The organism is Ruegeria sp. HKCCA5839 (assembly GCF_013035585.1).
GTDB lineage: Bacteria > Pseudomonadota > Alphaproteobacteria > Rhodobacterales > Rhodobacteraceae > Ruegeria.
In genome coordinates this window covers 1-57671 of sequence record NZ_WQIE01000001.1, presented here as the reverse complement: position 1 = coordinate 57671, position 57671 = coordinate 1, and the positions used below count along the sequence as shown (strand labels likewise).

55 protein-coding genes (1 of these 55 running past the window's edge) are annotated in these 57671 nt (G+C 58.1%); 17 read left to right on the top strand and 38 right to left on the bottom strand.

Features of this window, described 5'->3' with window-relative positions:
- From GOV38_RS00275 to GOV38_RS00260, 4 genes are all read right to left on the bottom strand, one after another.
- Positions 1-39, bottom strand: the start of a protein-coding gene (locus GOV38_RS00275) for a hypothetical protein (protein WP_171099796.1). It extends 522 nt beyond the left edge of the window; 39 of the gene's 561 nt are visible here — the first part of the coding sequence; its start codon is at positions 37-39; its stop codon lies off the left edge, out of view.
- 135 nt (positions 40-174) lie between these two features.
- Positions 175-762 (bottom strand): biotin transporter BioY, encoded by a 588-nt coding sequence (locus GOV38_RS00270; RefSeq protein WP_171099798.1) that lies wholly within the window; start codon positions 760-762, stop codon positions 175-177.
- A 76-nt stretch (positions 763-838) separates the two neighbouring features.
- A complete protein-coding gene (locus GOV38_RS00265) occupies positions 839-1261 on the bottom strand; it encodes a DUF6314 family protein (RefSeq protein WP_171130127.1) in 423 nt (140 codons plus the stop codon).
- Positions 1258-1590 (bottom strand): hypothetical protein, encoded by a 333-nt coding sequence (locus GOV38_RS00260; RefSeq protein ID WP_171207213.1) that lies wholly within the window; start codon positions 1588-1590, stop codon positions 1258-1260. Before GOV38_RS00260 ends, GOV38_RS00265 begins: the two co-directional genes overlap by 4 nt.
- Before the next feature lie 88 nt (positions 1591-1678).
- On the opposite strand from GOV38_RS00260, the gene purB reads away from it, so the two are divergent.
- The 4 genes from purB to GOV38_RS00240 all read left to right on the top strand — a co-directional run bounded on the left by purB (position 1679) and on the right by GOV38_RS00240 (position 6082).
- The gene (purB, locus tag GOV38_RS00255) at positions 1679-2986 is read left to right on the top strand and encodes an adenylosuccinate lyase (RefSeq protein WP_171207212.1); all 1308 of its coding nucleotides are present in this window, start codon (positions 1679-1681) and stop codon (positions 2984-2986) included.
- 370 nt (positions 2987-3356) lie between these two features.
- Entirely contained in the window at positions 3357-3899 is a 543-nt protein-coding gene (locus tag GOV38_RS00250) for a tetratricopeptide repeat protein (protein ID WP_171130133.1), read from the top strand.
- Between the two features lie 94 nt (positions 3900-3993).
- Entirely contained in the window at positions 3994-5064 is a 1071-nt protein-coding gene (locus GOV38_RS00245; RefSeq protein ID WP_171207915.1) for a FliG C-terminal domain-containing protein, read from the top strand.
- A gap of 94 nt (positions 5065-5158) precedes the next feature.
- Positions 5159-6082, top strand: coding sequence for a lysophospholipid acyltransferase family protein (locus tag GOV38_RS00240; RefSeq protein WP_171207211.1), 924 nt, complete (start codon positions 5159-5161; stop codon positions 6080-6082).
- Here GOV38_RS00240 and GOV38_RS00235 read toward each other — a convergent pair whose 3' ends face one another.
- A complete protein-coding gene (locus tag GOV38_RS00235) occupies positions 6083-6781 on the bottom strand; it encodes a thioredoxin family protein (protein ID WP_171207210.1) in 699 nt (232 codons plus the stop codon).
- Between the two features lie 226 nt (positions 6782-7007).
- On the opposite strand from GOV38_RS00235, the gene acnA reads away from it, so the two are divergent.
- Entirely contained in the window at positions 7008-9698 is a 2691-nt protein-coding gene (acnA, locus tag GOV38_RS00230) for an aconitate hydratase AcnA (RefSeq protein ID WP_171207209.1), read from the top strand.
- A 133-nt stretch (positions 9699-9831) separates the two neighbouring features.
- Positions 9832-10533, top strand: coding sequence for an SDR family NAD(P)-dependent oxidoreductase (locus tag GOV38_RS00225; protein ID WP_171207208.1), 702 nt, complete (start codon positions 9832-9834; stop codon positions 10531-10533).
- An 8-nt stretch (positions 10534-10541) separates the two neighbouring features.
- Here the strand turns inward: GOV38_RS00225 and GOV38_RS00220 are convergent, their stop codons facing one another.
- From GOV38_RS00220 to yajC, 10 genes are all read right to left on the bottom strand, one after another.
- Positions 10542-11081, bottom strand: a complete 540-nt coding sequence (locus GOV38_RS00220) for a DsbE family thiol:disulfide interchange protein (RefSeq protein WP_171207207.1) — start codon at positions 11079-11081, stop codon at positions 10542-10544.
- Entirely contained in the window at positions 11074-11232 is a 159-nt protein-coding gene (ccmD, locus tag GOV38_RS00215; RefSeq protein WP_171099817.1) for a heme exporter protein CcmD, read from the bottom strand. Before ccmD ends, GOV38_RS00220 begins: the two co-directional genes overlap by 8 nt.
- The gene (locus GOV38_RS00210; RefSeq protein WP_171207206.1) at positions 11229-12002 is read right to left on the bottom strand and encodes a heme ABC transporter permease; all 774 of its coding nucleotides are present in this window, start codon (positions 12000-12002) and stop codon (positions 11229-11231) included. Before GOV38_RS00210 ends, ccmD begins: the two co-directional genes overlap by 4 nt.
- A 62-nt stretch (positions 12003-12064) precedes the next feature.
- Positions 12065-12721, bottom strand: coding sequence for a heme exporter protein CcmB (gene ccmB, locus GOV38_RS00205; protein WP_171099821.1), 657 nt, complete (start codon positions 12719-12721; stop codon positions 12065-12067).
- Positions 12718-13332, bottom strand: a complete 615-nt coding sequence (gene ccmA, locus GOV38_RS00200) for a heme ABC exporter ATP-binding protein CcmA (RefSeq protein WP_171207205.1) — start codon at positions 13330-13332, stop codon at positions 12718-12720. The genes ccmB and ccmA overlap by 4 nt, the downstream gene beginning before the upstream one ends.
- A gap of 145 nt (positions 13333-13477) precedes the next feature.
- A complete protein-coding gene (locus tag GOV38_RS00195) occupies positions 13478-13831 on the bottom strand; it encodes an Mth938-like domain-containing protein (RefSeq protein ID WP_171207204.1) in 354 nt (117 codons plus the stop codon).
- A gap of 8 nt (positions 13832-13839) precedes the next feature.
- Positions 13840-14586 (bottom strand): sulfite exporter TauE/SafE family protein, encoded by a 747-nt coding sequence (locus GOV38_RS00190; RefSeq protein WP_171207203.1) that lies wholly within the window; start codon positions 14584-14586, stop codon positions 13840-13842.
- Positions 14579-15553, bottom strand: coding sequence for a protein translocase subunit SecF (gene secF, locus GOV38_RS00185; protein WP_171207202.1), 975 nt, complete (start codon positions 15551-15553; stop codon positions 14579-14581). Before secF ends, GOV38_RS00190 begins: the two co-directional genes overlap by 8 nt.
- 2 nt (positions 15554-15555) lie before the next feature.
- The gene (secD, locus tag GOV38_RS00180) at positions 15556-17217 is read right to left on the bottom strand and encodes a protein translocase subunit SecD (RefSeq protein ID WP_171207201.1); all 1662 of its coding nucleotides are present in this window, start codon (positions 17215-17217) and stop codon (positions 15556-15558) included.
- Positions 17218-17250: 33 nt separating this feature from the next.
- Positions 17251-17535, bottom strand: coding sequence for a preprotein translocase subunit YajC (yajC, locus tag GOV38_RS00175; RefSeq protein ID WP_171099832.1), 285 nt, complete (start codon positions 17533-17535; stop codon positions 17251-17253).
- A gap of 200 nt (positions 17536-17735) precedes the next feature.
- Here yajC and GOV38_RS00170 point away from each other — a divergent pair, with 200 nt between their 5' ends.
- Entirely contained in the window at positions 17736-19394 is a 1659-nt protein-coding gene (locus GOV38_RS00170; protein WP_171207200.1) for a mechanosensitive ion channel family protein, read from the top strand.
- Between the two features lie 85 nt (positions 19395-19479).
- Complete coding sequence (gene serS / locus GOV38_RS00165; RefSeq protein ID WP_171207199.1) at positions 19480-20772, top strand: serine--tRNA ligase; 1293 nt, start codon at positions 19480-19482, stop codon at positions 20770-20772.
- Between the two features lie 54 nt (positions 20773-20826).
- Here the strand turns inward: serS and GOV38_RS00160 are convergent, their stop codons facing one another.
- The 5 genes from GOV38_RS00160 to GOV38_RS00140 form a co-directional block, all read right to left on the bottom strand.
- Positions 20827-21405 carry a helix-hairpin-helix domain-containing protein gene (locus tag GOV38_RS00160; RefSeq protein ID WP_171207198.1) on the bottom strand — a complete coding sequence of 193 codons (579 nt, stop codon included), beginning with the start codon at positions 21403-21405 and terminating at the stop codon, positions 20827-20829.
- An 89-nt stretch (positions 21406-21494) separates the two neighbouring features.
- Positions 21495-22481, bottom strand: coding sequence for a fatty acid desaturase (locus tag GOV38_RS00155; RefSeq protein ID WP_171207197.1), 987 nt, complete (start codon positions 22479-22481; stop codon positions 21495-21497).
- A 166-nt stretch (positions 22482-22647) separates the two neighbouring features.
- On the bottom strand, positions 22648-24111 hold the full coding sequence (gene der, locus GOV38_RS00150) for a ribosome biogenesis GTPase Der (RefSeq protein WP_171207196.1): 1464 nt from the start codon (positions 24109-24111) through the stop codon (positions 22648-22650).
- A gap of 49 nt (positions 24112-24160) precedes the next feature.
- A complete protein-coding gene (locus tag GOV38_RS00145) occupies positions 24161-25483 on the bottom strand; it encodes a PQQ-like beta-propeller repeat protein (protein WP_171207195.1) in 1323 nt (440 codons plus the stop codon).
- A gap of 42 nt (positions 25484-25525) precedes the next feature.
- The gene (locus GOV38_RS00140) at positions 25526-26197 is read right to left on the bottom strand and encodes a tetratricopeptide repeat protein (protein WP_171207194.1); all 672 of its coding nucleotides are present in this window, start codon (positions 26195-26197) and stop codon (positions 25526-25528) included.
- A gap of 226 nt (positions 26198-26423) precedes the next feature.
- On the opposite strand from GOV38_RS00140, the gene GOV38_RS00135 reads away from it, so the two are divergent.
- The 3 genes from GOV38_RS00135 (at position 26424) to GOV38_RS00125 (ending at position 32362) form a co-directional block, all read left to right on the top strand.
- Positions 26424-27653, top strand: coding sequence for an efflux RND transporter periplasmic adaptor subunit (locus GOV38_RS00135; RefSeq protein ID WP_171207193.1), 1230 nt, complete (start codon positions 26424-26426; stop codon positions 27651-27653).
- Positions 27650-31435: an efflux RND transporter permease subunit gene (locus GOV38_RS00130; protein ID WP_171207192.1), complete on the top strand. Its 3786-nt coding sequence runs from the start codon at positions 27650-27652 to the stop codon at positions 31433-31435. Before GOV38_RS00135 ends, GOV38_RS00130 begins: the two co-directional genes overlap by 4 nt.
- 225 nt (positions 31436-31660) lie before the next feature.
- Positions 31661-32362, top strand: a complete 702-nt coding sequence (locus tag GOV38_RS00125) for a DNA helicase (RefSeq protein ID WP_171207191.1) — start codon at positions 31661-31663, stop codon at positions 32360-32362.
- 2 nt (positions 32363-32364) lie between these two features.
- On the opposite strand, the gene GOV38_RS00120 is transcribed toward GOV38_RS00125, so the two are convergent.
- Both GOV38_RS00120 and GOV38_RS00115 read right to left on the bottom strand, forming a co-directional pair.
- The gene (locus GOV38_RS00120; protein ID WP_171207190.1) at positions 32365-34188 is read right to left on the bottom strand and encodes an ABC transporter ATP-binding protein/permease; all 1824 of its coding nucleotides are present in this window, start codon (positions 34186-34188) and stop codon (positions 32365-32367) included.
- A gap of 59 nt (positions 34189-34247) precedes the next feature.
- Entirely contained in the window at positions 34248-35654 is a 1407-nt protein-coding gene (locus GOV38_RS00115; protein WP_171207189.1) for a LysM peptidoglycan-binding domain-containing protein, read from the bottom strand.
- A gap of 126 nt (positions 35655-35780) precedes the next feature.
- On the opposite strand from GOV38_RS00115, the gene GOV38_RS00110 reads away from it, so the two are divergent.
- Positions 35781-36332 (top strand): TIGR00730 family Rossman fold protein, encoded by a 552-nt coding sequence (locus GOV38_RS00110; RefSeq protein ID WP_171207188.1) that lies wholly within the window; start codon positions 35781-35783, stop codon positions 36330-36332.
- 40 nt (positions 36333-36372) lie between these two features.
- On the opposite strand, the gene GOV38_RS00105 is transcribed toward GOV38_RS00110, so the two are convergent.
- From GOV38_RS00105 to GOV38_RS00065, 9 genes are all read right to left on the bottom strand, one after another.
- Positions 36373-36825, bottom strand: a complete 453-nt coding sequence (locus GOV38_RS00105) for a host attachment protein (protein ID WP_171207187.1) — start codon at positions 36823-36825, stop codon at positions 36373-36375.
- Between the two features lie 307 nt (positions 36826-37132).
- Positions 37133-37651 (bottom strand): hypothetical protein, encoded by a 519-nt coding sequence (locus tag GOV38_RS00100; protein ID WP_171207173.1) that lies wholly within the window; start codon positions 37649-37651, stop codon positions 37133-37135.
- A 394-nt stretch (positions 37652-38045) separates the two neighbouring features.
- Complete coding sequence (locus GOV38_RS00095) at positions 38046-38645, bottom strand: superoxide dismutase (RefSeq protein ID WP_171130184.1); 600 nt, start codon at positions 38643-38645, stop codon at positions 38046-38048.
- 162 nt (positions 38646-38807) lie between these two features.
- Positions 38808-39248 (bottom strand): hypothetical protein, encoded by a 441-nt coding sequence (locus tag GOV38_RS00090; RefSeq protein ID WP_171207186.1) that lies wholly within the window; start codon positions 39246-39248, stop codon positions 38808-38810.
- Between the two features lie 11 nt (positions 39249-39259).
- Complete coding sequence (locus tag GOV38_RS00085) at positions 39260-39550, bottom strand: hypothetical protein (protein WP_171207185.1); 291 nt, start codon at positions 39548-39550, stop codon at positions 39260-39262.
- 919 nt (positions 39551-40469) lie between these two features.
- Positions 40470-41042 (bottom strand): sarcosine oxidase subunit gamma, encoded by a 573-nt coding sequence (locus GOV38_RS00080; protein ID WP_171207184.1) that lies wholly within the window; start codon positions 41040-41042, stop codon positions 40470-40472.
- The gene (locus GOV38_RS00075; protein ID WP_171207183.1) at positions 41035-44049 is read right to left on the bottom strand and encodes a sarcosine oxidase subunit alpha family protein; all 3015 of its coding nucleotides are present in this window, start codon (positions 44047-44049) and stop codon (positions 41035-41037) included. The genes GOV38_RS00080 and GOV38_RS00075 overlap by 8 nt, the downstream gene beginning before the upstream one ends.
- A gap of 67 nt (positions 44050-44116) precedes the next feature.
- The gene (locus GOV38_RS00070) at positions 44117-44446 is read right to left on the bottom strand and encodes a sarcosine oxidase subunit delta (RefSeq protein WP_171207182.1); all 330 of its coding nucleotides are present in this window, start codon (positions 44444-44446) and stop codon (positions 44117-44119) included.
- Positions 44447-44672: 226 nt separating this feature from the next.
- Entirely contained in the window at positions 44673-45917 is a 1245-nt protein-coding gene (locus tag GOV38_RS00065) for a sarcosine oxidase subunit beta family protein (RefSeq protein ID WP_171099877.1), read from the bottom strand.
- A gap of 175 nt (positions 45918-46092) precedes the next feature.
- On the opposite strand from GOV38_RS00065, the gene ccmI reads away from it, so the two are divergent.
- The 3 genes from ccmI to GOV38_RS00050 are packed head-to-tail and all read left to right on the top strand — an operon-like array spanning position 46093 to position 48028.
- Positions 46093-47316, top strand: coding sequence for a c-type cytochrome biogenesis protein CcmI (gene ccmI / locus GOV38_RS00060; protein ID WP_171207181.1), 1224 nt, complete (start codon positions 46093-46095; stop codon positions 47314-47316).
- Positions 47313-47777 (top strand): Holliday junction resolvase RuvX, encoded by a 465-nt coding sequence (ruvX, locus tag GOV38_RS00055; protein WP_171099881.1) that lies wholly within the window; start codon positions 47313-47315, stop codon positions 47775-47777. The genes ccmI and ruvX overlap by 4 nt, the downstream gene beginning before the upstream one ends.
- A gap of 17 nt (positions 47778-47794) precedes the next feature.
- Positions 47795-48028 carry a DUF1289 domain-containing protein gene (locus GOV38_RS00050; protein WP_171207180.1) on the top strand — a complete coding sequence of 78 codons (234 nt, stop codon included), beginning with the start codon at positions 47795-47797 and terminating at the stop codon, positions 48026-48028.
- On the opposite strand, the gene GOV38_RS00045 is transcribed toward GOV38_RS00050, so the two are convergent.
- The 5 genes from GOV38_RS00045 to dusA are packed head-to-tail and all read right to left on the bottom strand — an operon-like array spanning position 48025 to position 51789.
- Positions 48025-48378 (bottom strand): nuclear transport factor 2 family protein, encoded by a 354-nt coding sequence (locus GOV38_RS00045; RefSeq protein WP_171207179.1) that lies wholly within the window; start codon positions 48376-48378, stop codon positions 48025-48027. The two genes, GOV38_RS00050 and GOV38_RS00045, sit on opposite strands and share 4 nt — an antisense overlap.
- 12 nt (positions 48379-48390) lie before the next feature.
- Positions 48391-49119, bottom strand: a complete 729-nt coding sequence (locus GOV38_RS00040; protein ID WP_171207178.1) for an STAS/SEC14 domain-containing protein — start codon at positions 49117-49119, stop codon at positions 48391-48393.
- A gap of 34 nt (positions 49120-49153) precedes the next feature.
- Positions 49154-49936: a hypothetical protein gene (locus tag GOV38_RS00035; protein ID WP_171207177.1), complete on the bottom strand. Its 783-nt coding sequence runs from the start codon at positions 49934-49936 to the stop codon at positions 49154-49156.
- Positions 49933-50757, bottom strand: coding sequence for a sulfite exporter TauE/SafE family protein (locus GOV38_RS00030; protein WP_171099890.1), 825 nt, complete (start codon positions 50755-50757; stop codon positions 49933-49935). The genes GOV38_RS00035 and GOV38_RS00030 overlap by 4 nt, the downstream gene beginning before the upstream one ends.
- A gap of 30 nt (positions 50758-50787) precedes the next feature.
- Positions 50788-51789, bottom strand: coding sequence for a tRNA dihydrouridine(20/20a) synthase DusA (gene dusA / locus GOV38_RS00025; RefSeq protein WP_171207176.1), 1002 nt, complete (start codon positions 51787-51789; stop codon positions 50788-50790).
- Between the two features lie 139 nt (positions 51790-51928).
- Here dusA and GOV38_RS00020 point away from each other — a divergent pair, with 139 nt between their 5' ends.
- Both GOV38_RS00020 and GOV38_RS00015 read left to right on the top strand, forming a co-directional pair.
- Complete coding sequence (locus tag GOV38_RS00020; RefSeq protein ID WP_171207175.1) at positions 51929-53020, top strand: tyrosine-type recombinase/integrase; 1092 nt, start codon at positions 51929-51931, stop codon at positions 53018-53020.
- A gap of 966 nt (positions 53021-53986) precedes the next feature.
- Complete coding sequence (locus tag GOV38_RS00015; protein WP_171207174.1) at positions 53987-56191, top strand: adenylate/guanylate cyclase domain-containing protein; 2205 nt, start codon at positions 53987-53989, stop codon at positions 56189-56191.
- A gap of 19 nt (positions 56192-56210) precedes the next feature.
- Here the strand turns inward: GOV38_RS00015 and GOV38_RS00010 are convergent, their stop codons facing one another.
- Positions 56211-56690, bottom strand: a complete 480-nt coding sequence (locus GOV38_RS00010) for a YHS domain-containing (seleno)protein (protein WP_170608711.1) — start codon at positions 56688-56690, stop codon at positions 56211-56213.
- Between the two features lie 14 nt (positions 56691-56704).
- Positions 56705-57298 (bottom strand): ankyrin repeat domain-containing protein, encoded by a 594-nt coding sequence (locus tag GOV38_RS00005; protein ID WP_170608710.1) that lies wholly within the window; start codon positions 57296-57298, stop codon positions 56705-56707.
- Between the last annotated feature and the right edge of the window lie 373 nt (positions 57299-57671).

Below are 57671 nucleotides of genomic sequence, written 5' to 3'. Positions count from 1 at the left end.
AGTAAAAGCCCCAAGGGCGGAATTCTTAAGAAAGCGCATATCTTAATAACCTGATGATTTCTCTGCCATCAGATTGGACGCGTATGCCCCTGTTTGTCCAGCCTGCAAACACGGGGCACAAAAAACCCGCGACCGGAGATACCGGCCGCGGGCTCTTGTCGAAATCCAGGGAAATCAGGTACGCGCGTTGCCGACCAGTTTCCAGACCGCCGGGATCAGCAGCGCCGCCAGAGCCAGCTTGATCGCATCACCCAGCAGGAACGGTGTCAGACCCCATTCCAAGATCGGTTTGTCCCAGCCGAACAATTGACCCAGCCACAGCAGGCCCGGCACATAGATGAGCACGTTGGCCAAAACCAGCGCCAGCGCCAGTTTGCCGACCGAGCGGTCCCAGCCGCGCGCGGCCAAGGCACCCAGCGCCAGTGTCGCCAGCACATAGCCGACCAGATAGCCGCCGGTGCCGCCCATCATGTAGGTCAGGCCGTTTTTCTCGGCTGTCGAGCCTGCGAACACGTCAAAGCCCAGCGCGCCAACCAGCAGATAGCCCAGCATGGTAACCAGCCCAAGACGTGCGCCATAAGCGGTGCCGATGGTCAATACCGCAAAGGTCCCCATTGTGATCGGAACCGGCCACATCGGAACTTTGATCTTGGCGGCAACGGCCAGAGCAACAATGCCCAAGGCAACCAGTACAACCTGTTTGACGCGCAGCGCTGTCCCCTCGCGCGGGCCAATTGCGTTGGCCAATACGTTCGCATTCATTTTGTTTTCTCCACTTGCGGATCTCTTTGCACATGCAGCAATGCCCGTTCCGGCCCCCTGCTGCAAGATGATTACGCTATCGTCGCGTAAATTCGGTCTCCATTTCATAGGATTTTCGCGGGCCCGACACGGTCCAGCGGACGCTCCAGCGCGGCCATCCTGTGAAATCGTATTCTGCATCATAGCTGTCAGGGGGGCAATCGTGATGATCCTTCTCGTGGGGTCGGCCCAATGTCAGAGCGTGGAAATAGCGATCATCGTCGAAATAGATGGCAATCCCGCCCTCAGCTGCGCGCCAAAAATAGCGCCGCGTTCCGGTCATTTCAGGTTGTCCGGGAATGCGCAGCGTGACCGTCTCATTATAGATCAACCCGCCTGATCCGGGGCGCAACTCAGCCTCACCATCGGCCTGCACCACCTGCCCGGCCCGCTCATCGCGGATCAGTCGCGTCAGTGCCCAACGCCCTTCGAAATCGGTCAATCCTGTGGGCAGGTTCACTCGGAATACATCCCGTCTGTAATGCCGCCCGCATCATCCACAAATCGGATTACGTCGCCTTTTTGCTGTACGTCATAGCACGCCCACAGGTCCGACGGTGGCCAGACCGAGCAATACTGATCCCCCCGCACAGCCCAGCGCCCGGTGCTTGGGCCGCCTGAGAAATAGTTTGTCACCATCGACGGCTCAAACACCTGCCAGACCCCCTGCCCGTAGTCGAGCTTTTGGCCCGACAAGGCGGTCAGAATTTCATCGCCCGACAAGGTTTTGAACGTATCAGCCGCCGCAATACCCGGCCAGATCAACAAAATCAGGGCAAACCGTCTCATCCCGCCACTCGTGCCTTGTTCCCTTGGACCAGCACGGCTAAACCCCGCGCCAACGCCTCATCCCAATCACAAAAAGGGTCTGCCGCCAATGATTCCCCGCTATTCCCGTCCTGACATGGTCGCTATCTGGTCGCCCGAAACCAAGTTCCGCATCTGGTACGAGATCGAAGCCCATGCCTGCGATGCCATGGCTGATCTGGGTGTGATCCCTCGCGAAAACGCGCAAGCCGTATGGAAAGCCAAGGACGTCGAATTTGACGTGGCGCGGATAGATGAGATCGAGGCGGTCACCAAACATGACGTCATCGCCTTCCTGACCCATCTGGCTGAGCATGTTGGCAGTGAAGAGGCGCGCTTTGTTCACCAGGGCATGACCTCATCCGACGTGCTGGACACTTGCCTGAACGTGCAGCTGACCCGCGCCGCGGATCTGTTGATTGCCGATCTCGAAGGTCTGCTGGCCGCGCTCAAGCGTCGTGCGATGGAGCATAAGAACACCGTTCGCATCGGTCGCAGCCACGGCATCCACGCGGAACCCACCACCATGGGCCTGACCTTTGCGCGGTTCTATGCCGAGATGGACCGCAACCTGTCACGGATGCGCGATGCGCGCGCCGAGATTGCGACGGGTGCGATCAGCGGTGCGGTTGGCACATTCGCCAATATCGACCCCCGCGTCGAAGAACATGTGTGCGATCAACTGGGCCTGGTGCCCGAGCCGATCAGCACGCAGGTTATCCCGCGCGACCGCCACGCCGCTTTCTTTGCCACGCTTGGAGTAATCGCCAGCAGCATCGAAAACATCGCTATTGAGATCCGCCACATGCAGCGCACTGAAGTGTTGGAAGGGGCCGAGTTCTTTTCGATGGGCCAGAAAGGCTCATCCGCGATGCCGCATAAGAAAAACCCGGTTCTGACAGAAAACCTGACCGGCCTGGCCCGCATGGTGCGTGCGGCGGTGATCCCGGCAATGGAAAATGTGGCGCTGTGGCACGAGCGCGATATCTCGCATTCTTCGGTCGAACGCATGATCGGGCCCGACGCCACGATCACTCTGGATTTCGCGCTGGCCCGTCTGACCGGCGTGATCGACAAGATGTTGATCTTCCCCGAGAACATGATCGAAAACATGAACAAGTTCCCCGGCCTGGTCATGAGCCAGCGAGTGCTGCTGGCGCTGACCCAGGCCGGTGTCAGCCGCGAGGATGCCTATGCCATGGTACAGCGCAACGCGCTGAAGGTTTGGGAACACCGCACTGATTTTAAAGAGGAGCTTCTGGCCGACCCGGACGTCACCGCAGCACTCAGCCCGGATGAGATCGAAGAGAAATTCGACCTCGGGTATCACACCAAACATGTCGATACGATTTTCGCCCGCGTGTTTGGCGAAGATTAATTTCTGGCCAGTTTTTGCCGAAGGCCCGGGTTGCACGGCGCAATCCGGGCCTTCTTTTTGGAAGGCTGGCGAATTTGTGATAGGATCACTGCGTAGTCTTTGGAAAGGACACCACCATGATCCGGACAACCATCTGCGCTGTGGCGCTTCTTTTTGCAGCAACTGCAAGCTTCGCCTGTAATGGGCACTCAAAGCAGACACAGTCTTGCGCTGAGGGTACCGTTTGGGATTCAGACAGCCATAGCTGCACCAAAATCTCTGCTTGAGAATTTTCTTCTCCAATTTGTGAATAAAATTGGCACCAGCGTTGTTCGCTTTTTACAAGGCAACGCTATGCTTTTTTTGATCACTTTGAGAATGGAGTAAGAATATGCGTCTGGTACTCGCTTCGGCCATCGCCCTTCAGGCATTTGCCTTTGCACCGATGGTTCATGCAGCAGGCGGAGGCGACAGCAGCCCGCCCAAGCCGACGAACACAACCAAGAAATGCCTGTTTGGCCGCGTCTATGACGAAGCTGCTGGCAAATGTGTAAAACCCAACAAGACAAATTTTTCCCAAGACCAATTATATGATGCCGTGCGCGAACTGGCCTATGACGGGCAGCTTGAACATGCGCAGGACATCTTGCGGGTTATGGATCAGGACGATGACCGGGTGAAAACCTATTGGGGCTTCACCTATCGCAAGATGGGCGAGATTGAACTGGCCAACCTGTTCTATCAGCAGGCCATTGACGCAAATCCCGACAACCTTCTGGCACGCAGCTACATGGGTCAGGGTTTTGTCGCCGAAGGCCGCACAGACCTGGCGATCGAACAATGGCGGGAAATCAAGGCGCGTGGCGGCGAAGGCACATGGGCCGAAGCCTCTCTGCGCGACGCGATCAGCACCGGGCTGACTTATAGCTACTGAGTTTCAGGGTTTCTTTACCCCGACCTCGCTAATCTGCCCGTGAATCACACTATGACTTCACGGGCAGATGCAAGACACAAACGCATTGGTACAGATGACGCCGGGCCGTCAACAACCTGTTGTCGACGCGGATGACGCGGCTACAAAGGTTGTACCGCGCAGACTGAACAGCCGGGAAAAGGCCGCCATTGTTGTGCGCCTGCTGCTGAACGAGGGCGCGGATATCCCGCTTGAGGAATTGCCCGATAGCTTGCAAGAAAAACTCACACATCAACTGGGCCAGATGGGCTTGGTGGATCGTGTGACCCTGGCCGCCGTGGCACAAGAGTTTGCCAATGCGCTGGACAGTGTCGGGCTGGCCTTTCCGCACGGGCTGGCTGGTGCTTTGGACGCGGTCAACGACAAGATAGCGCCTTCTACTGCCGCTCGGCTGCGCAAAGTGGCCGGTGTCCGTCAGATTGGGGACCCGTGGCAGCGGTTGCGCGAGGTGCCGATTGAAGATCTGGCCAAGATCGCGCAGGCCGAAAGCACCGAAGTTGCAGCGGTCATGCTGTCCAAGCTCGAAACCGCCAACGCAGCGCAATTGCTGGGCCATCTGCCCGGCCCTGTGGCACGCCGGATCACCTATGCGGTGTCGAAAACGGCCAATGTCACCCCAGACGCTGTAGAGCGGATCGGCTGGTCCCTGGCGGCCCAGTTGGATCAGCGCCCGACCCCGGCTTTCAAAGACGAACCCGGCGCACGGGTTGGAGCCATTCTCAACCAGTCGACAGCAACGACACGGGATGGGTTGCTGACCGCACTGGACGAAGAAGATGCCGATTTCGCAAACTCCGTCCGGCAATCGATCTTTATCTTTGCCCATATCCCCACACGCATCCTGCCCCGCGACATCCCCGCCGTTCTGCGCGGGGTGGATCAGCCCGTTCTGGTCTCCGCCCTCGCCGGTGCCGCAACCGAAGGCGACCAGGCCGCAGCCGAGTTCATGTTGTCCAACATGTCCACTCGGATGGCAGAAAACCTGCGCGAGGAAATGGCCGAACGAGGCAAGGTGAAATTGAGTGAGGCAGAAGACGCGATGTCTCAGATCGTCACGGCGATCCGGTCTTTGCTGGACGACGGAACCATCACCCTGGTTGAAACCGATGAGGACGACGAAGACTGACACAGCATCGCGCCCCCGCTTGCGCGGCTTGTGGTTGGCGAATTGTGGCGATATGTCTGGTGCCGAAAATCACAGCACTTGGTGAGTCCCCCGAATGCCCGTCGAAAAGTCGGACCGCAGCCGTCTCGAGCTTGCAGGCTACTATGCCATCAACTTGGCCCTAAAGGGTATTATCGGCGGAATGCGCTTGTTGCCTTACGAGCGCCGGATCGGTGCGATGGGCGCGATCATGCGCACACTGGCACCTCTGGTGGGATTTCGCACGCGCGTGCGGCGCAACCTGAAACTCACCTGCCCCGAGCTTTCAGAAGACGAAATCCGTCGCATCAGCCGCGCAGTACCCGACAATGCCGGCCGCGCGATCATGGAGCATTTCTCACCCGAAGGCTTCATCGAACGCCAAAGCAATGCCAAGGTTTCAGGCTCGGGTGTCGCCGCCTTTGACGAAGCAGTCGCCGAAGGGCGCCCGGTGATGATGATCACCGCCCATTTCGGCCATTACCTGGCCGCGCGGATTGCTTTGCAGGCACGCAGCGGCAAACCAATCGGCTGCCTCTATCGTCGGATGGCAAACCCCTATTTCAACGACATGTATGTGCAGGCATTCTACAAAACCGGTGCGCCCATGTTCGAACAGGGGCGCAAGGGCATGGTCGAGATGGTACGCTCGCTTAAGAAGGGCGGCATCATCGCCATCGTTTCCGATCTGCATGCCCATGGAGGTGAAGAACTGACCTTTTTCGGCAAGCCCGCCGTCACTTCGGTGCTCAACGCCGAACTGGCGATCAAATACAACGCTGTTCTGATCCCCTGCTATGCGGTCCGAGAGCCCAATGGCATCGACTTCGAGATCGTCCTGCACGATCCGGTTGCGCATACCGACCCTAAAACCATGACTCAGTACACCAATGACGACCTTGAAGGCATGGTGCGACAGCATATGGGCCAGTGGTTCTGGATCCACCGTCGCTGGAAGGCTTGGAACGGCTTGGGCGTTCAACCGCAAGACATGCCCTGATCACTTGACCTTGGTTGCCGCTACAATCGGGCCATGACCGACGCGTTGCACCAAGACCACGGCTGGCAGTGCCTCGGACAGAGATGCGCTGAATTTCTGTGGCGCGACCCCGTCCCAATGTCCGGCAATCTGCGTTTTCTCGACAACATTGGCATAGCTCAGGTCACGTCCTGCAAGCTCACCGCGTTTGATCGAGGCGTGTCGCATCGGTGAATACTGCACCACGCGAATTTCATAGGTCTGCCCTTGCGGCAATTCCACAGGGGTCACTTCAACCGTAACATCCTCACCCACGCGCGCAGCCTGCACATAGGCTTTTGGCGCTTCGGTCAGATACGAGTTGATTACCTCGGCCAACTCGGCAGCCTTTGCACCCACGACATCCTGCTGGCCGTTGATCACCATCTGAGGGGTATAGATCATCGTCCGGTCGCCCTCGCGCGCGTAGGCGCGTTGACGAAACGTATGATCCGGATGGGCATACTCGTCCTTCCATCCGATATAGTCCCAATAGTCCACATGCAGTGCCAGACCGATAATGTCATCCCGTTTGACCAGCTCTTCCAGGATACGATCGGCAGGCGGGCAGGATGAGCATCCCTGAGACGTGAACAGCTCGACCACAACCGGGTTTTGCTGGGCGTGGGCTGTGGGCGCAAGCAATAGAGATGCCAGCGCAAGGGCTGCGGCTCTGAACATTTGACTACTCGATCTGGTAAGCATTTCGGGCACAATACTTGCTTAACGGTTTCGCCTCCAATCAAGGTTTCGAGAGAGATACTGCAGTGTGACGCACAAAAATGTGTGCAATGGTATACAAAAATTGACGCAGATGGTCTGTAAGCTCTTGAACCGAAGGCCAACGTCATGCAGATACGCCTCAGCGAATCCCAAAATCCACGTCATTTGAGAGGGAGGCCATTAGATGCCCATCAAAGTCGGACAGGATACCGCCAAGACACGCCGCAGCCTGAGCGTGAATGGCAAGTCCATTTCCTATTACTCAATCCCCGCCGCGCAAGAGGCCGGTCTGGGCGATTTCTCGAAACTGCCTGCCGCGCTCAAAGTGGTGTTGGAAAACATGCTGCGGTTCGAGGATGACGGTTTCTCGGTCTCGGTCGACGACATCAAGGCCTTTGCCGAATGGGGTGCGAATGGCGGCAACAACCCGCGTGAAATCGCCTATCGCCCGGCCCGCGTATTGATGCAGGACTTCACCGGCGTTCCCGCCGTTGTGGACCTGGCCGCGATGCGCGACGGGATCAAAGGTCTGGGTGGCGACGCACAGAAGATCAACCCGCTGAACCCGGTGGATCTGGTCATCGACCACTCGGTCATGATCGACGAGTTCGGCAACCCGCGCGCCTTCCAGATGAATGTGGATCGCGAATATGAGCGCAACATGGAGCGCTACCAGTTCCTGAAATGGGGCCAGAACGCGTTCAACAACTTCCGCGTTGTTCCCCCCGGAACCGGTATCTGCCACCAGGTGAACCTGGAATATCTGGCCCAGACCGTCTGGACAGATACCGATCAGAACGGCGACGAGGTTGCGTACCCTGATACTCTGGTTGGCACCGACAGCCACACCACCATGGTCAACGGCATGGCCGTTCTGGGCTGGGGCGTTGGCGGGATCGAGGCCGAAGCCGCGATGCTGGGTCAGCCGATTTCGATGCTGATCCCCGAAGTGATTGGCTTTGAACTGACCGGCGCCATGGTCGAAGGCACCACCGGCACTGACCTGGTTCTGAAAGTTGTGGAAATGCTGCGCGAAAAAGGCGTGGTGGGCAAATTCGTCGAATTCTATGGCGAAGGTCTGGACCGTCTGCCGCTGGCCGACCGGGCGACGATTGCGAACATGGCGCCCGAATACGGCGCGACCTGTGGTTTCTTCCCGATCGACGGTGAAACTCTGCGCTACCTGCGGAACACAGGCCGTGACGAAGATCGGATCGCTCTGGTCGAAGCCTATGCGAAGGAAAACGGATTCTGGCGCGATGCAGATTACGCGCCGATCTATACCGACACCCTGTCGCTGGACATGGGCACCATCGTTCCCGCCATCTCGGGCCCGAAACGCCCGCAGGACTATGTGGCGCTGACCGATGCCAAAGCCGCATTCACTAAAGAAATGGCCGAGACCTTCAAGCGCCCCATGGGCAAGGAGGTCGCGGTCAAAGGTGAAGACTACACCATGGAATCGGGCAAGGTTGTGATCGCCTCGATCACCTCTTGCACCAACACCTCGAACCCGTATGTGATGATCGGCGCGGGCCTGGTGGCACGCAAAGCCGCGGCCTTGGGCCTGAACCGCAAACCGTGGGTCAAAACCTCGTTGGCACCGGGATCGCAGGTTGTTTCGGCTTATCTTGAGGCCGCCGGTCTGCAAGAGGATCTGGACAAGGTTGGCTTCAACCTTGTGGGCTATGGCTGCACCACTTGTATCGGTAACTCGGGACCCATCCAGCAAGAGATCTCGGAAGCCATTGCCGAGGGCGACCTGGTCGCAACCTCGGTCCTGTCGGGCAACCGCAACTTCGAAGGTCGGATCTCGCCTGATGTGCGCGCCAACTATCTGGCCTCGCCCCCGCTGGTCGTGGTTTACGCGCTGGCCGGAACGCTGGACATTGACCTCACGTCCGAGCCGATCGGCCAGGACAAAGATGGCAACGACGTCTTTATGAAAGACATCTGGCCTAGCCAAAGCGAGATTGCCGAACTGGTTGAGGCAACCGTGACCCGCGAGGCCTTCCAGTCGAAATACGCCGATGTGTTCAAGGGTGACGAGAAATGGCAGGAAGTCGAGGTTCCGCAGCAGGAAACCTATGACTGGCCACCAACCTCGACCTATATCCAGAACCCCCCCTATTTCCAGGGCATGGGGGCCGAGCCGGGCACCATCTCAAATATCGACGGCGCCAAGGTTCTGCTGATCCTGGGGGACATGATCACAACCGACCACATCTCGCCTGCTGGGTCCTTTGCAACAACCACACCTGCGGGCAAGTATCTGACAGAACGTCAAGTGGCACCGCGCGAGTTCAACTCGTACGGGTCGCGCCGTGGCAACCACGAGATCATGATGCGCGGCACCTTCGCCAATATCCGCGTCAAGAACGAGATGCTGGATGGTGTTGAAGGGGGCTATACCAAAGGCCCCGATGGTGCACAGACCTCGGTCTACGAGGCGTCCATGGCCTATCAGGAACAGGGCACGCCGCTGGTCGTCTTCGGTGGCGAGCAATATGGTGCGGGGTCTTCGCGCGACTGGGCGGCCAAAGGCACCGCGCTTTTGGGTGTGAAGGCTGTGATCGCCGAAAGCTTTGAGCGTATCCACCGCTCGAACCTGGTTGGAATGGGCGTCATCCCGTTCGAATTCACCGGTGGTGACACTCGCAAGACCCTGGGTCTGAAGGGTGATGAGACAGTTTCGATCCATGGTCTGGATACGATCCAACCGCTTCAGGAAGTGCCTTGTTCGATCGTCTACGGGGATGGTACCGAGAAGACGATCACCCTGAAATGCCGCATCGATACCGCGCCCGAGATTGAATACATCGAAAACGGCGGTGTTCTGCACTATGTTCTGCGCAACCTGGCCAAAGCGGGCTGAGCGCGAATAGCGGGTAGCATCTGAAAGGACGCCTTCGGGCGTCCTTTTTTCTTGCGAGGCTCTGCCTCGCGCTCCGAGGTATTTTTGAACAGAAGAAGTTGATTTTTCGCGATTTTGTCGATGTGATGAGCGCATGGACAAAGTTGCATTGATCACAGGCGGCGCGCGCGGCATTGGGCGTGCGATTGTCGAAGAGCTGAGGCGCGATCATCAGGTTGCGTTTACATATCTGAACTCAGAGCCGTCGGAGGAGCTGCTGCAAGGCAACGCTTTGGCGATGCGATCCGATCTGACTGAGGAAGGTCAGGCCGAGGCGGTTGTAGCGCAGGTGATTGCGCGGTTCGGGCAGTTGGATGTGATTGTGAACAATGCCGGTGCTGTACTCATGTCGCCGAAAGAAGCGTTTAACTGGCAGGACCAGCAGGCCATTTTGGATTTGAACCTGTCAGTTCCCGCGGCCTTGCTTTCTGCCGCGCTGCCGCATTTGAAAGCAGGCGCGGCGATCGTCAATATCTCATCAATCAACGCCGTGCTGCCCCCGCGCGGGGCCGCGACCTACGGGGCAAGCAAGGCGGGGCTGAACCTGTGGACCCGCGCCATGGCAAAGGAGCTGGGCCCGGAGGGGATCCGCGTGAATGCTGTTGCACCGGGTGCGATCAACATTCCCGAAGCCCCCCGGCCAGAGGAATTAACCGCGCTCTTTGTCAAGGACACAGCGCTGGGCCGAATTGGCAGGCCCGAGGATATCGCAAAGGCAGTACGGTTTTTGGCCTCGGATGCGGCCGATTTCATTACTGGCGAAATTCTGGGCGTTGGCGGAGGGTATCGCCTTTAGCGTAACGTTCAGTTTTGCGCGGCCTTTTCAAGCGCCGGGCGGATTGTGCTGGCGATCACCCGCTGGGTGATGGGGCCGGCAAAGCGCAGGACGATAGTGCCGTCACCGTCGATCACATAGGTTTCGGGCACGCCGTAAAGGCCCCAATCCAGCGCCATGCGTCCCTGCGCATCAGTACCGATGCCCGCATAGGGATCGCCCAGTTCATTCAGGAAGGCCTGCGCATTATCGGGCTGATCCTTGTAGTTCACGCCATAGACCGGAATGCCCTCATCCGACAGGGCTTGCAGGTTTGGATGCTCGGCCCGGCACGGCGCGCACCAACTGGCCCAATAATTGACCAGCTTGACCTCTCCGTCGCGCAGCGTGGCGTCATCAAAGCCCGTCTTGTCGGCAAAAGGTGTAAGTACCACAGGTGGTGCGGGTTGCCCTTCGCGCGCAGAGGGCAACGCGTCGGGGTCATCGCGGAACATGCCGATCCCGGCCAGAACGGCAAAAGCGCCAAAGATCAGCGGCGGCGCGATCATCAGGGGTGAGATCCTAGCCATTTCGGGTGACCCTCTGCTCGACCTGCTCCATCTGGGTGCGCACCTTGCGACCGCGGAGAAGGCTGAAGACCACCAACCCGATCAACAGCAGGATCGAGACCGCATAGGCTGACAGCACCGTGTCAGCGTATTTTCCAAGATCGGGGATCATCCACCTACCCTTTCACGTGCCAACAGTGCCCGCATGCGTCGGGCGCGAATTTCGGTGCCGGTGCGATAGAGCACAAGCGCGATGAACAGCAGGACAAAGCCAATGATGCAGAGCAGTAAGGGATAGAAGAAGACGTTGGAGACTTTTTCCTCTGTGTCGGTGCCCGTGATTGCACTGGCCCGCATCACCGACGCACCCTGATGCAACCCCTGATTCCAGAAGTTCACTGCATAGCGGCTGAGGATGGCAAAGACCGAGCCGACAAGGCAAAGGATAGAAGTCAAATCGGCGGCGGTGTCCGGGTCATCAATCGCCTGCCACAAGGCCACATAGCCCAGATAGAACAGGAACAGGATCAGGAACGAGGTCAGACGCGGATCCCAAGCCCACCATGTCCCCCACATCGGCTGCCCCCAGATTGCTCCGGTCGCCAGAGCGATCAAGGTCATCACGATGCCAACCGGTGCTGCGGCGCGTGCGGCCAGAGCGCTGACATGGTGGCGGCGGATCAGCCAGATCAATGAGGTTGCCAGCATCATCAGCCAGCAATTGATTGCCATCAGCGCAGAGGGCACATGCAAGTAGATGATCTTGACGGTCGAGCCCTGCTTGTAGTCATCGGGGGTGAAAAAGAACCCCCAGATCAGCCCGATCCCCACGCACAGCGCAGAGGTAACCCAGAAGAACGGCAAGACGCGTTCACTGGTCGCCAGGAATTTCTTGGGGTTGGCGTATTCCCAAACAGAGTTGGCTTTGGCTGCAATTGTCATGTGCTGTATCTAGTCTGACTCGGCCCGGTTCTCAATTGACATCAATCAATCGCGCCCACTTGTCACCGAAGATTGACACGTAAAACCGCCGCGCTGGCAAAAGGCAGCAGCGCCACAGTGGCTGCGGTTATGCCAGCCAGCATCAGCAAGGGGGTTTCAACCTCCATGCCGATGGCGCCGCGTCGGGCGACCTCGGCCCCGTAGATCAGTGTGGGGACGTAAAGCGGCAGAACCAGAAGCGACAGCAGCAAGCCACCGCGCTTCAGCCCCACGGTCAGGGCTGCTCCGAAGGTTCCGATCACGCTGAGCGCCGGGGTGCCCAGCAAGAGTGAGATCACCAGCCAGACATAGCCCTGTCCGGGCAGGCTGAGCAGCACACCCAGAACCGGCGCGGCCAGAACCAGGGGCAGCCCGGTGGTGATCCAATGCGCCAGCGCCTTGATCGAAACAACGCCTTCCAGCGGCAGCGGGGCAGTGGCCAGCAGATCAAGCGAGCCGTCCTCCCAATCCAGCGCCAGCAGTCGGTCGAGGGATAGAAGACAGGCCAGGAGCGCGCCAAGCCACAGGACGCCCGGTGCAATTGTGGCGAGCAGCGCCGATTGCGGCCCAACCGAAAAGGGAACCAGGATAGTCACGATCAGGAAAAAGGCCAGCCCCAGGCCGAACCCGCCTCCAGCCCGGATGGCGAGTTTGAGGTCGCGCAGCAGTAGGGCGATCACAGGAACCCTCCATCCGTGTCGTCGATCGGTTTTGGTTTGGCTTTGAAGGGCGCCAGTTCCAAAACCTTGGCGTCGAGACCAAGGTCGATATGGGTTGCGATCAGGGCCGAACCGCCCTGCCCCAAATGCGCGCGGATGGCGGTGGCGAACAAAGCCACGGCGTTCTGGTCCAGCGAGACTGTGGGTTCATCCAGGATCCAGATCGGACGGCCCGTGACCAGCATGCGCGCCAGACCCAAGCGCCGCTTTTGCCCGGCCGAGAGCTGCCCGGCGGGGCGGTCCACCAGGTCGCTCAGAGCAAAGGCTTGCAGCGCCGGGTTGATATCTGCGGTGCCGAAGACCGAGGCCCAGAATCTAAGATTCTCGGTCACGGTCAGGGTTGGCTTAATTCCGTCCGCGTGTGAGGCATAGGCTATCTGGTCCTCTGCCCCAGCGATCTGCCCTGACAAGGCGGGCTGCAACCCGGCCAGGGTGCGCAAGAGCGTGGTTTTTCCGATCCCGTTGGGCCCGCGTAGGATCAGCACCGCGCTCGGGTGCAGCGTAAAGCTGAGCCCTTCGAGCACAGGGATGCCACCACGGGCGATGGCCAGATCGGAAACCTTTAGCGTCATGAAACCCGCTTAACTGATTGTCGGGCCGCGCAAAAGGTGGGATTTGCCGCAGGAATACCCCCGGCTGTGGTTGGTGCGGGACGGCGTGAGCGGCCAGTCCGTCATACACCATCGGGTGATTTCAGCCAGATGAAGGCGGATCCCGTCAAACAGGAAGCAGTGCCAATGCAATGCGGCGACCTTCGGAAAGCAGCACATTATAGGTCCGGCAGGCGGCGGGAGAATTCATGATTTCGACGCCCAGGCCCGCGGATTCCAACTGGCTGCGCAGGTCTGACGGGATATGCGCCATCTCGGACCCGGTTCCGATCAGGATGACATCCACGTGGGTGGCCAGATCAAGCAGCGGGTCCGCGTCGCTGAGGCCGCCCCAGGCAGAAGTACCGGTGGGGCCAGTAAGGACCGCGCCGTCGTGGACCTGTCCGCCGATGCGGAAGAATCCGGGGCCGTATCCGTCGACGGGCTTTGCATCGCTATAGGTGATTTCGTTCAGTCGCATAGGTCTTTCTAGCTCCAAATTGGCAGGCCAGACAAGGCGGCGGCGGCGATGACCACATAGGCTGCACCGCGATAGAGATGTTCCTTTTCGGGGCGGAAGACCCAGCCGCCCAGCAGGTTACCCACCACATTCGGGATTGCCAGCACTAGGCCCAGCGATGCGGTTGTCCAACTGAGTTCTCCCATCCCGGTCAGATAACCCAGCATCAGGACGTCGAAGCCCAAGAGGAAGAGCAGGATCGTGGCGCGGATCACCGCAACCGGCAGCGGGCGCGACATGTAGAACAGGATCACCGCAGGGCCTGGCAGCCCCGCGATACCTCCCAGGAACCCGGCAGCGGCACCCGTGCCAAAGACCATCGGGCCGGTTACAGTCCCGCGATAGCGCAGGCCAAAGATCAAGATAACCAGCATCGTCAGCGACAACCCACTGACCACATAGCGAAAGACCTCGGGCTCGGTTCGACCGAGCAGCCAGAGACCCACTGGTAGAATCAGGCCGCAAGCCAGCAGCAGGCGGGCGAGATCGGGTTTGTTCACATCCGCCCAGGCGCGGCGCAGATTTGGCAGGGGGCCAAAGACATCCATGATCACCAAGGCGATAATGGCACCGAATGGGCCCAGGAACGGGCTTGCGATGGGTAGGAAGACCAATGCAGTGCCAAAGCCGGAGAAGCCGCGGACGATGCCGCCCAGCAACGCTCCGACTATGATTATGGCCAGCCCCTGTGGGGACTGGCCGAAAAGCTCAGGCATCGATATTTGCGAATTGGTTGCCCGCCGTGTTTGACGGTTTCGACCAGTCGCGCTTGACCCCCAGCCACAGCAGAATGGTCGAGGCCACAAAGACCGACGAATAAGTGCCCACGATCACGCCCCAGATCATCGCAAAGACAAAGCCCCGGATCACGTCACCGCCCAGCACATAGAGCGAGATCAGCGCCAGCAATGTGGTCACCGAGGTCATCACCGTCCGGCTGAGGGTTTCGTTGATCGAGATGTTCAGTACCTCTTTGAGGTCTTTCTTTTTGTATTTCCGCAGGTTTTCGCGCACGCGATCAAAGACCACCACGGTGTCATTCAACGAGTAACCCACGATGGTCAGAAGGGCCGCGATGATGGCCAGGTCAAAGCGGATTTGCAGTTCCGAGAAGATGCCGATGGTCAGGATCACATCGTGCACCAATGCGGCCACCGCGCCCAGTGCGAACTGCCATTCAAAGCGCAGCCAGATATAGACCAAGACCGCGCCAATCGCGAGAACCACCGCGATAACGGCGGTCTGGATCAACTCGCCCGAGACTTTGGGGCCGACGGATTCGACGGATTCAAAAGGCAGTTTCAACCCCGCATCGGCAGCGGCAAGAACTTCACCGACCTGCGTGATCATATCGGCGCTTACCGCTTCGGCCCCTTCCTGGGCCTGTATGCGGATCATTGCGACATGCTCATCGGGGCCAAAGGTTGGGTCAAAGATCTCGGTGATCGAGACATCTCCTAATTCCAACGGAGCAATGGCATCACGGTATGCCCCGACATCAATCGGCTGCGTACTTTCGGTGCGGATCGTGGTCCCACCTCGGAAATCAATGCCGAAATTCAGCCCTTGCAGCATGAAGGACGCAAAGGCGATGACCATCATAAGGCCCGAAATGCCCAGCCAGATTTTCCAGCGGCTGAAGAAATCGAACGAGGTTTGTTGGGGGACGAGTTTCAGTCTCATGATCAAACCTCGATCGTTTTGGGGCGGCGGCGTTCGAACCACATCACGATCATCAGACGGGTCACGAAGATCGCAGTGAAGACCGAGGTGAGAATACCCAAGCCCAATGTGATGGCAAAGCCGCGCACGGGGCCGCTGCCCATGGCAAACAGGATCACGGCGGTGATGAATGTGGTGACGTTGGCGTCCAGAATGGCCGACAACGCCTTTTCATAGCCCAGCTCAATGGCGCGGGCCGGGCCTTTGGCCGATTTCAACTCTTCCCGGATGCGCTCAAAGATCAGCACGTTGGCATCCACCGCCATGCCGACGGTCAGCACGATCCCTGCGATACCCGGCAAGGTCAGCGTGGCCCCGATCAGCGACAGCAGGCCAAAGAGAAGCCCAACGTTGATGATCAGCGCGATATTGGCGAAGACGCCGAATAGGCCGTAGCTGAGGCCCATGAAGGCCAGAACCGCCACAAAGGCCACGATGGTGGCGACTTTACCGGCGTCGATACTGTCTTGCCCCAGTTCCGGGCCGATGGTGCGTTCTTCGAGAAACTCCAGTTCCGCAGGCAAGGCCCCTGCCCGCAGCAACACGGCCAGGTTGGTGCTTTCCTCGACGGTGAAATTGCCGGTGATGATGCCCGATCCGCCCGGGATATGGCTTTGAATCACCGGGGCCGAGATCACCTCGTCATCCAGAACGATGGCGAAGGGCGCACCGATATTCTCTAGCGTATAGTCGCCGAATTTACGCGCGCCAGATGTGTTGAACCGAAAGCTGACCGCCGGGCGACCATTCTGGTCAAAAGCGGGCTGCGCATCGACCAGTTCTTCGCCAGTGACGACCGGCGATGAATCCAAAGTGTAGTAGACGTCAGGCTCGTCCAATGACGGCGCAAGCTTCTCACCTATTCCAACCGAGGCGTTCTCATCCGTTCCGCGCCCCAAAACCGGGTTGAACGTCAGCTGTGCCGTGGTTCCGATGATCTCTTTCAGCTCACCCGCGCTGCCGATCCCGGGGACCTGAATCAGGATACGATCCGCGCCCTGACGTTGGATCGTCGGTTCGCGCGTGCCAACCTCGTCGATCCTGCGGCGGACGATCTCAAGCGATTGCCGCACGGTCCGATCATCAGTGGCCAGCTTCTCGGCTTCGGACAGCTGCACGATGATTGTGTCACCCTGCGCCCGCGCTTCAATATCGGTGGCCCCGACACCGCTGAGCGTTTGCACCTGACGGGCCAGACCGCGCACCACTTCAAGCGCGCGGGGCATACCCTCGGGCTGGCTGATGCGCAGACGGATCTCGTCTGGGGGCGATTCCTGCCGACGGATAGTGCCAACCGTCGCACGCTCATCCCGCAACGCGTCGCGGATTTCCGGCCACATCGCCTCCATCCGGGATTCGTAGACATCCTCGACCTTTACTTCGGCCAGCAGATGCGCACCGCCGCGCAGGTCGAGGCCCAGATTGACAAGCGATGAGGGCAACCAATTGGGCCATTCCGCCGCTTCGGCCTGATTTTCCGGCGTGTCCACACCAAGCTCAATCGCGGCCTTGGCGTCGTTCGACGTTTCGACGCGTGTGTAAAACGCATTCGGCAGAGCCATAAAAAGGCCGATCACGCAGACCGACCAGATCAGAACCCGCTTCCAGGTATCAATTTGCAGCATTACCCTGCCTTTTCAACGGAGTATCGCGCGAAGTTACTTCGCTGGTTCGGTTTTGTTCAGGACCTGAGCAATGGTGGCCTGCACCACACGAACCTTGACGCCATCGGCAATTTCGACCTCAAGCTCTCCGTCATCCTTGACCTTGGCAACTTTGCCGATCAGCCCGCCTTGGGTCACAACCTGATCCCCGCGCCGCAGAGCATCCACCATGGCCTTGTGCTCTTTCATCTTTTTCTGCTGCGGACGGATCAGCAGGAAATACATGATCCCGAAAATCAGGATCAGCGGGAGAAACTGGGCGATTGCGCCACCTTCCATGGGATATTCCTTTGTTCTGTGGATGCGGAGCTGTCCGCAAATTTGGCCGGAACCTATGCGTTGATCCGTGGCTTTGCAAGGTAAGGCGGCACTCTGGCGCGGCAACTCTTTTCGCGGTCTTCGCTTTGAAGAACGAACAAGCTCAGAAAACTGCTAGGAAAATATGCGGGTTTCGATATACTTTCCGCTCAGGAGATGCAATGAGAAGCACTTATAACCCCTTCCGATTGCTTAGGCTTTTGATTTCGACCGTGGTTCTTTCAATCATGGTTTCGACATCAATCTACGCGCAAGAGGTGCCGCCGGAACTGCCGGAACCTGCGGACAGCGAAAGCGACAGTTTCAAGGCCCCGGTGATCATTGATGGGGATATGCTGTTTTTCTTGCGCGGCTCCAGCGCGCTGCCCGCGCCAGAACGGGCAGAGACGGTGCAGAACGCGATAATCCAAGTCGCCGAGGCGTCCGACGACACGGACGTCGAAATCACCTTTGAAGACACAGAATTGGGCACGCGCATCCTGGCCGATGGTGTCATTGTCTCGATTGTTACAGTCGCGGATGCCGAACTGGATCAGATGGAATTGGATGTCCTGAGCTTTTTGCATGGGCAGGCCATCGAAGAAGCGATCACCACCTACCGCGCCAACCGGACCGACGAAGCCTTGGTTTCGGGCGCGATTGAAGCCGGTGTTTGGACCATCGGCTTTGCTGTCTTTGTGGTGGTCATCCTTTGGCTGCATAGACGCATCAGACGCCGCACGCTGAAAGTGGTGAAGCGCTATCTCAAGGATGTCGAGACCGCTACGGCCAAGAGCGTTCAGGCCGAAGCGATTGCTGCCCTGATCCGCTATGCTTTGAACTTTTTGCTGCTCATCATCTTCTTCCTGGGTTTTTACTATTACCTGACCTTTGTCCTTATGGCCTTTGCCGAGACAAGGTACCTTGCCCAGCTGCTGCTGACCTATTTGACCGAACCTGTTCTGCTGATCTTCAAGGGCATTCTCAGCTACATTCCCAACCTGATCATGCTGGGGATTATCTCGTGGATTACACTATACATTATCAAAGGCTTGCGAGTGTTTTTTGATGCGGTCGAAGCCGGCACGTTCGACCTGGGAGACTTCGAAAAACACTGGGTCAACCCGACCTTCAATATCGCACGCGTCGTCATCGTTTTGATCGCATTGGTCTTTGCGGTGCCCTATATACCCGGCTCGGATTCGGCAGCGTTCCAAGGACTGACCATTCTGGTTGGCGCGATGCTGTCGCTAGGTGCGAACTCGGTCGTGTCAAATATGTTGGCGGGCCTGTTTGTGATCTATCGCCGTTCAACCTCGATCGGTGACCGGATTCAGATCGGTGAACATATTGGGGATGTGGTCGAAATCAAACTGATGGAGACACATCTGAAATCCATCAAGAATGAGCTGATCTCGATCCCGAACGGGCAGCTGATGAATTCGGATGTGGTGAACTTTTCGAAAAAGACCGACGGTAGCGGGTTGTTGCTGCATACCACGGTTGGGATCGGCTACGAAGAACCGCCCGAGAAGGTCGAGGCGATGCTGGTCGAAGCCGCCAATCGCACCAAGGGTCTCAAGGCCAAGCCCGAACCCTTTGTACTGTGGACCGCGCTGGCGGATTACGCGATCAACTATCAGATCAACGGCTATACCACGCGGGGCAGTATTATTCCCAAGATCCGATCAGATCTGCATCGTAACATCGTGGCCGTGTTCAATGAGAACAACGTTCAGATCATGACGCCCTCTTACATGGCGGACCCGCCCGAACCCAAGATACCGGCCGAAGAATGGGACGGTCATCTGGCACATCAGCAAGGGGTGCCAGACAGTTAGCGCAATTTGGGCAACCAGTGCTACACCCTTGCAGCCATATGGTGCATAAGCAGCTTCAGTGATTCACCTATCAAGGATCTGAGATATGCACGACATCCGCGCCATTCGCGAAAACCCTGCCGCCTTCGACGCCGCCCTTGCGCGCCGTGGGGACGCGCCGGTGTCGTCAGATCTGTTGCGACTGGACGAGAGCCGCCGGGCCAAGATCCTGGCAGCTGAAACCGCACAGGCTGAACAGAACAAGGCCAGCAAAGAGGTCGGCGCAGCCAAGGGTCGCGGAGATGAGGCCGAGTTTGAGCGGCTGCGCGCCTTGGTCGCAGAAAAGAAGGCCGAGATCGCTCGAATGCAGACCGAGGCCAAGGACCTTGATGCTCTGCTGACCGATCAACTTGCGCGCATTCCCAACCTGCCTGCCGATGACGTCCCGCAAGGGGCTGACGAAGACGACAATGTCGAAGTCAGCCGCTGGGGCACACCACGCGCGTTCGATTTCGAGCCAAAAGAGCACTATGAAATCCCTGCCGTCGCTGCGGGCATGGATTTCGAAACGGCGGCCAAGACCAGCGGCAGCCGCTTTGTGAACCTGTCCAAAGGCGTCGCGCGCATTCACCGCGCGCTGTCTCAGTTCATGCTGGACACCCATATCGACAAGAACGGATTGACCGAAATGCAAGTTCCGGTTCTGGTCCGGGACGAGGCGATGTACGGCACCGACAAACTGCCGAAATTCGGCGAAGAGAGCTATCAAACCACCAATGGCTGGTGGTTGATCCCCACGTCCGAGGTTACCCTGACCTATTCGGTGGCGGGTGACATTCTGGACGAAGCCGCCCTGCCCATTCGCATGACCGCCCATACCGCCTGTTTCCGGTCCGAGGCTGGCAGCGCTGGTAAGGATACCGCCGGGATGCTGCGCCAGCACCAGTTCGAAAAGGTCGAGATGGTCTCGATCACACATCCGGACAAGTCCGATGAGGAGCAGAAACGCATGCTGCGCTGCGCTGAGGATTTGTTGGAGCAGTTGGGCATCCCCTATCGCACCGTTGTCCTGTGCACCGGGGATATGGGCTTTGGCGCGCGTCGGACCTTCGATATCGAAGCCTGGTTGCCCGGTCAGGACGCGTATCGCGAGATCAGCTCGGTCTCGACCACCGGCGCCTTTCAGGCCCGCCGCATGAACGCGCGTTTCCGCCCCGAAAGTGGTGGCAAGCCGGAATATGTTCACACGCTGAACGGCTCGGGCCTGGCCGTCGGCCGTTGCCTGATTGCGGTCTTGGAAAACGGTCAGAATGCAGACGGCACTGTCACCCTGCCCGAAGTGCTGGCGCCCTATCTGGGTGGCAAACGTACTCTGACAGCGGACGGAACGCTGACATAAGAAAACCGGCGCGTCGGCAGACGAACCGGTTCCGATACAACGGGCGAGGAAGGTTTACTTCTTCGCCTTTTTCTTATCCTTTTTCTTATCCGATTTTTTCTTGTCCTTCGATTTGGACTTTTTGTCCTTCTTGGACTTTTCCTTCACCTTCTCTTTGGCTTTCTTGAAGGCGGTTTCGATCTCGGATTTCTTTTTGGCGGCTTTTTCGGCCTTGGCTTTGGCCTTGGCCTTTTTCTTGGCCTTCGCCTCGGCAGCGGCCTTTTCTGCTGCAGCTTTTTCTGCGGCGGCCTTTTCTTCCGCTGCTTTCTGCTCGGCCGCTTTCTTTTCCGCCGCCGCCTTTTTGGCAGCAGCAGTGGCGCGGGCTGGCGCAGTGGACCGGCGCGCCGCCGATCTGGTCGCAGGTTTGCGTGCAGCGGGCTTGCGCGTGGCCGGTGCCTTGGCCGCCGGTCTCGTCTGACCCGCCTCTTTCGCAGCCGCGATCAGAGCAACCGCACGCGCGGAACCGATACGTGGAACCTTCAGCAGATCTTCAGGTGTGGCCTTGGCCAGGTCTTCGGCCGTCTTGAAACCGGCACCACTCAAAGCCTGAGCCAATGCTGACCCCACTCCGCGCACCTCGGTAACTGCTGTCATTGTTGGTCCTCTCACTAACGTCTCAGGCAACGGTATATACACAGCATATACACTTACGCAAGCCTATGCCTTGAATAGAAGTTTCGCTGCTAACTGCTCTGCGCCAACCTGATGTCTGAGTCGGGCTTTGGAAATGGCACCAGGCGTTTGGCATCCTCATCCCAAAGTTTCAGGTTCAAAGCCGCCACCGCCTCGGGGAATTTGATCCGCCGCGGGGTGTACTCTTCGGGCAGGTTATAGTGGCAGGCCCGCAACCGGTAGGATGGGATGCGCGCGTTGAAATGGTGGATGTCATGCAGCGTGATACACGCCACCGCATTGTCGAACCACCACCCGAAATCCAGCGCGGACGAGCCTTGAAGCGCTGCAATTTTCGGATCCAATTCGGGTCTACGGTCCCAATAGGTGTCTTCGAAATTGTGTTGCAGATACACCAGAAAGACGCCCAGCATCCCGCCCACAAAGGAAAAGACCAGCCAGACCAGCACACCGGTTGCTCCGGCGATCAGATAGAGCAGCCCAAGGAAAACCACGATGGACAGGTTGTGCAGAAAAACTCCGGTCACACCAAAGCGCAGCGTATTCTTGGGCCAGCGATAGCGAATGAAATAGGTGAACAGAGCGCCTACCGGTACAAGGATGAACGGATTGCGATAAAGCCTGTAAAACAGGCGCGTTTTCCAGTCGGCTGCGTTCCATTCCCGCAAGGTCATGGTGTGGATTTCACCGGTTTCGCGATGCTCCAGGTTGCCGATGCCCGAATGATGCAGGTTATGGTTCTGCTTCATCACCTCAAAGGGGGCAAAGGTGAAGGGCGACAAACCATGCCCGGCCCATTCATTTTGCGCGCGTGTTTCGAACAGGGAATGATGGCCGCAATCATGCTGAAGCACATAGAGACGCACAGCGGAAAAGGCAAAGACGATGCCTGCGGGCAGCATGATGTACCACTGTTCAACATAGGCAATCGCCAACGCCAGCGACGCGAAATACACCGCAAAGGTTCCAAAATAGCTCAACGCAGCCAGTCGATTGTCCTGCACTGCGTATTGTCTTGTGTATTCTCTCAGATCCATCAAGTCCTGTCCCCACAGTGGCCCGGCCAATTCACCTTTCAAACTAGATGCGGTTGACCCGCAGACAAGCAGCTTGCACGCAAAACGGGAGGCGCGCGGGTTAAGGGTATCGCGATGACACTAGCCTGTCACGCCCTGAGAACAAAAATGCTGAAAATTGGCGCGGTTACGCCCGTCCTTTCAGATGCTTGGCCAGTGCGCCGGCATTTTTCTTGCGCCGGCCCTTATAGGGGTTCTTGTCGCCCTGTCCGCGCAGCGTCAGGCGGATCGGAGTTCCGGGCATATCGAAATCTTCACGAAGCCCGTTGACCAGATAGCGGCTATAGCTTTCGGGCATCTTGTCCGGGTGCGAGCACATGACAACAAAACCCGGCGGCCGTGTCTTGGCCTGGGTCATATAGCGCAGTTTGATACGGCGGCCCTGAGGGGCCGGTGGCGGGTGTTGCTCCAGCATCGCCGTCAGCCAGCGGTTCAGCGCAGCGGTTGGCACACGACGGTTCCAGACGTCATGGGCGCGCAGGATCGCGGCGCGCAGACGCTCTAGCCCGCGACCCGTCTTGGCTGATACGGTGATCAGCGGCGCGCCGCGCAGCTGCGGCAACAGACGTTCGAAGGATTCTTTCAGATCACGCAGTTTCTCCTGCTTGTTGTCCTCAACGTCCCATTTGTTCACGGCCACCACAACGGCACGGCCCTCGCGCTCGGCCAGATCAGCAATGCGCAAGTCCTGCTGTTCGAACGGAATGGCCGCGTCCAGCAGAACCACCACAACTTCGGCAAATTTCACCGCGCGCAGCCCGTCCGAGACTGAGAGCTTCTCAAGTTTCTCCTGCACCTTGGCCTTTTTGCGCATTCCGGCGGTGTCGAAAATCCGCATTGGCGTGCTGCTGCCATCCGGGTCAGCCCAGTCGACGCGCAAGCTGATCGCGTCGCGGGTAATCCCGGCCTCGGGGCCCGTCAGCAGGCGATCTTCGCCGATGATCTTGTTGATCAGCGTCGATTTGCCTGCGTTCGGGCGGCCCACCACGGCCACTTGCAATGGCTTGGCGTCCGAGATCAGCGGCGCATCGCCCTCACCATCTTCGTCCAGCTCGATATCGGTTTCCGGTGTGTCGTCCTGCGCCGTCTCGGCCGCTGCATCGGCCAAAGGCATCAGCTGCGCATAGAGGTCGGTCATCCCTTCGCCATGTTCGCCCGACAGGCGCACAGGTTCTCCAAGCCCAAGGTTATAGGCCTCAAGCACACCGGCATCTGCCGCCGACCCTTCGGCCTTGTTGGCCGCCAGGATCACATGCTTGGCGCGTTTGCGCAGGATTTCGGCGAACATCTCGTCGGTTGGGGTCAGACCGGTGCGCGCATCGATCATGAACAGGCAGACATCAGCCATATCAACCGCACGTTCGGTCAGGCGGCGCATCCGGCCTTGCAAGCTGTCATCGGTTGCATCCTCAAGTCCGGCGGTATCAATCACGGTAAACCGCAGATCGCCCAGACGGCCTTCGCCTTCGCGCAGGTCGCGCGTCACGCCAGGCTGGTCGTCGACCAAGGCCAGACGTTTGCCCACAAGGCGGTTGAACAAGGTGGATTTGCCCACATTCGGGCGCCCCACGATGGCGAGGGTCAGCGACATGATACTCAACTTTCAAGACTCAAGAAGCGCCCTTTAGCGCATCTTGCGGTCAACGGAAAGCGTGTAGATCACCCTTGGTCGACACGACATAGAGCGTCTGCCCCGCCACAACCGGCGCGGTGGTTGCCCCACCCGGCACCTCGACCTGATGCACAAGCGCTCCGTCAACCGGGTTGAAGAACCGCAAAAAACCATCGTTTGAGGCAATCACGATGCGGCCACCGGCCAGGATCGGGCCATAATGGGCCACAATCGGACCACGCCGACCGGGCTTGTCCTTGATAAAACCCGGCAAGTCCTGTGCCCACACGATCGAACCGTCTGCCGCGTCAAGACGCACCAGCTGGCTGCGGTCACTGATCAGGAATATGCTGTTGCCCGCAGGCCAGACGGTATCAACAGCCCCTTCCAGCGCGGTCCAGTTCCGCTCACCCGTGGCGCCGTCTAACGCGACAGTCCGGCCAGAATGGTTACCGATATAGACAGTGTTGCCAACAACCATCGGCCCACCGGTTACATCGACGATCAGCGCCGCAGCGCGTCCGCGCCGCCCGCCTGCAACCGATGCGTTCCAGCGGCGAATACCACCCCGGCGGAACGCGGCCGCGATGTCGCCCGAGCCAAAGGCAAAGACAGCCAGATCAGAGGCGAGCACCGGAGCAGGCGCGCCCAGCACATTGCCGACGCTGGGCGTACCCTGAATCTGCCAGGCGATGCGCCCGTCTTTGGTATCGACAACCCAAGCGGTTTCATCGCCTGCAACAACATAAAGCAACCCATCGCTGACCAGCGGCGCTCCGCTGCCGGTCGCATTCAGGCGTTTCTGCCAGCGGATCGCACCGGATTGCGCATCAATTGCCGTGAGACGACCAAACCCGGACGAGACATAGAGCACACCATTTGCATAGGCCATGCCGCCGCCCGTGGCGTCGCCCTCTTTCTCGCTGGCCGGGATCAGACCGGTCTGCCAGGCAACCTGCCCTTGCGCATTCACCGCCGAGACGGTCGCGCCCGAATCCAGCGTATAGATCAGCCCCCCAGCAACAACCGGGTCCGCTGTGATCCGCTCTTTTCGGCTATCCCCTTTGCCAATCGAGGCTGACCAGATCCGTTGAGGCGCGGAACTGAGCGCGGCATGGGTGGTGCGGAATGCCTGAGTGCCCGGGCTTTGTGCCCAACTCGCATTGCTGGTCTGAGCCGGAAGGCTGATCGGGCTGGCCCCGGAAATGGCTATCGTTTCGTTGTCGATGACGGGCCGAATATCCTCACGCGGGCCGGGCAGAATGATTTCGGGTTCTTCACAGGCGCTCAGCACCGTCAGGGCCAGCGCCGCAGTCGCGAGGCCGAAGCGTGGGAAAAGTCGTGTTACCATGTGTCTTTGAACCCGCCTGTCATTTCTTCCTCTGATCGCCGGTTAGCCCTGCGGGGCCACAACCGGCTCGGGCTCGCCCCCCAAGGCGACAATCATTTGCGCCGCGCGCTGTTGCAAGCTGGTGCTGGCTTCGGCGTCCTGACGCAGGGTTTGCAAACGATCCAGAGCAGCTTGGGTATTTCCCTCGGTCACATCTATCAAAGCTATCTGTTCTTCGGCCAACAGCCGCAACGGCGCACCTGGCGCGGTCAATGCTTCGAATTGTTGCCGGCGATCCGCCGCAGGCAGGCTTTCCGATTGAAGCAACAGCGCTTTGAAAGTGGCCATTGCGCGGTATATTTCCGGCAGGTCGCCCTGAACGGCGACCGCGTTCAGGTTGGCGACCGCTGCGTCAAGATTGCCGTTTTGAACCTGCGACTCGGCCAGAAGCATCTTTAAGATTGCGTCTTCTCCGGGTGTCTCTGTGACCACAGCTTGAAGACTGTTGGCGCGCTCGGCCGAGTTGTTTTGCTGCAGCGCGGCCAATATGGAGTCGCCCAGCGCCTCAGCTTGCGCCGCTTTGCTGGCTTTGCGGTATTCGTTGAAGGCGGCCCCACCAACGATGGCCACAACGGCGACCACGCCGACCCAGCCCCATCTCCGAAGCAGCAGATACATGCGGTCGCGGCGCACCTCTTCGGTGACCTCATCAATGAAACTGTCGACGTCGCTCATCCCCGCCCCCAGGCTGTATTTCTCAATTTCCTAGCGCCATGTCATACCCCGGTGCTTTGAGCAAGCCAAGGGTCGGTTTCCTCACATTTCCCCCTACAGCCGCAGGGCTTGCTAAAAAAACTAAACCGAACTATTCAGTTCAGTATGGACAAATTGGGATTCTGACCCCACTTCATGGCATACTGAGTCTTTGTTTTTCCGACTGTAGATGTTTGAGAGGCTTCACATGCGTTTGATTTCATTCGTAAACGCCGCGTTGGTCATCACCGTGCTCTATTTCGTAGTGTTCGAGCGTGATGCATTGTTTGCCTTTGCCGGACGCGAAGACTCAGAAACCGAGATACCCGCATCTGCTGAAGCTGACGTCACGGCGTCGTCTGAAAACGCTATTGGAGTCGTTGTATTGCGCTCCACAGCCCAGGAAATCGGCAGTGCCGTTCAGTTGCGCGGGCAGACCAAGGCGAACCGTCAGGTCGAAGTTCTGGCAGAAACGACATCGACAGTTGTATCCGAGCCAAAACGCAAAGGCGCCTTTGTTGAGGCTGGCGATTTGTTGTGCGAACTCGACGTTGGCACGCGTCAGGCCAGCCTTGCCGAGGCATTGGCCGCTCAACTTGAGGCCGAAAGCCGTGTACCCGAGGCCGAAGCCCGCCTTGAAGAAGCTCACGCGCTTGTGGCCGAGGCGGACATCAATCTGAAGGCTGCCCGCAAACTCTCTGAGACTGGATTTGGATCGGAAACGCGCCGTATTTCAAGTGAAGCTGCGATGAGTTCTGCCCTTGCCGGTGTGAAATCTGCCGAGGCCGGACTTGAGGCAACGCAAGCAGGTATCGAAGCCGCAAGTGCCGAGGTCGCCGCCGCGCAGCGCGAAATGGCTCGTCTTGCCATCAAAGCTCCTTTCCGTGGTCTGTTGGAAAGCGACACCGCCGAGCTGGGTAGCCTGATGCAGCCCGGATCGCTTTGCGCCACCGTGATCCAGCTGAACCCGATCAAACTTGTGGGTTTTGTCCCGGAAACCGAGGTAAACCGCATCCTTGTCGGCTCGATGGCGCAGGCGCAGCTGGTAACAGGTCTGCAAGTCGAAGGTCGTGTCACCTTCCTGAGCCGTTCCGCCGATGAAACGACCCGCACGTTCGAAGTGGAAATCACCGTTCCAAACCCCGAGCTTCTGATCCGGGATGGCCAGACCGCAGACATTCAGATCGCGGCGGAAGGCGTGAAAGCCCACAAGCTGCCACAATCGGCTCTTACCCTGAACAACGATGGCACATTGGGTGTCAGAACCGTGGGCGCTGGCAACGTGGTGGACTTCATGCCCATCCGTCTGCTGCGCGACACGTCCGAAGGCGTCTGGGTCGGAGGGCTGGCCGAAACGGCTGATGTTATTGTTGTCGGCCAGGAATTTGTCACGCGCGGCGTCCAGGTCGCGCCCACCTATCGGGAAGCGTCGCAATGACCGGTGTTGTCAGTTGGGCTGCAGATCGTGCCAGGATGGTCCTGGCCTTTATTGCGATTTCGCTGATCATCGGCGGATTTGCCTATGTCAGTCTGCCCAAAGAAGGTGAGCCGGATATCGAAATCCCGGCTCTCTTTGTATCGGTGCAATTCCCCGGTATTTCGGCAGAAGATTCAGAAAGCCTGCTTGTCAAACCGATGGAGACCGAGCTGGCCGATCTGGACGGTCTGAAGGAAATGACCGCCACCGCTGCCGAAGGCTATGCCGGTGTCGCGCTCGAGTTCGACTTTGGTTGGGACAAAACGGCCATTACCGCCGACGTACGCGATGCCATGAACAGCGCGCAGGCGGATTTCCCCGCCGGGGCCGAACAATACACGCTGACCGAGATCAATTTCTCGGAATTCCCCATTGTCATCGTCAATCTGACCGGTGCCGTACCCGAGCGGACTATGGCCCGCGTAGCCAAAGATTTGCAGGACGAGCTTGAAGCGCTTGACGCGGTGCTTGAGGCCGGTATTGCGGGCAACCGCGATGAGATGCTTGAGGTCGTGATCGACCCGCTTCGACTGGAATCTTACAACGTCACCGCAGCAGAGCTGATCAATGTTGTGCAGAACAACAACCAATTGATCGCGGCGGGTGAGGTGGAAACAGCGCAAGGGACATTCTCGGTCAAGATCCCCTCGTCGTTCAAGACCGCGCAGGATGTCTATGGTCTGCCCATCAAGGTCAATGGTGACCGGGTGGTTACCTTGGGCGAGCTGGCGCAGATCAATTACACATTCGAAGATCGCGAAGGTACGGCCCGTTTTGATGGCGAAGCAACTGTAGCTTTGCAGGTGGTCAAGCGTAAGGGCTTCAACCTGATCGACACAGTCGCACTGGTGAAAGAGACCATCGCCGAGGCGCAGACGAAATGGCCCCCCGAGCTACAGGCTGCCGTCACCCTGGGCACCTCGAATGACCAAAGCCGTATCGTTGCGTCAATGGTCGGACAGCTTGAAGGCTCGGTTCTGACGGCGATTGCACTGGTGATGATCGTGGTGCTGGCGTCACTGGGCACACGGGCGGCGCTGCTGGTGGGCTTTGCGATCCCCACCTCGTTCCTGCTGTGTTTTGCTTTCCTCGCGGTGATGGGCGTCACGATCTCGAACATCGTGATGTTCGGTCTGATCCTGGCCGTCGGAATGCTGGTCGATGGTGCTATCGTCGTCGTGGAATACGCCGACAAGCGCATCAAAGAGGGCGTGGGCCCAATGCACGCCTATGTCGAGGCTGCGCAGCGCATGTTCTGGCCCATTGTTTCATCCACCGCCACAACCCTCTGCGCCTTCTTGCCCATGTTGTTCTGGCCCGGTGTGCCGGGTGAGTTCATGGGCATGTTGCCCGTTACGCTGATCTTTGTTCTCTCGGCCTCTCTGATCGTGGCTCTGATCTATCTGCCTGTGATGGGCGGGGTATCGGGCCGCTTGAGCCGCGTATTTGATCGTATTTCGAACTGGCTGCGGGCACGCACACCGTGGTGGGTCCGGGCGCTGCTGGTGCCCCCGGCGCTTTACATGATCTTCCTGGGCGCGATGCAGATGCTGAACCCTGACTATCTGGTGCCCGGCGGCGGTGTCGTCTTGGGGGCGCTCCTGTTCCTGTTCGGCGCTTTTGCAGGTTCGGTAACGCTGAGCGCGGCAAAGATCGAACGCAACCGTGAAGAGCGTATCCAGACCACCAAGGAACACACGCCGTTCGGCTATCTGATGAAATTCCTCGTTGGCAACCCGGTGATGCCGCTGGTGTCGTTGGCGGCTGTATTCGGGGTGGTTTTCTACGTCACCTTCGTCTGGTTCCCGCAGGAATCCCGCGGTGTGGAGTTCTTTGTCGAAAGCGAACCAGAGCAGGCCACCGCCTATGTCCGCGCACGCGGCAACGTATCGCTGGCTGAAAAAGACCAACTGGTTCTGGCCGCTGAAGAGGTCATCGCGGCCCACCCTGCGGTGATCAACGTCTTTGCCTTCGCTGGCGAAGGCGGACTGAACCAGAACAATGGTGGAGCCCAACCGCCTGCCGATACAATCGGCCAGGTTCAGTTCGAGATCATCCCGTGGGAAGACCGCCCGAACGTCTCGGAATCCGTGTTCTGGGGTCTGTTTGACCGGCATTTCGTCGCGCCCGAATTTGATGGCGACTTTGTGATTGATGAGCTGAACGCGCAGCTGGCGCAACTGCCCGGTTTTGTCGTCGAAATCCTGCCGCTGGAACAAGGCCCGGCCTCGGCCAAGCCCGTTCATCTGCGCATCAAGGGCGAAGGCTGGGAGGATCTAACCTCGGCCACGCTGGCGGCGCGCGAGGCGTTCGACAACACACCGGGCCTGATCAAGATCGAAGACACACTGCCCCTGCCCGGCATCGACTGGCAGATCGACGTGGATGTGGCCAAGGCCGGTCGCTTTGGCGCGGACGTGGCCACGGTGGGTGCCATGGTGCAACTGGTCACGCGCGGCATCCTGCTGGGTGAGATGCGCCCCGACAGCACCGACGAGGAGATCGAGATCCGCGTCCGTCTACCCGATCAGGATCGCGTCTTGTCTACGCTCGATACGCTCAAAGTACGCACACCGGACGGGTTGGTTCCGCTGTCGAACTTTGTGACCCGCAAGCCGGTCGCAAAGCTGGCGCAGATCAACCGTGTGGATCAGCAGCGGTACTATGACGTGAAGGCGGATGTTGAACCTGGCATCAGCAAAGTGGCCACCACTGGCGCGGACGGGTCCGAGCAACGTCAGGCTCTGGTTCGCGAAGTGGCCGACGGGGCCGAGCCTGCGGGCACCGTGATCACCAGCGCAGACGGTAAAACCTATGAACTGGTGCAACTGACCGGAGCGGACAGCGTGGACGCCTTGCGCGCAATGATCGATGATGGCGACGCGCGGTTTTCCCTGGTCAACCCGAACGAACGGATCGCGGTTCTGACCGAATGGCTTAACACGTCGCCCTTCGCCAGCTCAGTGTCTTGGGAATGGACCGGTGACCAGGAAGATCAGGCCGAAAGCCAAGCCTTCCTGTCCAGCGCGTTCCTGGCCGCTTTGGGCCTGATGTTCGTGATCCTGCTGGCGCAGTTCAACTCGTTCTACAACTCGGTTCTGGTCCTGCTGGCCGTGGTCCTGTCGACCACCGGTGTTCTGATCGGCATGATCGTGATGGAACAGCCTTTCTCGATCATCATGACCGGTACAGGCATCGTGGCGCTGGCGGGGATCGTGGTGAACAACAATATCGTTCTGATCGACACATATCAGGAATACAGCCGTTATATGCCCCGGATCGACGCCATCGTGCGCACGGCCGAGGCGCGGATTCGCCCGGTTCTGTTGACCACGCTGACCACGATGGCGGGCCTGACACCGATGATGTTCGGCCTGTCGCTGGACTTTATCGGCGGCGGCTATTCGATCGACAGCCCCACCGCGCTGTGGTGGAAACAACTGGCCACCGCCGTGGTCTTTGGCCTGGGCACCGCCACGGTGCTGACGCTGATTGTGACGCCCTCGCTGCTGGCGCTGCGGGTCTGGGTGACCACCTATATCGTCTGGATCGCCAAGTCGCTTGCGCGGGTCACCGCTGGCCGGTCCAGCCAGATCGCACGCGACATGGCCATCGGACGCACCGCCCGCAACATGCAATCAACAGAGATTGTATGGACCGAGGGCGAGGCCCCGCCCCCAAGCAAACCGCGCGATCCTGAGCTGGACCTGCCCCCCGGCCCCCCGCTTCGCGCGGCTGAATGACCCCTCAACATTGGTCACAGGGCTTGCCAATGGCAGGCCCTGTTTTCGTTTTGAACCTTGTCTTGGGGGCTGATCTTGGGCACTCTTCCTTAAGGCCTTGCTCGGGCCTCCGCCCTCCATCCGGGAAGCATCTGTCATACGGAGTTGATCCAATCTGGACACGACTCATTCGAGCGCACGCATAAGGAGGGATTGCATCGACTGCTCGGAAGAGGAGGACCACCTATGCTTTTATCCGCCCCCATCTATGTGTTGAAACGACAGGCCAAACAGCTTGCCCGTCAGCGCGCAATCCCATTGCACGAAGCGCTGGACCGAATTGCACAACAAGAAGGATTCCAAAGCTGGAGCCATCTCGCATCGTCCAGCGACACAGCCGCAACGAAGATCCTGTCACGGCTGGAGCCAGGACAGTTGATCTTGCTTGGGGCCAGACCCGGCCAGGGCAAAACGCTGCTGGGGCTGGAACTGGCCTCAAAGGCCAAAACGCTGGGACGAGACGGATACTTCTTTACCCTAGACTATCACCAACGCGACATCGCGGATCGCCTGCAAGCGTTGGGGCTGTCAGAAGCGCAAAAGGCGCTCTGTGTTGATACCTCGGATGACGTATCCGCGAGCTATGTCATCAGCCGCGTAGAACAGGCGCAGCGCCCTGCCCTGATCGTGGTGGATTATTTGCAACTGCTGGACCAAAAGCGAAGCAATCCTAGCCTGAACGATCAGGCCCGTGCCCTGCGCGACTATGCCAAGGCCACCGGCGCGATCTGCGTCCTGATCTCACAAATCGACCGATCCTTTGATCTGAGCGGCAAGCCCATGCCCGACCGGTCAGACATACGCCTGCCCAATCCGTTGGACCTGTCGCTGTTCGACCGGATCCTCTTTTTGCATCAGGGCAAGCTCCAGATTGATCTCGCAGCCTGAGGTCAGGCGGCCTGCACATCCGATTGCTGACGGTTCCAGAGCTGGGCATAGCGCCCCTCGCGTGCCAGAAGGTCGTCATGGGTGCCCTGCTCGATTATCTCGCCACGTTCCAGCACCACGATGAGGTCAGCCTCGGCGATGGTGCTGAGACGGTGAGCGATGGTGATGACGGTGCGCCCCTCTCCGGCACGGGCCAGGGCATCCTTGATCTCCTGCTCCGTGTCGGTGTCCAGCGCCGAGGTCGCTTCATCCAGCAGCAGGATGGGCGGGTTTTTCAGGAGCGTCCGGGCGATGCCGACCCGCTGTTTCTCACCGCCTGACAGTTTCAGCCCGCGCTCACCCACCTTGGTGTCATAGCCTTGCGGCAGCGTTTCGATGAAGTCGTGGATCTGCGCGGCCTTGGCGGCCTCTTCCACATCAGCTTGTGTGGCATTGTCGCGGCCATAGGCGATGTTGTATCGGATTGTGTCGTTGAACAGCACCGTGTCCTGGGGAACAACCCCAATCGCGGCATGCAGGCTGGACTGTGTGACATCGCGCACATCCTGATCATCGATCTTCAGCGCACCGCCGGTGACGTCATAGAAGCGAAACAGCAACCGCCCGATGGTGGATTTGCCCGAGCCGGTCGCGCCCACAATCGCCACAGTCTTGCCTGCGGGAACGGTCAATGACACGCCCTTGAGGATCTCTCGGTCGGGATCATAGCCGAAGTGCACATCCTCCAGCGTCACCGCACCGCCCTGCACGCGCAGGTTCGGAGCGCAGGCCTTGTCGACCACTTCGGCAGGTTGTTCAAGCAGGTCGAACATCTGCCCCATATCCACCAGCGATTGGCGAATCTCGCGATACACCGTTCCCAGGAAATTCAGCGGCACGGTGATCTGGATCATGTAGGCGTTGACCATGACAAAATCGCCGACGGTCAGCGAACCGTTCTGCACCCCAAACGCGGCCAGAACCATCACACCGATCAGGCCCCCGGTGATCAGCATCGACTGACCGAAATTCAGAAACGCCAGCGAATAGGCTGTCTTGAGTGCCGCGCCTGCATAAGCTTTCATCGACACATCATAGCGTTCAGCTTCGCGCTGCTCGGCATTGAAATACTTAACAGTTTCGAAATTCAGAAGGCTGTCGATCGCACGTTGGTTGGCCTCGGTGTCCTGATCGTTCATCTCACGCCGCAGCTTTACCCGCCATTCGGTCACGGCAAAAGTGAACCAGATATAGAGTGCGATCGTGGCGGCCACGACAACCAGATACCACACATCAAACAGCCACATCAGAACGATTGCGACCAACAACAGTTCAAGGATCAACGGGCCGATCGAGAACAGAAGGAACCGCAGCAGAAACTCGACCCCTTTGACACCGCGTTCAATGATACGGCTCAGCCCACCAGTTCGGCGTGCCACGTGATAGCGCATCGAAAGCTGATGGATATGTTGGAACGTCTCAAGCGCCAGCGCCCGCAGAGCCCTCTGCCCGACAGGGGCAAAAAGAGCATCGCGCAACTGTTGGAACCCAACGGTCATCATGCGCGCCACACCATAGGCAACGGTCAAGCCAACGGCCCCCAAAGCCAACGGCGGAACGCCTTCACCGGCCAGACTGTCCACTGCGCCCTTATAAAGGATCGGTGTGTAAACCGCGATCAGCTTGGCCAGAACCAGCATGGACAACGCCAGAACAACGCGACGTTTCACCCAAGGCTGATCATCGGGCCACAGGTAAGGCGCCACCTTGCGGATCGTGCGCAAACCCGAGCGACGTTCGTCAGCGTCAGGCATATCTTCGGATTGGGTCGCGCCCTTACGTCTCATGGCGTGCCTTGGTTTTGTTCAGAAAGTGGCCCGGGCCCAGAACGGGCCAGAGGCGAGTATCATTCCGGGACGGTAAAGATTTGACCGGGATAGATCAAATCAGGATCGCGGATCGAATCCCGGTTTGCTTCGAACAGTTTGACGTAAAGGATTCCATCGCCGAACCGTTCTCGCGATATCGCCCACAACGTGTCGCCGCGTTGAACTGTGACAGACCGAATTGTCGGCACCTCTGCCCCTGGTTCAGGTGTCGCTGCTGCCTCAGCCGCCTGCAATACTTCAACCGGTTCGCGTTTGAAGGGTGTCTCCAACCGGCTGACCACGGTGCCTGCGTCATCAACCTCGTCCACGCGCAGCGTATAGACGCCGGGGTCGATGCCTTCAACTTCGCCGCGCCAGTCACCGTCATCCGATGGATTGAGATCGGCGACCAACTCGTTGTTTAAATACAGGCGTACGGAAGATTCCGCTTGAACACGGCCTGTCAGCTCAACTTCACCCGTGTCCGAATAGCCGATCGTATCCAGTTCAATCTGTTTGGGCGGCGCTTCGTTCACGGTGGGCGGCGTCAATAGCTCCACCCCTTCCTCCCCGGAACGCAGGATCGCCACCTGCTGTTGCGGCGCTTCTGTCTCGGTTGTCGTGTCTTCGGCAGTCTGAGCTGGCGCTTCCGAGTTTGGCTCGGGTGTTGCCGTAGCGACCTCAACCGTCTCTTGACCTGTCGCGTTCCCGTCCGCTTCGCTGGCGACCTCATCGTCAGGCTGATTGCTGACAGTTGGCGAGGCCTCTGCCTGATCTTCCACTGTTGCGTCCAAGGCTGCAGTTTCAGTGTTGACGCTTTCAGGCTGCGGTGCGTCCGTCGCGGGCGCGGGTTCAGGTTCCGGCAAAGCCGCGATTACATAGTCGTCGGACCGACGCAGCTCATCACCATCTCCGGTTTCCAAAACCAGTCCGCGGGCATTGTTTGCAAATGGGATCGAAACGAACTCCGCAAACTGGCCGCTGCTATCAACCATGAAGTCATGCAGCGTCTCACCGTCCAGCTTGACGCTGACCTTTGTGCCAGGCTGTCCGCTGCCTGACAGCAGGGCCGAGCCATCGCGTTCGACAAAAATCTGGTCCAGAGTTGGCGTGGCGATCTCGGGTTGCGGCTTTGGTTCTTCTGCGGCGGGGTCCTCGGCAGCGGGCTGCCCGGTCGCCTCTGCGGTCTTGGCTGGCTCTGCTACATCCTCGTCGGCCGAAACAGCCGGGACGCTGGCTGTATCCGGCGCGGGATCTGTCTCTGGTGTCGGCGCGGAAGACGTTTGAGGGGCCGAGGCTTCAACAGGCTCAACCTCTGCCTCTTGCGGCGCAGTGCCGAAATACCCCGACAAATACAACCCGCCTGCAGCAATCACTGCGGCGATACCGGCGATCGTTCCCCAGACAAACGATCCGCTACCATTGCTTCCCGACTTGTCGTCCATCCCTATCCTTCCATTCCGCCGCAGAAACGCCTTGTCTCGCAAGCTTTCTGCCCGGCGGTTGAGACAATCTATCAATCCCGCTATCAGGGGTCAAAACCTCAGACACAAGCCCGGAGAAACGCAAATATGCCCCAGAAGTCCGTCTGTGTGTATTGCGGGTCACGCAATGGTGTAAATTTGTCCTATACGCAGGCCGCACAGCAATTCGGTAGCTTGCTGGCGAAGGAAGGCTGGCGGCTGGTCTACGGGGCCGGAGATGTGGGCCTGATGGGCGAAGTGGCCCGATCCGCACAAGCCGCCGGGGGCGAGACCTTTGGCGTGATCCCCGTGCATCTGGTGCAACGCGAAGTCGGCAAGACCGACCTGACCCATTTCGTGATCACCGAAACAATGCACGAGCGCAAGAAGGTGATGATCATGAATGCCGACGCCGTGGTCGTCTTGCCGGGCGGTCCGGGATCACTGGATGAATTGTTCGAGGCCCTGACATGGCGACAGCTGGGCCTGCATGAAAAGCCCATTTTGGTGATGAATGTGGATGGCTATTGGGATGCGTTGAAAGCCCTGCTGGATCAGGTGATCGATCAGGGCTTTGCCGATGCCTCACTGGCTGAATTTGTTACCTGGGTCGAGGATGCGGAAACAGCTATGGCGGCCCTGCGCACCCATCTGACCTGAGGCGCCGGGCGGCCTGTACCGCCCGAGCCTGCGACCCGGATCAGGCAGGCTTTGCCAGCCGATCCGTCAACAGCCTTTCGACCTTGTACAGCGGGTGATTGGTGAGGGTCTTGTCGACCTCGGCCACCACTTTCTTCAGCACCTTGCTGTGCAACCTGCGGCGCAACAGGCCCAGAACATGGGGGCTTGCGACCAGAACCAACCGGTCAAACCGCCCCTTGAGGCCTTTTCGGTTCAGCAAATTGGCAACGTCTTGAACAAACAGGGATCGGGCCTGAGATCGCCACCCGCTATCGTCCACCGCCGACTTCTGTCTGGGTCCGTTATCATACCGTCGTCCGGCACGATCCCGGGGGGTGGTTGGGGTTTTGGCGGGTTCTTCAACCGACACAACAACCAGATTTGGGTCCTGTGCATCCGTGACATTCTCCATCACCAATGCCTTTTCTCCATCGGCGATGACAACCCATGTTCCCTGTTCAAGTGTTCCCATAGTGATCTCCTGCAAGGTTAAACTTGCTGCCCCCTGCGGTGCAGACACATCTTATCCGTACTGCGCCAAGTCGTTTCAGCGCAGGTCAATCGGTGTCTTTGCTTGTTTGGCGGATTTCTCCCTCCCGCCTACTATAGCTAGGTATTGCGGGGGGCCGTACAATAGGCGTCAGCTCGAAAGTTGGCGCCTCGGCAGGTTTTCTCCTGTGGTGAAGCGATAAGATCGCCTCGGCGTACACGCGGTTTTCAAGGTCTGCTAAGCGGACAAAACTGCTGTTTCGATGGTGCTGTTTTTGGCTCGGACGAGATTACTTTTTACCATTTCCTTTGCCATTGCCGTTGCCATTTCCTTTGCCGTTGCCGTTGCCGTTGCCATTTCCTTTGCCGTTACCGTTGCGGTTGCCATTGCCTTTGCCATTGCTGGCGCCGCTTTCACTCTCATTTTCGTCCCGTTCTATTTCGTCCGAATCCTTTGAGTTCGTTTCTGCGCTGTTGGTTCCATTGTCGGCTGTCGCTCGTGTAGCGCGATTGTTTGCATTTTCTAGAGTGGGCCCCTGCTGATCAGTTCTTGAACCATTCGAGCCAGGTCTGACAGGTGGGGAGCATTCCTCGCGTGAATTCCTCACAAAATCGCGCAATTCCCTTGATAACTCGTCGTCGCGGTAAAGAGCACGTGGTCGCAAGACCACATATCGATGTACTCCACAACGATCATCCGCCTGCAAATAATTATCTATATTTTGCAAGTATTCTGTTTCCGAAAAGCCCCGGGATGCTTCACCGCATCCAGCCAAACAAAGAACAAAAACTAACAGAAATTGGCGCATATCACGCCCCCCCCGGCGTTCATCTAATGACGGGCTTGCTACTCACAAGACGTCAACAAAATTACAAGAAGCTTCGAGGGGGCAGCGTCTTGCAACTGCAAAAATGATATAAAGCGCAATGCCTGTCAAATCGCTCTCAGGTAGTCCGATCCTTCCGGTCCACATATATGACTGCGCTCGATGCTGATCGCGTGTTCTCCCGCTATGAACATAAACAGAGCCTTACCTGCAATCAGGTCGAATTGTTCGGGGTGGCAACTTACGGATCGCTAGCCACCAATTTGGGCTCCGCTACGACTTTCAGAAGAAGCAAAAGCGATCCGGGCAAATACACTCCAAACAAAAAGCCCGCCAGCATCTCTGCCGACGGGCCATCAAACGGGTATTCGTCAGATCACATGCGCGAGGCAACGTTTTCCCAGTTCACCAGATTGTCGAGGAAGTTCGACAGGTAGGCCGGGCGTTTGTTGCGGAAATCGATGTAGTAGGAATGCTCCCACACATCGCAGCCCAGCAGCGCGGTCTGGCCAAAGCAGAGCGGGTTCACGCCGTTCTCGGTCTTGGTGACGGCCAGCGAGCCGTCTGCGTTCTTGACCAACCAGGCCCAGCCCGAGCCGAACTGACCGGCACCGGCAGCGCTGAATTGCGATTTGAATTCATCAACCGAACCGAAGCTTTCGGTCAGAGCCTTTTCCAACTCACCAGGCATGGCGTTGCCGCCGGGGCCCATCATCTCCCAGAATTGGTTGTGGTTCCACAACTGACTGATATTATTGAAGATACCGTTCTGCGCGACCGCGGACTTGTCGTAGGTGCCAACGATGATCTCTTCCAGCGACTTGCCGTCCCACTCGGTGCCTGCAATCAGCTTGTTGCCATTGTCGACATAGGCCTTGTGGTGCAGGTCGTGGTGATATTCCAGCGTCTCGGCCGACATGCCTTTGGCTGCCAGCGCGTCATGTGCATAAGGAAGATCAGGAAGTTCAAAAGCCATCTCGGCCCCCTGTTGAAATGAATGTTGCAGTTTCCAAGGGTTAAATGCTTTGGCAAGGGCCGCAGGTCAAGGGCAGAGACAAGAAAAGCCGCACCAGCGTCAAACGTTGTGGGTCGCGCGGCCATCTTGATCAGCGCGCGACCTTTTGATCACTTTGCGTATTCAGAAAAGGCTTGTTTCGATCAACTTGCAAGGCCCCTCACCACTGGGCCTGTTCGAAAGGCCGTCCATTGGGAATGTCGCCCGCAGGCCCAGCTGGTTGGTTTGTGGATCCAGTGTCGCAATATAGTTCACGCGGTACCGGCGGCTGCTATTGGACGACAATCTGACCTTCCATGTCAGACGATACTCGCCCTTCGAGGTTGTCTTAAGCTTGGCTTTAGCTGGTGTGAATTCTTCCAAGCCTGCCAGATTGTTGGACTCGCGAATATGGCCGTCGAAGGCGCGTGCTTGTTTGCCGTCTGTATCAACGCTCAGGATCACGCGCTGCGGAATCCAACCCTGCGCCTCGATACTGTGCAATTGGCAATCATAGTTCTGCACGGCGGCGTTTGCGCCGCAGGCCATCATAGCAAATGCTATCGTAAGCAGTTTCGTTTTCATTTCGTCCCCTATTAGCCGTTTGGATTTGAGATTTTCGTGCAGGAGCCATCGGCAAAACCATCTCGCGAGGCATAGGCCACCGAAGTTTTCGATTTCGCGATCGCTTTCATGTTTCGACGATCCAGTGTCAGCGAGAAATCGACATCCAGAAGATCAACGGCATCGTATCTAGACTCGTTGGACGCATATGACCGCCCACTGTCCGCGAAAACATATGTTTCACCGCTCCAAGCGATCGACAAAACGCGCAACGTGTCGCGTTTGACCCGCCCCGTACCGGGCCTTGTAGTGATCTTGGGCATCTCGACGTCGTGCAAAACAACAGATCGACCAAATTCATCCACTGAGAAGACAACTTTCGAAGGGGTTGGCCGGTTTGCAAGACCTTTTGCGAAACTACATTCAAATGTCTCTTTGTAGGACTGCGCTGCAACCGTTAACGGTAAAAGCGAAACACCAATTGCAAATGCAATAACCTTTGTTTTCAAAAACGTACCCTTTTGTTTGCTTTCAATTGTTGAGATCTACGGGAACGCACTTCCCCTTTGCGTTTCCGATCAGAGAAGCCCCGTCAGCGACCTTCGATCGCACGATGGCTTGGTTGTTTCCCCGATCAAGAAAAAGGGAAAACTCTGTTAATCTTAAATCGCGAATTCTGCTTCGATTATCGCCAGCATGCGTGGGCCGATTGGTTGCAGCAATCAGGTATGTGTCACCGGGCCAGGAAATCGAAATAAGGCGGAAGCTATCCCGATCGATGCTTGCTGCAAGCCTGCTGGTGACGATTCCGGGAATATCGACCTGGCGTAACAATGCAGAGCGCCGAGATTCATCGACCGAAAACACAACCCGTGTCGGGGTCGGTAGGTTCGCAAGTCCACGATCAAACGTACATTCGAAACTTTCGGAATATGACTCGGCGACTGTTTCCGAAGAAGACACAAAAAAATGCTGCAATACACAATGCAGACGCAATCTTTTTGCGCATAAACCCTTAAAAATCCGCACACTATTTCTTTATTACGGGTACGATAGCGGAGCGAAAAAATTCTCGCAATAGATTAAGGGAGCAAAATTCAATCTATCTATAGATGAATGATGTCGAGCGTTAAAACGCAAGGCAAACCGAAGCAATAAAAAAGGACAGCGCTGCCAATTCCCAACCGAGCGCATGCGGATGCGAGCAACAATTTTGCTATCTCATGGTGCCCCTGGGCGGGCCTAGCGGTTGTAGGCTCCGACCTCACTGCCGGGCTGCGCGGCAGTCTTCAAGAGTTTGAACACGTAGTCGGCTGCCGAACGGAAACAGACCACGCGGAAGGTGTCTGCGTCATCCATCCAGAATGCCCCGGCTACTTGTGCCAGGCGGGTTCTGCGGATTTGGCCAGGTTGAAACGCCTGAGGTGAGAAATCGACCGGGGCCAGTTTGCCCATTACATCGCGTGCATGGCTGCCCGAGACGCTGAACACGGCGCGCGCGTCCGAAACATTGACGGCCAACGCGTGCGCTCCGCCCAAGTCTGTGGTCATGGCCAACAGCTTTGCGCCCACTTCGGCGTAGGGAACAAGCACCAGCAACTCGTCGCTAGACATCCAGCAGACACCCGTGTCGCCTTTGACCAAAGCCTCGCGCTGACCTGGCACTTTCTGACCGGTAGCATCTTTTACGGCCTTGGCCAGAAGCTTGTCGGACAGGTCTCCACGCAGGGTGATCATGCCTTGCAGACCACATTCCTTGACGCTTGCGATCCCGTCATAACTGGCGTGGTTCAGTGCGCTGATGGGTTCAGACATTCTGCTTCTCCCCGTCTTTGTCATAGAAGATCGGGTCCACGATCTTGGCCTTGTAGATTTTGTCATCGGTGCCGGGGAACTCGACGATCTCGCCCATCCGGTCGGGACCGTGTTTGATCAAGCCCATGGCGATGCCCCGGCCCAGATTGGCCGAGTAATAGGTCGACGTCACACGCCCGATCATGTTGCGCTGGCCGTTGGCGTTGACGCCCTCGCCCACGGCATAAGCCCCATCGGGCAGAACCGATCCATCCACAGTCTCAAGCCCCACAAGTTTCCAACGATCTGGGTCGGTCATATGGCTGCGGTCATGGGCGCGTTTACCCAAGTAGTCCTCTTTCTTTTTGGACAGCGCCCAATGCAGCCCCAGATCCTGCGGGATCACGGTGCCGTCGGTCTCATCCCCGATCATGATAAAGCCCTTTTCGGCTCGCAGAATGTGCAGGCATTCGGTGCCATAGGGCATCACGCCGAACTCCTGACCCGCCTCCATCAGCGCGTCCCAGAACGCCTGACCCTGACTTGCGGGTACCGCGATCTCATAGGACAGCTCACCCGAGAAAGAGATTCGGTAAGCGCGGCAGTCGAAATCACCGATCTTGCCATCGCGCCATTCCATGAAGGGCAGCGCCTCTTTCGACACATCCATACCGCCCAGCTTTTCCAGAACTTTGCGGGCATTGGGGCCGACCACGGCGACCTGCGCATATTGCTCGGTCACATTGGCGACATAGACTTTCCAGTCCCACCACTCGGTCTGCAGCCATTCTTCCATATGGCCATGAATGCGCTCCGCTCCGCCTGTGGTTGTGTGGCAGAGCCAGGTATCCTCATCGATCCGAGCCACAACGCCATCGTCGATCAGGAAACCATTCTCGGAACACATCAGACCGTAGCGGCATTTGCCGACCTTCAGCGTGGACATCATGTTGGTGTACATCATGTCCAGGAAACGGCCCGCATCGGGGCCTTTGACGATCAGCTTGCCAAGGGTCGAGGCATCCAGCAGGCCAAGGTTTTCGCGCGTGTTTTTAACCTCGCGGTTCACCGCATCATGCACCGACTCGCCGGGTCGGACATAGGCGTATGTCCGGCGCCAATGGCCCACGGGCTCCCAATCAGCGCCATGCTTGTCGTGCCAGTCATGCATCGGGGTTTGGCGGATCGGCTGGAATACCTCGCCCCGCGCTTCGCCACCGATGGCCCCCATCGAAATCGGGGTATAGGGCGGGCGGAAGGTGGTTGTTCCGACCTGAGGAATCTCAGCATCAAGCGCATTAGCAAGGATCGCCAGACCGTTGATATTGCTTAGTTTACCCTGATCTGTCGCCATGCCCAGCGTGGTGTATCGCTTGGTATGTTCGACGCTTTCATAGCCTTCGCGCGCGGCCAGTTGTACGTCCGAGACTTTGACATCGTTCTGAAAATCCAGCCATGCCTTACCGCGCAGTTGGATGTCAGCATTGGCGGGCATCAGCCATACAGGCTCCATCGGAGCCTCGGAACTGGCCTCACCCACCGGAGCCTTCGCGCGCTTGGGCTTGTGCCCCGCCGCCTTGGCCGCCGCTTTGCCTGCCGCATCGGCATCGGCCAGAATGTCGCCCAGCGCCAGAGGCCCATTTGCGCTGCCAGCAGCAATGACAAAGCCTTCGCCATCTGCGCCCAGCGGAGGACGCGTCGGATCGGGGCGAAAATGCGCTTGCGCCTCGTCCCAAATCAGTTTGCCGCCGCAATGAGACCAAAGATGCACCACCGGGGACCAGCCGCCCGACATCGCAACCGCGTCGGCCTCGACCTCTTCGCGTGCGCCGCCGATACCCTCCTGATTGCACAATTGCACCGATTTGACCCGCTTACCGCCCTTGACCTTTGCAATCGCCTTGCCGGGATCAACGCGGATACCCAGTTGCCGCGCTTCTTCCGCCAGTGGACCGGCGGTGGCGCGGGCATCAACCACACGCAGAACATCCACACCTGCCTGTTTCAGCAGGATTGCGCTGCGATAGGCGTCATCATTGTTGGTGGCGATGATCACTCGTTCGCCCGGAACCACGCCCCAGTTCACAAGATAGTCGCGCATCGCCGACGCGAGCATCACACCGGGTACGTCGTTCCCCGCGAATGACAACGGGCGTTCGATAGCACCCGTGGCTGTTACGATCTGCTTGGCCCGGATGCGCCACAAGCGATGACGCGGGACTTGCATGCCGGGGTTATGGTCGGTCAGGCGCTCGTATCCCAGCGCATAGCCATGATCGTAAACGCCTGCCCCCATGCATCTGTTTCGCAGGGTGACGTTCTTCATTGTTTCCAATTCGGAAACTAATTGTTCCACGAACTTATCCACAGGTTGGCCGTCAACGCTTCCGCCGTCTACCGGAGCACGCCCGCCCCAATGGGCCGTTTGCTCGATCAGCATCACCTTGGCACCGGACTGAGCGGCCGCCTTGGCGGCTTGCAGACCGGCAACGCCCCCACCGATTACCAGAACATCCGTAAAGGCATAAAAATGCTCATAGGTGTCCGCATCCCGGCTGTCTTTGTCAGGCGCTTTGCCCAAGCCCGCAGACTGACGGATGAACGGCTCGTAGATATGTTTCCAGAACGGTTTTGGGTGGATGAACGTCTTGTAGTAGAAGCCCGCTGGCAAAAACCGCGCCAGCGCCGTGTTCACCGCACCGATGTCGAAATCCAGATTGGGCCAGTGGTTCTGCGACACCGATATCAGACCATTGAACAGCTCGGTCGTGGTGGCCCGTTGGTTCGGTTCAAACCGATTGCCCTGACCCAAACCGACCAGAGCATTGGGCTCTTCCGCGCCGCTGGCCACCACACCGCGCGGGCGGTGGTATTTGAACGACCGGCCCATCATCATCTGATCGTTCGCCAGAAGCGCCGAGGCCAGCGTATCCCCCGCATAGCCCTGCATCGTTGTGCCATTGAAGGTGAACGAGATCTTCTTTGACCGGTCGATAAGCCGGCCCTGTTTTGTCAGGCGGGTGCTCATGCTGCGGACCTTTCGCAGGTGGAGGCGTCAGGGCCTCCGGCGGGAGTATTTTGGAAAAGATGAAGCATCACGAGAACTCTCTCCAGGTCCAGCCTGGGCGTTTTGCGGTGATGGTGTCTTTGATCTCTTGCGGGGGTTCTGTCGTCTGGGCGGAATAGGTGCCGAACACTTCGAGCGTCCGGGTGCAGCGGGCGACATGAAACCACTTGCCGCAGCCATTGGCGTGGCGCCAGCGCTCGAAATGTACGCCCTTGGGGTTCTCGCGCATGAACAGATAGTCGTGGAAATCGTCATCGGACGATCCCGGCCCAAAACGCTTAAGATGCGCTTCGCCACCGGCGGCCAATTCGGTTTCTTCTGCGTCGACTCCGCAACAGGGGCATCTCAGGATCAGCATTGCGCCACTCCTTGCTTGATTTTCGCACTCCACACGCGCAAATTGAGCGGATGGATATTTTTACAATTTTCTTGACTGTTATTTGTACCCTTGCCGCAATCTCGTTGGTGGCCGCACTGATATTTCGATCCGAAGAACGCAAAACCGCTCGACAACGCAGCCGCAGGCCGAACCGTTCTGAATGGTTCGACGCAAGCGATAGCGGTGGAGATGGTGTCGACTGACATCAATGCGCCACCCCGGCGGCCACGCTTTCGTCAATAAAGCGACCCTCCTTGAAGCGATCCAGAGTAAAGGCTTCGGTAAGGGGTGAATGGCCCGTGGCCATCAGCTGTGCCATGCCCCAGCCCGAGCCCGGAATGGCCTTGAAGCCACCGGTGCCCCAGCCGCAGTTGATAAAGCAATTGCCCAGCGGCGTTTTCGACAGGATGGGCGAGCGGTCACCGGTCATGTCCACGATCCCGCCCCATTGCCGCAGCATCTTCAGGCGTGAGATCATCGGGAAGGTTTCAACCAATGCGCGGACGGTTTCTTCAATATGGTGGAAGCTGCCGCGCTGGGTGTAGTTGTTGAACCCGTCGGTACCGCCACCGATCACCATTTCGCCCTTGTCGGATTGCGACATATACCCGTGCACAGTGTTGGCCATGACCACCACATCCATGCAGGGCTTGATCGGCTCTGACACCAGCGCCTGTAGCGCCACGGCCTCAAGCGGCAGACGAAAGCCCGCCATCTCGGCCAACTGACCGGAATGGCCCGCAACCACGATGCCCAGCTTGTCACAATCGATGGCGCCTTTGGTGGTGTCGATCCCGACGACCCGGCCATTGTCCGAGCGCACGCCGGTCACTTCGCATTGCTGGATGATATCCATCCCCATGGCCGAACAGGCGCGCGCATAGCCCCAGGCCACCGCGTCATGGCGCGCGGTGCCGCCGCGTTCCTGCCAGAGCCCGCCCAGAACCGGATAGCGGGGACCATCGAGGTTGATGATCGGCACCAGTTCTTTCACGCGCTGGGGCCCGATCCATTCGGTCTTGACCCCTTGCAACGCATTGGCATGCGCAGTGCGCTGATAGCCGCGAATTTCATGCTGGGTCTGCGCCAACATGATCACCCCGCGCGGGCTGAACATGATGTTGTAATTCAGCTCCTGGCTCAGGTCCTCATAGAGGCTGCGCGCTTTTTCATAGAGCGCCGCAGACGGGTCTTGCAGATAGTTCGACCGGATGATCGTCGTGTTGCGCCCGGTATTGCCACCGCCCAGCCAGCCCTTTTCGATCACGGCCACATTCTGGATGCCGTAGTTCCGACCCAGATAATATGCCGTCGCCAAACCATGCCCGCCAGCGCCCACGATAATTGCGTCATAACGTTTCTTGGGCTGGGGCGAGCGCCAGGCGCGTTCCCACCCTGTGTGATAGCGCAACGCTTCTCGGGCAACAGCAAAAGCTGAGTAGTGTTTCATGAGCGAATCCATCCGGTTCGGTGATTGGCGCAGATATGCCGCGCGGCGACATTTTAGCCGTGCCATGCAGCGCCGCAATATCGCACTATTGCGACATGAGCGCGCTTCGCGGTCTTTTGCCTCTTTTTTCGCAGTCCTCAGAGGTCTAAATCGAAGCATTGGGTCAGGAGGGACGATGACGTTCTGGATTCTCATCTTTTTCATCGCGGCTGTGGTCAGCGGTTTTCTGGGATTCGTGTTGTTGCGTGGGCGCAGCCAGGGCGAGCCCGCAGCGGCCTATGACCTGCGCGTCTATCGCGAGCAATTGGCAAGCGTGGATCGTGATCTGGCCCGTGGAGTGATCGGTGACGAGGATGCCGAGCGTGTCCGGACCGAGATCTCGCGTCGGATTCTGGCCGCCGATGCTCAGATGCAAGGCGAGCATTCCGGCACCGGCCCGTCGCGCGCTGTTACCGTCATCACGCTGGTTAGTGTTGGCGCCTTCCTGATCGCAGGCGCGATGCTGATGTATCGCCAGATGGGCGCGGTAGGCTTTCCCGACATGCCCCTGGCCGAGCGGATTGCTCTGGCGACCGAGTTCCACGCGAACCGCCCAAGCCAGACAGCCGCCGAAGCAGCAGCGCCACCAGCACAGCCCAGCGCTTTGACGGAAGAGTACCAGACGCTTTTGACTCAGCTGCGCGATGCGGTCGGGCAAAGGCCGGATGATCTGCAGGGCCACATTTTGTTGGCCCAGCACGAAACCAATGTAGGCAATTTCAAAGCTGGCTATGAGGCTCAGACCCGTGTGATCGAACTCTCCGGCGACGCGGCGAGTGCCCAAAACTATGCGGATCTGGCCGAGATGATGATCCTTGCGGCCGGCGGTTATGTCTCACCCGAGGCTGAGCAGGCCCTGGCCCAAGCGCTGGAACGCAACCCGGACCTGGGGCCTGCGCGCTATTACATGGGGCAGATGCTGGCACAGACCGGGCGCCCTGATCTGGCCTACCGCCTGTGGGTGGACATTGTGCGTACATCCCCGGCAGACGCACCCTGGGTTCAGGCCATACGTGCCCAACTGGATGAACTTGCCTTCCGGGCCGGTGTCTTCAACGCGCCGAACCTAAGCCCGTCTGCGCCAGGCCCGACACAGGCAGATGTCGACGCTGCCGCCGAAATGACCCCCGAAGAGCGGCAAGAAATGATCCGAGGGATGGTCAACAATTTGTCCGACCGGCTGGCAACCGAAGGTGGATCGCCACAAGACTGGGCACGTCTGATCGCAGCTCTTGGCGTGTTGGGCGAAGCCGGGCGCGCTATCGCGATCCGGGACGAGGCCGAAACAGTCTTTGCCGATGACCCAGAAGCGTTGCGACTGATCGAAGAAGCCGCGCTGCGTGCAGGGATTGCCAAATGATCCATGACGTCTTCGAAGATTTCGTCGGATCTCTGGCCCCGATGACAGCCCTGATGGGGCTCGATCTGGGCGAAAAGACCATCGGGGTTTCGGTGTCCGACCGGATGCGCACGGTCGCCAGCCCACTGGAGACGGTGCGGCGCAAGAAATTCACGCTGGACTCGGCCCGCCTGCTTGAAATCATCGCCGATCGCGAGATCGGAGGCATAATTCTTGGTCTGCCGCGCAATATGGACGGATCCGAGGGCCCGCGCTGTCAATCGACCCGCGCTTTTGCACGAAACCTTTCACGTTTGACCGAAATACCAATCGGGTTCTGGGACGAACGGCTGAGCACGGTTGCGGCAGAAAAAGCACTGCTCGAGGCGGATACGACACGAAAACGTCGCGGAGAGGTTATTGATCACGTGGCGGCAGGCTATATTCTGCAAGGCGCGCTGGATCGGCTGCGCTTTCTTTGATGGATCGGAACACAGATATGACAAAAATGGTTTGGAAACGGAACGAGGTCGAAAGCCCTTGCATCCAGATCTGCGTCGTTCATCCGACCGAGCGTATTTGCACCGGCTGTTACCGCACCATCGATGAGATCACCCGCTGGTCCAAAATGGACAGTTCGGAACGGGCAAAAATCATGCAGGACCTGCCCGACCGCAAGCCGCGTCTGGCAAAACGCCGTGGCGGGCGTGCCGCTCGACTGACTCGCGACTAGTCTTCGTTCAGGCTGCACACCCGAATGCGCCACGTTCCATCGGCTTGACGGCCAAGGATATTGACCGAAACGCCCCGTTCGTCACTGTCACTTTCGGAGTATTGCGCAACACACCAGGCGGTGTTTCCAGATTGGTGCGCATCCAAAATCGACATCTCTTTGGTCTCGCCCCCTTCGGCAAGCCAGTCCGCATGCAAGGCTTGGATTGCACCCTGCCCCTTGGCATGACCGAACGGAGAAAAAAGCTGCCCGTCTGGTGTAAAACACGCTGCGCAGCCTTTGGCGTCCAACCGTCGGTAGGCCGCAACATAGGCTTCAAACACGGCTTTAAGCTCTTGGCGGATCGACATCTTTCCGACCCCTTATCCTGATGCCAGCCAAGACTTGGCATTCTCATACTCGTCCGATGAGAAATATTGCGTGCGCGTTCCCAAGACATGGCTTGCCATCCGCTGCGCCATTTTCTGCCAGGCTTTGTCCCCGACAATGGCAGCGCGATCCAGCATCCCGATGTGACCCGCAGCCAAGCGGAAATGCGATGCCATGGCCGTCAGCCCCTGCCAACCGTCAAATTCGCGCAGGTCGATCAACAGCCGGAACCCTTCGCGCTCGTGCAGCAGGGCATCCAGGTCCGTCTGCGCCTGCGCGTATTCGGCTGAGTCAACCTTCCCCATCAGGCTGACCTGAACGCAAGGCCCACCCAAATCCGTTACATGGATCGCACCAAGGGATTCGCGGATCCATCTGCGGGCCTCTTCCAGTTCTTCTAAACTAAAGATATGTACCGGGCATGGCAGGATTGGCGCCGCCAGGCGCACACTGGTCTGCACCCAACCCTGGTCGGCCACAACAGCCAGACGGTCAAACCCGCGCCAGTGACTGAGGCCAAGCTTTGTATCCGACCACGCGGCGCCCAGATCATACCCTTTGAATTCCGGCGTCACGATCACCAGCAGACGCACAGAATCGTTGTCTGCAAGCGCCGTCTCGATCGCTGGAACCAGTTTTGAGGAATAGTCCGCGCTGGTCACCTCTCCTGACAGCTCCGCTTCGATGATCGAGCCGTCGGAATTCACCTGAATAGAAATCATTTCAACAACCTCCCAAACCAACAATGGCAAGAGGTTACGGGGATTCGGTCCACTCGGCTACACCGCCCGCGCATTCGGGTCGGAAATAGGCGATCATTCTTCCATCGGGCCCGGCTGTCGCCGTCTCACCCCAGGGTGCAACCCCGTGAAGGCAATGGCGGTGCAAAATGTATGCCTCACCCGGCGCTGCAGGCAGTTTTATACGCGGGCAGCTGTCAAACACCTTGCGCCGTGCCGCCTGATAGATGTCAGTGATGTCCTCAAGATGCATCCTGTCACGCGGCTTGCCTTCCAGCGCCTGGGCAAAAGCTGCGCCCATGACTTTGTGACTGCCCTCCCACACCACCATGGGGGCGGCGTCAGCGCTGGCTTCGGTCAGCGGGATACCCAGTATCCAGGCATGCGGCTCTTCCACCCGGCGGCGACGATCCGGCCCCGTGGGGCGCAACCCATCCACATGGGCGGCGTCGCGGTTGCGACGATAACGTGCAGCCGCCGCGCTCTCACCCGCGCGGGGACGTGGATACCCCGGATAAATCACAGAAACCTGCCCTTTGTGCAACGGAAGCGTTCCGTATCTTTCGGCAACGAATGTCATCGCCTGCCCGGCCAGAGGCCCTGACTGTCCCACTCGGCCCTGCGGATCATTGTCCAGAACATCGACGCCAATAAACCACGTGCCTTCGCATTCCAGCCAGCGCGCATTGGTCGGGTCAGTGACTGCGGTGCGTGCGGCGGGCAAAGCGTGGCGGATCCAATCCAACAGAGCCGGGTCTTTTGGGAACCTGATCCAGCCCGTATCGTCAAAGCCGATCAAAAGCCCAGCGCTTTGCGCAGCATGTTCAGAGCCACAAGCGTCAGGAACACGGCAAACACGCGCTTGAGCGGCTTTGGATCCATCGCATGCGCCAGCTTGACCCCCCAAGGTGCCGTCACGGTGGTCATGGCTATGACGATGACAAACGCGACAAGGTTCACCGCTCCGATGGTCAGAGGCGGGCGGTGTTCCGGCGCAATCGGCACGAACAAAAAGCCCAGCACCGAAGGCACCGCGATGATTACGCCAAACCCGGCAGCGGTGGCCACGGCGCGGTGGATCGGTGTGTTGTAAAGGCTCATCAGCGGCACACCAAAGCTGCCACCTCCGATCCCCATGAGCACCGACAGAAACCCCATGACAGGCGACAGGATCGCGCGGCGCACCCCCTTGGGCATCGCATCACCCAAGCGCCATTCCGACCGACCCAGCCCCAGATAGAGGCCAATGACCACACCCAGAATACCGAACAGGGCCTGCAGCCATTCGGTCCGCAGCGCCGATGCCACCAGAACACCAACCATCGCGCCAATTGCGATGCCGGGCCCCCAACCGCGCAGGATCTCCCAATCTACCGCGCCTTTCTTGTTGTGGCTGAGGACCGAGCGCACCGAGGTCACAATGATGGTCGCCAGCGACGTGGCCAGGCACAGTTGCATCAACTGCGGGCCACCATATCCAAGCGTCTGAAAGGCATAAAAGAACGCAGGCACCAGCACGATACCGCCGCCCACGCCCAACAATCCTGCCAGCACTCCGGCCAATGCACCGATCACCAGCAAAAGGCCCAGCATCTGGGCCAGCAACATCGTTTCGGGCATCATTCCCCCATCCACGGCACCGGGGCCGTCTTACACCGCCTGTTTCACTTGCGTCTGCGTCACGCGGGCCAGCGCGTCAAGCATCACCTCGGGGCCAGCCTTGTCCTGCACCGCGCCCTCTGACAGCGCACGCCGCCATCCCCGCGCACCAGGACGTCCGGCAAACAGCCCCAGCATATGCCGGGTGATCTGGTGCAACCGTCCACCGCTGGCAAGGTGACGTTCGACATAAGGCACCATCTTATGGACAACCGCCACCGGATCGGCGACCTCGCCCGCACCAAAGATCTGCGGATCGGCGCTCGCCAGAATATCTGCAGGCTGGTGATAGGCCGCCCGTCCGATCATCACCCCGTCCAGCCCCGCCTCAAGATGGGTCTTGGCCTGCGCAATTGAAGTGATCCCGCCGTTGATCGAGATATGCAGGTCTGGAAACTCCGCTTTCATCCGGTGGACAAGATCATAGTCCAAAGGTGGGATATCCCGGTTTTCCTTGGGGCTGAGCCCCTGCAACCAAGCCTTGCGCGCATGGATCGTCACGCGCCGACACCCGGCCGCGCGGATCCGGTCCAGAAATTCAGGCAAGACGGTCTCGGGATCCTGATCATCCACCCCGATGCGACATTTGACGGTGACATCGACATCCACCGCCTCTCGCATCGCGGCCACGCACTCTGCCACCCGCGCGGGGTCTTTCATCAAAACAGCCCCGAACGTCCCCGACTGCACCCGATCCGACGGGCATCCGCAATTGAGGTTGATCTCATCATAGCCAGCCTGGGCCCCCAACACTGCCGCCTGCGCCAGTTCCTGCGGATCCGAGCCCCCCAATTGCAACGCCACGGGATGTTCTTCAGGACTATACGCCAACAAATGCACCGCCCTACCGCGCACCAACGCAGGTGCCGTGACCATCTCTGTATAGAGCAGCGTCCGAGCGCTCAGCAGGCGGTGGAAGTACCGGCAATGACGGTCGGTCCAATCCATCATCGGGGCAACGGATAGCATATATTTGTTTTTTTTCAACGTCATAGCTTGCTTTTCAACTCTACTGCCTGCCGAATTTCCTCAATTATTTTTTGTTGTTTTTCGCTATTTTACGTTGTTTTGTGTTCTCCAGTAGTCCCCATGGACTACGATTTTACTGTTTGGACTACTGAAAAAGGCATTCATGGGTAGCATTGTTGAGCGCAAGCGCGCAGACGGAACAACCAGCTTCAGAGCACAAATTCTCATAAAGCAAGACGGCAAGATCGTCTACCAAACAAGCAGAACATTTGATCGAAGGCCGACCGCCAAAGCTTGGATGGACCGCAAAGAAAAAGAGTTGAAGGCACCCGGCGGGCTGGATTCCGTGATTAAACCGAGCGTGACGCTGGGTGACGCGATTGATCGATATATTGATGAACAAGAGCGAGCGATTGGGGATACAAAAGCTCAGGTGCTGCGGACGATCAGAAACGAATACGAGATATCGAACAAGAAATGTGGCGACATAACCAGCGTAGACCTTGTGGAATTTGCGCGCCTCATTTTCGAGCGGCCCAATGTTGGATCACCCTCGACTGTCGGCAATTATATGTCACATTTGAGCGCGGTCTTTGACATCGCTATGCCCGCCTGGGGAATGCCGTTAGATCATCAGAAAATCAAAGACGCGGTGAAGGTTGGCAAATCGCTCGGGATCATATCTAAGTCGAAAAGTCGAGACCGGCGACCAACCCTCGACGAACTCGACACCCTCCTTACACACTTTGAAGAGAGATTCCTTCGCGGCCGGTCTCTGCCGATGCACAAAGTTGTTGTCTTCGCCATTTTCTCTACGCGACGAGAAAGCGAGATAACACGCATCACTTGGGACGATTACGAACCGCAGAATTCTCGGGTTCTTGTTCGGGATATGAAGCACCCAGGCGAAAAGATCGGCAACGATACTTGGTGCGAGTTGCCAGCTGAGGCTATGAAAGTGATAGATTCAATGCCGCGAAAGAACGACGAAAAGCGGATATTCCCTTACCACTCTGACACTGTTTCTGCCAGCTTCACACGGGCGTGCAGCCTATATGGGATTGATGACCTTCGGTTCCACGATTTGAGGCACGAAGGCGTGAGCCGCTTGTTTGAAATGGCGTATACGATCCCGCAGGCCGCAAGCGTTTCAGGCCATAGGAGCTGGCAGAGCCTGCAAAGATACAGCCACATCCGCGCAAGCGGCGATAGGTTCAAAAGTTGGCCCTGGCTCGATCGCGTCTGCGAAGGCTAGCTGCTAGTCATCCCCCAACATGACAGTCTTCCATGTCTGTATAACTCGTGCCGGTCTGCGGATCGGTAGTTTTCCTAAATGCTCCAAGCCTGGCGACCATACCTTCACATCAACACAATCGCGCCCATGCTTATGGCAACCGAATGGCACGTGATGCACCGGCCAGTCGGGCCCAACTATGCCGACTAAATCAGAAGCTAGGTAATTCATCCGCTTGAAGCAGATCAAACACCGCAGCGTCACAAGCTGATGATCGCGCGCGGCATCTTTCATCTTGCGAAATGGTTTCGACGGGTGCGGTCTGACAGGTGGAATCGACGCGGGCACAATGGGAACAATTAGCGAACGTCTATCACTTGGCCAAACCGTTTCTTAGCCGTAGTCTTCGCGACCATGTGCAACCTGTACGGGTGTAGGCGCCGAGGTCATAATACTCCATCGGGATTTCCCCCCACTAAATTCGCCGAGGTTATCACGGAACGCTTTGAGTCGATAGCGACGCCGCATTTTGACGAGAAATGGAGCACCTACTCATTCAACGCGGTCAACTGAGCACTATTATCGGATGTCCACAAAGCAACTGGAACCGGACGTTGGTTTTAATAGGACCTATGTCCGAGTTGCGGACAAAGCCGCCCGATGCTGGCGCAGCGAAAATCAAATCGATTGCTCGACAGTGTCACGGTATCACCCGCGACAGCGCAGCACGATTTCTCGATACCGGACGTTCAAATCATGCATATAGGCAAAAACTTAATCAGGCCGTTCGCTTCGCTCGGATATAGTGTCTCAAATGCGGAGCAAGCTGCATTATGCTGCTGCGGAGACAATTGGCTTATTGCGCCACCGTACCTTTGAACGACAAGCACCCGCCCAGCCAAATATTTTGAGCGAGCGCAGTTTCCGTCACGTTTTTTCAGTGTTACCTTCGCAGTACTGCCCATATTTGGAGGAGAGGGGCAAACCTTGGAACGCAGGCTTGCCGCCATATTCGCCGCAGACGTAGTCGGTTTCAGCCGTATGATGGCCGAGGATGAGGTGGGCACCTTCGAACGTTTGACCACGGTGCGCCAAGACATCCTCACCCGTTTGATAGATGAAAAGAACGGGCGGATCGTCAAGCTTATCGGCGACGGACTGCTGGCCGAATTTGCAAGCGTTGTTGATGCCGTGGAGGCTGCGATCCAGATACAGGAGGCGGTTAAGGACAAAAACGACACCATTGATCCCCACCAGCGTATCGAATTGCGGATCGGTATCAACCTGGGAGATCTGATCATCGATGGCGACGACATTTACGGAGACGGTGTTAACATTGCGGCGCGCCTGGAACCCCTAGCTACGCCCGGAGGCATCTGCATCTCGCGCGAGGTTTACGAACACACGCGCGGCAAAGTCAGTAAGCCATTTGAATCTGCGGGTGTCCACCGGGTCAAAAACATACCTGAGCCTCTCACGGTATTTCGGATGGCGGACCCGAATGGCTCGAGATACACTTCACTGTCTCGCTTCAAAGTTCGACGCGCTGTCACGGCGGTGGCCGTAATAGCGATTCTTTCAGGTGCCGCTTTTATATTGCGTGATGGCATAGTTGCCCTTTTCGGCGGCGCTGAAAGTGAAATTATCGCAGCAGAGGACGGGCTGCCTTCTCTCATTGTGTTGCCCTTTGAAAACCTCGGGCTGCCAGACGCGGAACGCTACATCGCAGATGGGCTCACGGACGATCTGATTACAGATTTCTCGAAAGTCGCCGGGCTGATGGTGATCGGCAGCAACACCGCGTTTTCCTATCGGGACCGGACAATCGACAGCAGGGCCATCGGTCGCGAGTTGGGGGTGGGCTATGTTCTCGAAGGCAGCGTGCGCAGAGCGGGAACTCGGCTTTTGGTCAACGCGCGGCTGACAGATGTGAGCAGCGGGCAGACAGTATGGGCCGAGCGGTTGGAGCGAGACGAAGCCGATATTTTCTCCATGGAAGCTGGCCTGATAAATGAGATCATTGATCAACTTGGTGTGGATGTGAGTGTGTCCGAAAAGGAGCGGATCGAACGCCTACCTACAACGGATCTGGAAGCATATGACTTCTTTCTCAGAGCCGAAGAAGCCGCTCGCAGCGGGTTTCGGCCCGGGCTGCGCGAAGCGTTGAGCCTCTATTCGGACGCAACCGCAATCGACCCGACTTTTGCCAGGGCATTCGCGGCACAGGCCCGCACCGAGGCATTGATCATGCGCCGTAACTATGACGATGTGCTGCCCTTTCCGGTCGCCCGGAAACGCGCCTACGAACATGCCGGTCGTGCCTTAGAAATTGATCCCGATGCGGCGATGCCTTTTGCCGTATTAAGCGAGTTGCAGACTGTGGATCGAAGGTATGAGGAAGCGATGCGCTCGGCGCAGCTTTCTGTCGAGAAGGCCCCCGGTGAAGCATCTGCTTATCTTGCGCTGAGCTTTGCGCAAACATTCTACGGCCGACATGAAGAGGCGATCGAGAATTTCGAAACGGCTCTGCGTCTCAACCCACTATTGCCGGGCTATGCACGTCAGATCGCAAGCTTGTCATATATTCTGACAGGGCGTCCCCAACGTGCCGTCGAAATCCTTGAGGAGATAAAAGGCAATTCTCAAGGTATTGAGGACTACTTTAACATCCTCGCGGCCGCCTATGGAGAGGCTGGCCAGACGCAAAAGGCGCAAGCAACTGCAGACGAGGTGGCCGAATTTGCTCCGCATACTTCGGCGCAACTCTACAAGGTCTTGTTTGCGCATTTTCGGAAGCAGGAAGAACTCGATCGGATCATTGATGCAATGTTGACTGCGGGCGTGCAGGAATGGCCCTTCGACTTTCAACCTGGCGCTCGCGAAAAGCTATCTGCCGACGCGGTTACCGCTCTGATAGACGGCAACGTATGGCAGGGAAACTTCGAAGGCCGCGGACCCGGCTTGATGCAGATTTCAGAGAACGGAAGTATGGCCTTGCGCGCATCCACATTGTTTGTCACTGGATCGGCATTTGTGAAAGACGACACATTGTGCTTACAACAACCCGGTCTTTCGCTTGGTCGCCCGGCTTGTGGCATGGTCTACAAAAATGCCGAAGAAGAGGTCGGGGCGAGCGAGCCTTACAGCTACATCAACCCGCATATTCTGTTTCACTTTAGCCCTGGCGGATGACCATCATCCGAGGTGCGCGTCAATTAGAGTAATCCTTGGCTGCCAGCGGCTTGGTCTTCTCCCAATTCGCATCCGCCTTGGCGATCACCGCTTCCCCTTCTGGGTGGTCCAGCATTTCTGCTCCGGTCGGGTCCGATATAAAGTAAAGCTTCCCATCGATGATCCGCCACGAATTTACTGGGTCGATGTTTTCGGACGCGTTGGCCCCAAGGCCGACACCTAATGTGCAATACCCGCCATATTGCGGAGCGTATTTGGTTGGGTCAGACTTAAACAGTTCGCGGTTCTCTGCGCTGTTGAAGTGCCATGGCGTGCCAAGCCAATCATATGCGAACTCACTTGATCCCTTTACCGCACGGCTTTCGGTGAAATAGGCAACAGTATCATAACCCTTGATTGCAACATCGCCGAAAGGCCCAGTGTTGATGGGCTCATCCGCCAGCGCACTCGTGGTCATGCTTGCAAAAAACAGCCCGCTCATCAGAAGTCGAAAGTTCATTTTTTGACCTTACCTTATGTGCCTGCCTCCAAACACAGGCGGTGAAATTCCGGGCCGAAGGCATCTGGCGGGGGGCAAGTGGCTCCGTTCTGCTTCAGCAGCCCAACGATATCATAGTGTTTACGGAACATCGTTCGGATTAGAACCGAAAAGCCATCGTTATCGAGTGTCACAATATCCGCACCGTTGTCGAGCAGTAGCTCGATCATCTCGATATGACCCTCATCGGCCGCCATGAAGATGGGTGACTTTTCGGCCCTGTTGATGCGTCCATTCACGTCTGCGCCTTTGGCGAGAAGCAGCTGCGCTGTCTCAATCTTACCGCCGAAGGCAGCCGCGTGAAGTGGAGTGAAACCGCTGTGGTTACGCGCCATCACGTCAGCCCCTGCTTCGATCAGAGCCGCAGCGGTTTCGGTGTTTCCAGCCAACGCAGCAGCAATCAAGGGCGTAGCCTTGTTGGGCCCCCGCTCATCAACCGAGGTACCGCTTTCCAACAGAGCCTTAACGGTCGCTGTATCACCCTGCTTTGCAGCATCGAATAACTGACCTGCTTGAGCGGGCCCAAGTATAAAGAATGCCGTTGTAAAGATGGCAATAATCCAACGCATGGATCTACCTCCCCTGTTTGAAGTCTACAATGAGCCGCTGTTGCGCGCAACGACGGCTTATTCGCTGCGGTGTTGAAGACGGTTTCGATCGAGTGGGTTTAGTCCATGCAGCGGCCCCAGAGACAACGAGTGTTTTGTCCGCGACGGAGCGTAGTGCCTCCGAATTTCGCCGCAGCCAGCATGAATGTCCGGTCTTTAATCTGCGCCGCGACGCTCCGGTTAACGAGAAGTAATGCTGCAGCGGCGAGATTTACTGGTCGAGAAGGTCTGCTTTGGGCTCGGAGCAGACGTTCGGCAGAATTCAGTGAATGTCTGCTACGCGGACATTTCTGCCATTCGCTAAAAAAACTTGGTGAATTTGCGGCTTGAACGA

Coding starts and splice junctions, on each gene's coding strand:
- GOV38_RS00190 (WP_171207203.1), bottom strand. CDS start 14,586: ATGCCTGAGCTTTTCGGCCAGTCCCCACAGGGGCTGGCCATAATCATA.
- ccmI (WP_171207181.1), top strand. CDS start 46,093: ATGACGTTCTGGATTCTCATCTTTTTCATCGCGGCTGTGGTCAGCGGT.
- ruvX (WP_171099881.1), top strand. CDS start 47,313: ATGATCCATGACGTCTTCGAAGATTTCGTCGGATCTCTGGCCCCGATG.
- ccmA (WP_171207205.1), bottom strand. CDS start 13,332: ATGACGCTAAAGGTTTCCGATCTGGCCATCGCCCGTGGTGGCATCCCT.
- GOV38_RS00140 (WP_171207194.1), bottom strand. CDS start 26,197: ATGAGCGACGTCGACAGTTTCATTGATGAGGTCACCGAAGAGGTGCGC.
- GOV38_RS00125 (WP_171207191.1), top strand. CDS start 31,661: ATGCTTTTATCCGCCCCCATCTATGTGTTGAAACGACAGGCCAAACAG.
- GOV38_RS00120 (WP_171207190.1), bottom strand. CDS start 34,188: ATGAGACGTAAGGGCGCGACCCAATCCGAAGATATGCCTGACGCTGAC.
- dusA (WP_171207176.1), bottom strand. CDS start 51,789: ATGACGTTGAAAAAAAACAAATATATGCTATCCGTTGCCCCGATGATG.
- der (WP_171207196.1), bottom strand. CDS start 24,111: ATGTCGCTGACCCTCGCCATCGTGGGGCGCCCGAATGTGGGCAAATCC.
- secD (WP_171207201.1), bottom strand. CDS start 17,217: ATGCTGCAAATTGATACCTGGAAGCGGGTTCTGATCTGGTCGGTCTGC.
- GOV38_RS00135 (WP_171207193.1), top strand. CDS start 26,424: ATGCGTTTGATTTCATTCGTAAACGCCGCGTTGGTCATCACCGTGCTC.
- GOV38_RS00010 (WP_170608711.1), bottom strand. CDS start 56,690: ATGAACTTTCGACTTCTGATGAGCGGGCTGTTTTTTGCAAGCATGACC.
- GOV38_RS00075 (WP_171207183.1), bottom strand. CDS start 44,049: ATGAGCACCCGCCTGACAAAACAGGGCCGGCTTATCGACCGGTCAAAG.
- purB (WP_171207212.1), top strand. CDS start 1,679: ATGATTCCCCGCTATTCCCGTCCTGACATGGTCGCTATCTGGTCGCCC.
- GOV38_RS00245 (WP_171207915.1), top strand. CDS start 3,994: ATGACGCCGGGCCGTCAACAACCTGTTGTCGACGCGGATGACGCGGCT.
- yajC (WP_171099832.1), bottom strand. CDS start 17,535: ATGGAAGGTGGCGCAATCGCCCAGTTTCTCCCGCTGATCCTGATTTTC.
- GOV38_RS00155 (WP_171207197.1), bottom strand. CDS start 22,481: ATGGATCTGAGAGAATACACAAGACAATACGCAGTGCAGGACAATCGA.
- GOV38_RS00240 (WP_171207211.1), top strand. CDS start 5,159: ATGCCCGTCGAAAAGTCGGACCGCAGCCGTCTCGAGCTTGCAGGCTAC.
- serS (WP_171207199.1), top strand. CDS start 19,480: ATGCACGACATCCGCGCCATTCGCGAAAACCCTGCCGCCTTCGACGCC.
- GOV38_RS00220 (WP_171207207.1), bottom strand. CDS start 11,081: ATGGCTAGGATCTCACCCCTGATGATCGCGCCGCCGCTGATCTTTGGC.
- GOV38_RS00030 (WP_171099890.1), bottom strand. CDS start 50,757: ATGCCCGAAACGATGTTGCTGGCCCAGATGCTGGGCCTTTTGCTGGTG.
- secF (WP_171207202.1), bottom strand. CDS start 15,553: ATGAGACTGAAACTCGTCCCCCAACAAACCTCGTTCGATTTCTTCAGC.
- GOV38_RS00090 (WP_171207186.1), bottom strand. CDS start 39,248: ATGAAAACGAAACTGCTTACGATAGCATTTGCTATGATGGCCTGCGGC.
- acnA (WP_171207209.1), top strand. CDS start 7,008: ATGCCCATCAAAGTCGGACAGGATACCGCCAAGACACGCCGCAGCCTG.
- GOV38_RS00020 (WP_171207175.1), top strand. CDS start 51,929: ATGGGTAGCATTGTTGAGCGCAAGCGCGCAGACGGAACAACCAGCTTC.
- GOV38_RS00170 (WP_171207200.1), top strand. CDS start 17,736: ATGAGAAGCACTTATAACCCCTTCCGATTGCTTAGGCTTTTGATTTCG.
- GOV38_RS00070 (WP_171207182.1), bottom strand. CDS start 44,446: ATGCTGATCCTGAGATGCCCCTGTTGCGGAGTCGACGCAGAAGAAACC.
- GOV38_RS00080 (WP_171207184.1), bottom strand. CDS start 41,042: ATGTCTGAACCCATCAGCGCACTGAACCACGCCAGTTATGACGGGATC.
- GOV38_RS00260 (WP_171207213.1), bottom strand. CDS start 1,590: ATGAGACGGTTTGCCCTGATTTTGTTGATCTGGCCGGGTATTGCGGCG.
- GOV38_RS00045 (WP_171207179.1), bottom strand. CDS start 48,378: ATGTCGATCCGCCAAGAGCTTAAAGCCGTGTTTGAAGCCTATGTTGCG.
- GOV38_RS00160 (WP_171207198.1), bottom strand. CDS start 21,405: ATGACAGCAGTTACCGAGGTGCGCGGAGTGGGGTCAGCATTGGCTCAG.
- GOV38_RS00110 (WP_171207188.1), top strand. CDS start 35,781: ATGCCCCAGAAGTCCGTCTGTGTGTATTGCGGGTCACGCAATGGTGTA.
- GOV38_RS00145 (WP_171207195.1), bottom strand. CDS start 25,483: ATGGTAACACGACTTTTCCCACGCTTCGGCCTCGCGACTGCGGCGCTG.
- GOV38_RS00100 (WP_171207173.1), bottom strand. CDS start 37,651: ATGCGCCAATTTCTGTTAGTTTTTGTTCTTTGTTTGGCTGGATGCGGT.
- GOV38_RS00040 (WP_171207178.1), bottom strand. CDS start 49,119: ATGATTTCTATTCAGGTGAATTCCGACGGCTCGATCATCGAAGCGGAG.
- GOV38_RS00105 (WP_171207187.1), bottom strand. CDS start 36,825: ATGGGAACACTTGAACAGGGAACATGGGTTGTCATCGCCGATGGAGAA.
- GOV38_RS00130 (WP_171207192.1), top strand. CDS start 27,650: ATGACCGGTGTTGTCAGTTGGGCTGCAGATCGTGCCAGGATGGTCCTG.
- GOV38_RS00095 (WP_171130184.1), bottom strand. CDS start 38,645: ATGGCTTTTGAACTTCCTGATCTTCCTTATGCACATGACGCGCTGGCA.
- ccmD (WP_171099817.1), bottom strand. CDS start 11,232: ATGATCCCCGATCTTGGAAAATACGCTGACACGGTGCTGTCAGCCTAT.
- GOV38_RS00250 (WP_171130133.1), top strand. CDS start 3,357: ATGCGTCTGGTACTCGCTTCGGCCATCGCCCTTCAGGCATTTGCCTTT.
- GOV38_RS00115 (WP_171207189.1), bottom strand. CDS start 35,654: ATGGACGACAAGTCGGGAAGCAATGGTAGCGGATCGTTTGTCTGGGGA.
- GOV38_RS00210 (WP_171207206.1), bottom strand. CDS start 12,002: ATGACAATTGCAGCCAAAGCCAACTCTGTTTGGGAATACGCCAACCCC.
- GOV38_RS00050 (WP_171207180.1), top strand. CDS start 47,795: ATGACAAAAATGGTTTGGAAACGGAACGAGGTCGAAAGCCCTTGCATC.
- GOV38_RS00225 (WP_171207208.1), top strand. CDS start 9,832: ATGGACAAAGTTGCATTGATCACAGGCGGCGCGCGCGGCATTGGGCGT.
- GOV38_RS00005 (WP_170608710.1), bottom strand. CDS start 57,298: ATGCGTTGGATTATTGCCATCTTTACAACGGCATTCTTTATACTTGGG.
- GOV38_RS00065 (WP_171099877.1), bottom strand. CDS start 45,917: ATGAAACACTACTCAGCTTTTGCTGTTGCCCGAGAAGCGTTGCGCTAT.
- GOV38_RS00085 (WP_171207185.1), bottom strand. CDS start 39,550: ATGCCCAAGATCACTACAAGGCCCGGTACGGGGCGGGTCAAACGCGAC.
- GOV38_RS00235 (WP_171207210.1), bottom strand. CDS start 6,781: ATGTTCAGAGCCGCAGCCCTTGCGCTGGCATCTCTATTGCTTGCGCCC.
- GOV38_RS00270 (WP_171099798.1), bottom strand. CDS start 762: ATGAATGCGAACGTATTGGCCAACGCAATTGGCCCGCGCGAGGGGACA.
- GOV38_RS00195 (WP_171207204.1), bottom strand. CDS start 13,831: ATGCGACTGAACGAAATCACCTATAGCGATGCAAAGCCCGTCGACGGA.